Origin of the sequence: Pseudomonas sp. PDM04 (genome assembly GCF_014851765.1) — a bacterium.
Taxonomy (GTDB): domain Bacteria; phylum Pseudomonadota; class Gammaproteobacteria; order Pseudomonadales; family Pseudomonadaceae; genus Aquipseudomonas.
The window spans coordinates 1,372,682-1,430,352 of sequence record NZ_JACVAI010000001.1; the positions used below are offsets into that span (position 1 = coordinate 1,372,682).

The 57,671-nt window shown below is 57.7% G+C and carries 48 protein-coding genes and 2 pseudogenes (1 of these 50 cut by a window edge); 32 read left to right on the forward strand and 18 right to left on the reverse strand.

Going from position 1 to position 57,671, the window contains the following annotated elements; all coding sequences use genetic code 11:
* The 9 genes from IB249_RS06375 to IB249_RS06415 form a co-directional block, all read left to right on the forward strand.
* On the forward strand, positions 1-250 hold the 3' portion of the coding sequence (locus IB249_RS06375; protein WP_192302628.1) for a helix-turn-helix transcriptional regulator. Its footprint begins 32 nt before the window's first position; 250 of the gene's 282 nt are visible here — the last part of the coding sequence; its start codon lies beyond the left edge, outside the window; its stop codon occupies positions 248-250.
* Positions 247-552, forward strand: a complete 306-nt coding sequence (locus IB249_RS06380; protein ID WP_192302629.1) for a hypothetical protein — start codon at positions 247-249, stop codon at positions 550-552. Before IB249_RS06375 ends, IB249_RS06380 begins: the two co-directional genes overlap by 4 nt.
* A 534-nt stretch (positions 553-1,086) precedes the next feature.
* Complete coding sequence (locus IB249_RS06385) at positions 1,087-1,368, forward strand: hypothetical protein (protein WP_192302630.1); 282 nt, start codon at positions 1,087-1,089, stop codon at positions 1,366-1,368.
* On the forward strand, positions 1,365-1,637 hold the full coding sequence (locus IB249_RS06390; RefSeq protein WP_192302631.1) for a DUF3077 domain-containing protein: 273 nt from the start codon (positions 1,365-1,367) through the stop codon (positions 1,635-1,637). Before IB249_RS06385 ends, IB249_RS06390 begins: the two co-directional genes overlap by 4 nt.
* Positions 1,634-4,540 (forward strand): DUF927 domain-containing protein, encoded by a 2,907-nt coding sequence (locus tag IB249_RS06395; protein WP_192302632.1) that lies wholly within the window; start codon positions 1,634-1,636, stop codon positions 4,538-4,540. The genes IB249_RS06390 and IB249_RS06395 overlap by 4 nt, the downstream gene beginning before the upstream one ends.
* Before the next feature lie 231 nt (positions 4,541-4,771).
* Positions 4,772-5,614, forward strand: a complete 843-nt coding sequence (locus IB249_RS06400) for a chromosome segregation protein SMC (RefSeq protein WP_192302879.1) — start codon at positions 4,772-4,774, stop codon at positions 5,612-5,614.
* Positions 5,615-6,102: 488 nt separating this feature from the next.
* Positions 6,103-7,071, forward strand: coding sequence for a DUF4062 domain-containing protein (locus IB249_RS06405; RefSeq protein WP_192302633.1), 969 nt, complete (start codon positions 6,103-6,105; stop codon positions 7,069-7,071).
* A 182-nt stretch (positions 7,072-7,253) separates the two neighbouring features.
* Positions 7,254-8,120 carry a DUF6216 family protein gene (locus IB249_RS06410; RefSeq protein ID WP_192302634.1) on the forward strand — a complete coding sequence of 289 codons (867 nt, stop codon included), beginning with the start codon at positions 7,254-7,256 and terminating at the stop codon, positions 8,118-8,120.
* A 208-nt stretch (positions 8,121-8,328) separates the two neighbouring features.
* Complete coding sequence (locus tag IB249_RS06415) at positions 8,329-9,594, forward strand: hypothetical protein (RefSeq protein ID WP_192302635.1); 1,266 nt, start codon at positions 8,329-8,331, stop codon at positions 9,592-9,594.
* 190 nt (positions 9,595-9,784) lie between these two features.
* Here IB249_RS06415 and IB249_RS06420 read toward each other — a convergent pair whose 3' ends face one another.
* From IB249_RS06420 to IB249_RS06440, 5 genes are all read right to left on the reverse strand, one after another.
* On the reverse strand, positions 9,785-11,716 hold the full coding sequence (locus IB249_RS06420; protein ID WP_192302636.1) for a caspase family protein: 1,932 nt from the start codon (positions 11,714-11,716) through the stop codon (positions 9,785-9,787).
* Entirely contained in the window at positions 11,716-12,327 is a 612-nt protein-coding gene (locus IB249_RS06425) for a hypothetical protein (protein ID WP_192302637.1), read from the reverse strand. Before IB249_RS06425 ends, IB249_RS06420 begins: the two co-directional genes overlap by 1 nt.
* 353 nt (positions 12,328-12,680) lie before the next feature.
* Positions 12,681-13,244 (reverse strand): YfbU family protein, encoded by a 564-nt coding sequence (locus tag IB249_RS06430; protein ID WP_192302638.1) that lies wholly within the window; start codon positions 13,242-13,244, stop codon positions 12,681-12,683.
* A gap of 14 nt (positions 13,245-13,258) precedes the next feature.
* Entirely contained in the window at positions 13,259-13,762 is a 504-nt protein-coding gene (locus IB249_RS06435; RefSeq protein WP_192302639.1) for a hypothetical protein, read from the reverse strand.
* Between the two features lie 819 nt (positions 13,763-14,581).
* The gene (locus IB249_RS06440) at positions 14,582-15,211 is read right to left on the reverse strand and encodes a hypothetical protein (protein WP_192302640.1); all 630 of its coding nucleotides are present in this window, start codon (positions 15,209-15,211) and stop codon (positions 14,582-14,584) included.
* 447 nt (positions 15,212-15,658) lie between these two features.
* Between IB249_RS06440 and IB249_RS06445 the strand changes: the two are divergent.
* The 3 genes and pseudogenes from IB249_RS06445 to IB249_RS06455 all read left to right on the forward strand — a co-directional run.
* Positions 15,659-17,035, forward strand: a pseudogene (locus IB249_RS06445) (DUF927 domain-containing protein); the annotation flags it as partial.
* A gap of 91 nt (positions 17,036-17,126) precedes the next feature.
* Entirely contained in the window at positions 17,127-17,969 is an 843-nt protein-coding gene (locus IB249_RS06450; RefSeq protein WP_192302641.1) for a chromosome segregation protein SMC, read from the forward strand.
* Positions 17,970-18,034: 65 nt separating this feature from the next.
* The gene (locus tag IB249_RS06455) at positions 18,035-18,217 is read left to right on the forward strand and encodes a hypothetical protein (protein ID WP_192302642.1); all 183 of its coding nucleotides are present in this window, start codon (positions 18,035-18,037) and stop codon (positions 18,215-18,217) included.
* 133 nt (positions 18,218-18,350) lie between these two features.
* On the opposite strand, the gene IB249_RS06460 is transcribed toward IB249_RS06455, so the two are convergent.
* The gene (locus IB249_RS06460) at positions 18,351-21,668 is read right to left on the reverse strand and encodes a VPA1262 family protein (protein WP_192302643.1); all 3,318 of its coding nucleotides are present in this window, start codon (positions 21,666-21,668) and stop codon (positions 18,351-18,353) included.
* A gap of 527 nt (positions 21,669-22,195) precedes the next feature.
* On the opposite strand from IB249_RS06460, the gene IB249_RS06465 reads away from it, so the two are divergent.
* Positions 22,196-24,592 (forward strand): DUF4238 domain-containing protein, encoded by a 2,397-nt coding sequence (locus tag IB249_RS06465; protein ID WP_192302644.1) that lies wholly within the window; start codon positions 22,196-22,198, stop codon positions 24,590-24,592.
* A gap of 1,869 nt (positions 24,593-26,461) precedes the next feature.
* On the opposite strand, the gene IB249_RS06470 is transcribed toward IB249_RS06465, so the two are convergent.
* Positions 26,462-26,881 carry a hypothetical protein gene (locus tag IB249_RS06470; RefSeq protein ID WP_192302645.1) on the reverse strand — a complete coding sequence of 140 codons (420 nt, stop codon included), beginning with the start codon at positions 26,879-26,881 and terminating at the stop codon, positions 26,462-26,464.
* A 284-nt stretch (positions 26,882-27,165) separates the two neighbouring features.
* On the opposite strand from IB249_RS06470, the gene IB249_RS06475 reads away from it, so the two are divergent.
* Positions 27,166-27,495, forward strand: a complete 330-nt coding sequence (locus IB249_RS06475) for a hypothetical protein (protein ID WP_192302646.1) — start codon at positions 27,166-27,168, stop codon at positions 27,493-27,495.
* A gap of 27 nt (positions 27,496-27,522) precedes the next feature.
* On the opposite strand, the gene IB249_RS06480 is transcribed toward IB249_RS06475, so the two are convergent.
* Together IB249_RS06480 and IB249_RS06485 are read right to left on the reverse strand one after the other, a co-directional pair.
* Complete coding sequence (locus IB249_RS06480) at positions 27,523-28,020, reverse strand: DUF4411 family protein (protein ID WP_192302647.1); 498 nt, start codon at positions 28,018-28,020, stop codon at positions 27,523-27,525.
* Positions 28,017-29,153 carry an ImmA/IrrE family metallo-endopeptidase gene (locus IB249_RS06485; RefSeq protein WP_192302648.1) on the reverse strand — a complete coding sequence of 379 codons (1,137 nt, stop codon included), beginning with the start codon at positions 29,151-29,153 and terminating at the stop codon, positions 28,017-28,019. Before IB249_RS06485 ends, IB249_RS06480 begins: the two co-directional genes overlap by 4 nt.
* A 688-nt stretch (positions 29,154-29,841) precedes the next feature.
* On the opposite strand from IB249_RS06485, the gene IB249_RS06490 reads away from it, so the two are divergent.
* Complete coding sequence (locus IB249_RS06490) at positions 29,842-30,159, forward strand: DUF3077 domain-containing protein (protein WP_192302649.1); 318 nt, start codon at positions 29,842-29,844, stop codon at positions 30,157-30,159.
* Positions 30,160-30,306: 147 nt separating this feature from the next.
* Here the strand turns inward: IB249_RS06490 and IB249_RS06495 are convergent, their stop codons facing one another.
* Entirely contained in the window at positions 30,307-31,665 is a 1,359-nt protein-coding gene (locus IB249_RS06495) for an amidase (protein ID WP_192302650.1), read from the reverse strand.
* A 13-nt stretch (positions 31,666-31,678) separates the two neighbouring features.
* A complete protein-coding gene (locus IB249_RS06500; RefSeq protein WP_192302651.1) occupies positions 31,679-33,010 on the reverse strand; it encodes an MFS transporter in 1,332 nt (443 codons plus the stop codon).
* Between the two features lie 211 nt (positions 33,011-33,221).
* Here IB249_RS06500 and IB249_RS06505 point away from each other — a divergent pair, with 211 nt between their 5' ends.
* A complete protein-coding gene (locus tag IB249_RS06505) occupies positions 33,222-34,256 on the forward strand; it encodes a LacI family DNA-binding transcriptional regulator (RefSeq protein ID WP_192302652.1) in 1,035 nt (344 codons plus the stop codon).
* A gap of 35 nt (positions 34,257-34,291) precedes the next feature.
* Here the strand turns inward: IB249_RS06505 and IB249_RS06510 are convergent, their stop codons facing one another.
* On the reverse strand, positions 34,292-35,629 hold the full coding sequence (locus tag IB249_RS06510) for an MFS transporter (protein ID WP_192302653.1): 1,338 nt from the start codon (positions 35,627-35,629) through the stop codon (positions 34,292-34,294).
* 309 nt (positions 35,630-35,938) lie between these two features.
* Here IB249_RS06510 and IB249_RS06515 point away from each other — a divergent pair, with 309 nt between their 5' ends.
* From IB249_RS06515 to IB249_RS06540, 6 genes are all read left to right on the forward strand, one after another.
* Positions 35,939-37,060: a colicin E3/pyocin S6 family cytotoxin gene (locus IB249_RS06515; protein ID WP_192302654.1), complete on the forward strand. Its 1,122-nt coding sequence runs from the start codon at positions 35,939-35,941 to the stop codon at positions 37,058-37,060.
* The gene (locus tag IB249_RS06520; protein WP_192302656.1) at positions 37,057-37,287 is read left to right on the forward strand and encodes a hypothetical protein; all 231 of its coding nucleotides are present in this window, start codon (positions 37,057-37,059) and stop codon (positions 37,285-37,287) included. The genes IB249_RS06515 and IB249_RS06520 overlap by 4 nt, the downstream gene beginning before the upstream one ends.
* Before the next feature lie 543 nt (positions 37,288-37,830).
* A complete protein-coding gene (locus IB249_RS06525; protein ID WP_192302658.1) occupies positions 37,831-38,307 on the forward strand; it encodes a formate dehydrogenase subunit gamma in 477 nt (158 codons plus the stop codon).
* Entirely contained in the window at positions 38,307-39,866 is a 1,560-nt protein-coding gene (locus IB249_RS06530) for a formate dehydrogenase beta subunit (RefSeq protein WP_192302660.1), read from the forward strand. Before IB249_RS06525 ends, IB249_RS06530 begins: the two co-directional genes overlap by 1 nt.
* Positions 39,863-42,745 (forward strand): formate dehydrogenase subunit alpha, encoded by a 2,883-nt coding sequence (gene fdhF / locus IB249_RS06535; RefSeq protein ID WP_192302662.1) that lies wholly within the window; start codon positions 39,863-39,865, stop codon positions 42,743-42,745. Before IB249_RS06530 ends, fdhF begins: the two co-directional genes overlap by 4 nt.
* Entirely contained in the window at positions 42,742-42,963 is a 222-nt protein-coding gene (locus IB249_RS06540; protein ID WP_192302664.1) for a formate dehydrogenase subunit delta, read from the forward strand. Before fdhF ends, IB249_RS06540 begins: the two co-directional genes overlap by 4 nt.
* Positions 42,964-43,095: 132 nt before the next feature.
* On the opposite strand, the gene IB249_RS06545 is transcribed toward IB249_RS06540, so the two are convergent.
* From IB249_RS06545 to IB249_RS06555, 3 genes are read right to left on the reverse strand one after another with little or no spacing between them, the layout of a single operon-like run.
* Entirely contained in the window at positions 43,096-43,548 is a 453-nt protein-coding gene (locus IB249_RS06545; protein ID WP_192302666.1) for a hypothetical protein, read from the reverse strand.
* A 37-nt stretch (positions 43,549-43,585) separates the two neighbouring features.
* Positions 43,586-44,947 carry an ATP-binding protein gene (locus IB249_RS06550; protein WP_192302668.1) on the reverse strand — a complete coding sequence of 454 codons (1,362 nt, stop codon included), beginning with the start codon at positions 44,945-44,947 and terminating at the stop codon, positions 43,586-43,588.
* Positions 44,944-45,654 (reverse strand): response regulator, encoded by a 711-nt coding sequence (locus tag IB249_RS06555; protein ID WP_192302670.1) that lies wholly within the window; start codon positions 45,652-45,654, stop codon positions 44,944-44,946. Before IB249_RS06555 ends, IB249_RS06550 begins: the two co-directional genes overlap by 4 nt.
* 168 nt (positions 45,655-45,822) lie before the next feature.
* Here IB249_RS06555 and IB249_RS06560 point away from each other — a divergent pair, with 168 nt between their 5' ends.
* The 5 genes and pseudogenes from IB249_RS06560 to IB249_RS06580 all read left to right on the forward strand — a co-directional run bounded on the left by IB249_RS06560 (position 45,823) and on the right by IB249_RS06580 (position 49,675).
* On the forward strand, positions 45,823-46,614 hold the full coding sequence (locus IB249_RS06560) for a VacJ family lipoprotein (protein WP_192302672.1): 792 nt from the start codon (positions 45,823-45,825) through the stop codon (positions 46,612-46,614).
* Entirely contained in the window at positions 46,604-46,861 is a 258-nt protein-coding gene (locus IB249_RS06565) for a hypothetical protein (protein WP_192302674.1), read from the forward strand. Before IB249_RS06560 ends, IB249_RS06565 begins: the two co-directional genes overlap by 11 nt.
* Before the next feature lie 84 nt (positions 46,862-46,945).
* On the forward strand, positions 46,946-48,865 hold the full coding sequence (locus IB249_RS06570) for an alkaline phosphatase D family protein (protein ID WP_192302675.1): 1,920 nt from the start codon (positions 46,946-46,948) through the stop codon (positions 48,863-48,865).
* Between the two features lie 304 nt (positions 48,866-49,169).
* Positions 49,170-49,424, forward strand: a complete 255-nt coding sequence (locus IB249_RS06575) for a type II toxin-antitoxin system prevent-host-death family antitoxin (RefSeq protein WP_192302677.1) — start codon at positions 49,170-49,172, stop codon at positions 49,422-49,424.
* Positions 49,421-49,675, forward strand: a pseudogene (locus tag IB249_RS06580) (Txe/YoeB family addiction module toxin). Before IB249_RS06575 ends, IB249_RS06580 begins: the two are co-directional and overlap by 4 nt.
* 3 nt (positions 49,676-49,678) lie before the next feature.
* Here the strand turns inward: IB249_RS06580 and IB249_RS06585 are convergent.
* Positions 49,679-50,854: an aspartate aminotransferase family protein gene (locus tag IB249_RS06585; RefSeq protein ID WP_192302679.1), complete on the reverse strand. Its 1,176-nt coding sequence runs from the start codon at positions 50,852-50,854 to the stop codon at positions 49,679-49,681.
* A gap of 102 nt (positions 50,855-50,956) precedes the next feature.
* Between IB249_RS06585 and IB249_RS06590 the strand changes: the two genes are divergently transcribed.
* Together IB249_RS06590 and IB249_RS06595 are read left to right on the forward strand one after the other, a co-directional pair.
* Complete coding sequence (locus IB249_RS06590) at positions 50,957-51,862, forward strand: LysR family transcriptional regulator (RefSeq protein WP_192302681.1); 906 nt, start codon at positions 50,957-50,959, stop codon at positions 51,860-51,862.
* 65 nt (positions 51,863-51,927) lie between these two features.
* Positions 51,928-52,941, forward strand: coding sequence for a sensor domain-containing diguanylate cyclase (locus tag IB249_RS06595; protein ID WP_192302690.1), 1,014 nt, complete (start codon positions 51,928-51,930; stop codon positions 52,939-52,941).
* An 8-nt stretch (positions 52,942-52,949) separates the two neighbouring features.
* On the opposite strand, the gene msrA is transcribed toward IB249_RS06595, so the two are convergent.
* Entirely contained in the window at positions 52,950-53,657 is a 708-nt protein-coding gene (msrA, locus tag IB249_RS06600; RefSeq protein ID WP_192302692.1) for a peptide-methionine (S)-S-oxide reductase MsrA, read from the reverse strand.
* A 28-nt stretch (positions 53,658-53,685) separates the two neighbouring features.
* A complete protein-coding gene (gene msrB, locus IB249_RS06605; RefSeq protein ID WP_192302694.1) occupies positions 53,686-54,204 on the reverse strand; it encodes a peptide-methionine (R)-S-oxide reductase MsrB in 519 nt (172 codons plus the stop codon).
* 151 nt (positions 54,205-54,355) lie between these two features.
* On the opposite strand from msrB, the gene IB249_RS06610 reads away from it, so the two are divergent.
* The 3 genes from IB249_RS06610 to IB249_RS06620 all read left to right on the forward strand — a co-directional run bounded on the left by IB249_RS06610 (position 54,356) and on the right by IB249_RS06620 (position 57,536).
* Positions 54,356-55,072, forward strand: a complete 717-nt coding sequence (locus IB249_RS06610) for a response regulator transcription factor (protein WP_192302696.1) — start codon at positions 54,356-54,358, stop codon at positions 55,070-55,072.
* Complete coding sequence (locus tag IB249_RS06615; protein ID WP_192302698.1) at positions 55,069-56,586, forward strand: sensor histidine kinase; 1,518 nt, start codon at positions 55,069-55,071, stop codon at positions 56,584-56,586. Before IB249_RS06610 ends, IB249_RS06615 begins: the two co-directional genes overlap by 4 nt.
* 245 nt (positions 56,587-56,831) lie before the next feature.
* A complete protein-coding gene (locus IB249_RS06620) occupies positions 56,832-57,536 on the forward strand; it encodes a hypothetical protein (RefSeq protein WP_192302700.1) in 705 nt (234 codons plus the stop codon).
* The last annotated feature ends 135 nt before the right edge of the window (positions 57,537-57,671 follow it).

Here is a 57,671-nt window from a genome sequence, read left to right on the forward strand (position 1 = left end):
GACGCCCTCCAATCCCCCTTCACTCTTTGACGCTACCTCGACCCTCATTCGCATGCGTGAGGTCGAAGGCATCGTGGGCATGAAGCGCTCGACCATCTACAAACTGATGCAGCGCACCGACTGCGGTTTTCCCCTGCCCGTCAAACTGAGCAATAGCAATGCCCGTGGTGCGCCGGTGGCCTGGGTATTGTCGGAAGTACAAGCATGGGCACGAGGCCGCATTGAGGCGCGTGATCAGGTGGCGGCATGACGCGCAAGACCGCCGATAACGCCTTCATGCATCCCTTTTCCGTATTGCGCCGGATCGGCTTTTCATCTCGCGTGATGCAACGCCTTGAGCGCTATCGCAGCCGACAGGACAAAAAAGGGCGCGTGGTCAGCGTACTGAGCTGGGCCGACGGCACCTGGTGCGCCCTCTCTCTCCACAGCGAAAAAGTCGGTGCAGTAGTCGTCGACGAAGGCCAGCAAAGCCAAGCCTACCAAGACGCGCGCGCGATGCTCAGCGGCGGCTTTCTACCCCTGCTCTCCCTGCGCTGGGAAACCCATGCCTGAAATGAAAACGCCTCCGGGGGCGATCCGGAGGCGTTGAGGTAAATCTACATGCCCGAACAATCTATGCCGCACCTGAAAAATTCGCAAGCCACCTTTGCAGTTGCACTTTCAAAAAACGGACGTTACTCTCTGGCCATCGCTGCAAATTCAGCGATTGGGCTTGGCGGCCCAAACAGTACAAGGCGCAACAGCGCCCCCATTACGATTGCAGGCGCTTTTTTTGTGCCCGCATTCCCGTGTTATGGCGGGTTGCGTAGGAGCACCCTCGGGTGCGCCGGTCTCCTTGTACGCCGGTCCGCCAATCCTGCGCAATCCGTCACCCAAATCTGCTTGGCGGCAGACGGTGACGGTTCCTCAGTACAAGGAGCCTTCACAAATGCAACATGCCCTCAATCCGTCCAAAATTCGCGCCGCTGCACACCGTGCAATGGCTCTCGCCGCTCTACACGCCAACTCCAGCCTCGCTACACGCCTTACCCGTTACAACGCCCACATGGCCAAAGCCCGCGCTCTCGAATCCGCAGGCGGTGCCCAATGAGCAAACCACTGAGCTTCGCCCTGCCCGAAAACCTGCTCTGCGTTGATTCGACAGTGGACGCAGGTGTACCCATCGACGCGATCACCTGCGCTATTGCACGCGCCGACTCGGTGTTGACCTTGCTCGAGGATCATTTCGAAGGCGAGTCGCGCCTTGCCAATCATGTGATCGCCGCCGTCATTTGGGATGTGCGCGGCACTCTCGGCCTGATCAAAACCCTCGCCTTGTACGGTGACACCACCTCCATTCCTGCGGCGCGCCAAGGCGGTTCGCTATGACCACTTCGATTACCCCCGGTAACACCTCGTTTTCTCGCGTCAATGCGACCGACCTAAAGCTGTTCCGAGTGAATGCCGGCGTGCCAGTCGATGAAGCACTTGAGATGGCGTCCTTGCTGCAACACTACGCCAACGAACTCACGCTTGACGCCGCCATGAGCGACAAAGGCGAGCGCTTCAGCTGGCCGGCGCTGTACCTCGGTGAAATGGCTAAAGCCCTGATCGACGACGTCGGCGATGCCCTTTTCCTGTCGAGGGCTGACACATGAGTGAACGCCCGAACAGCACTGCAAAACGGCCCAGCTTCGCCGACGTCAAAGCCGCCTCGCAGAAAGAGATAAATCGCGTCCTGTCGCACTGGCTGCCCAACGGTAAGCGTGTGGACGGCGGCAAGGAATACACCGCTCCCAACCCGACCCGCAGCGACAAACGCGCCGGCTCGCTCAAGGTCAATCTGAACAAAGGCACCTGGGCAGACTTCGCCACCGGCGACAAAGGCGGAGATCTGATTGACCTGGTGCGCTACCTGGATGGCGGCACCGACGTGGAAGCCTGCAACAAGCTGGCTGATTTTCTTCGCGTTACGCCTGGTACCGCCCAGATGAAGACAGCCCCCAGCAAGGCCAAAGCGCCGACGTGGAACGCTATCCAGCCGATCCCGACCGAGGCCATGAACAAGTGCCCGACCAAGCACCGTGAACACGGTGCGCCGTGCAAGGTGTGGATCTACCGTGATGCCCAGGGCCAGCACCTCATGGCGCTCTACCGCTTCGACCTTGGCGCCGATGAAGACGGTAAGCCGAGGAAGGTCTTCGCTCCGTTGACGTGGTGCCAGCGCGCCGATAGCCAGACCCAGCAATGGCGCTGGCAGGGATTGCCTGAGCCTCGCCCGCTGCTGCGCCTGGATGAACTGGCCCACCGCAGTGACGCACCGGTGGTTCTCTGCGAAGGCGAGAAAGCCGCCGACGCTGCCGCCGAATTGCTGCCGAGCCACGTGGCCACCTGCTGGCCGAACGGCTCAAACTCCTGGCACAAAGCCGACCTGACACCGCTCAAGGATCGCCACGTGCTGCTGTGGCCGGACAACGACAACAGCGGCAAAGCCTGCATGGAAGCCGTCGCCGACAAGCTGCGCGAAATCGGCGCTGCCTCGGTGCGTGTCATCGCGCTGGAAGTGTTCAAGCGCAAGCCCACGCTGAAAAATGACCACGCCACTTTTGCCAAAGGTGGTCGGTGGGACGACGGCGACGACGCCGCTGACGCCCTGGCGAAAAACTGGACTGCCGCTCACTTCGCCGAGCTGCAAAGCAGCGGTGAACTGTTCGATGTGATCGAGGAAAAGACGGTTGCTTCCCAGGTTGAAACCGAGCCAGATCCGAAGCCCAAGACCACGGCCAAACGTCCGGCGAAATCGAAAAACGATCTGATGCCCGGTGGCTTTCGGCTCACCTCCGAAGGTGTGTTTTACGCCGGCGATGACGGCGAAGCGCGCCCGGTCTGCTCGCCTCTGGCGATCCTGGCACGCACCCGTGACGACAAGGGTCATAACTGGGGTTTGCTGGTCGAGTTCGACGATCCGGACGGCACCAAGAAACGCTGGAACATTCCAGCGCGCACGATGACCGGCGACTTCGGCAAAGACGTGCTGGGTCCTTTGGTGGACATGGGCCTGCGCCTCGCCGGCAGCCGCTCCGGACGTAACGCACGCAACGACCTGCAAAGTTATCTCGGCGGCTTTGACAGCGCGCAACGGGCACGCCTGGTCACCCGCTTGGGGTGGCACGACAGCGCTTTTCTGTTGCCCGAGCAGCAGGTCGGCACGCACAGCGAACACCTGCATTTTTATGAGGCCGGCGCACAGCTTCCGCCGATCAGCGAAGCGGGCACGCTGGAACAATGGCAACAGCAAATCGGCGCCCTGTGCGTCGGTAATCATCGCTTAGCGTTTGTCGTCGGTGTGGCCTTCGCCGGTCCTCTGTTGCACATGCTCGGCCATGAGTCGGGTGGTTTTCACCTGTACGGAGATAGCTCAGGCGGCAAGACCACTCACCTGCAAGTGGCGGCTTCGGTCTACGGCGGACCGCGCTTGGTGCGCTCCTGGCGTTCGACCGACAACGCATTGGAGTCCATCGCCGCTGCGCATTCCGATGGCCTCCTGGTACTCGATGAAATCGGCATGTGTGATGCCCGCATCATCGGTGAAACGGTGTACATGCTAGGCAACGGCACAGGCAAAGCCCGCGCCAACGATCGAGGGCAAGCGGGCCGGCAGGTACAAGAGTGGCGTTTGCTGTTCCTCTCCACTGGGGAGAAGACTTTGGCCCAGCACATGGCCGAAGCAAACAAGGAACTGAAAGCCGGTATGGAAGTGCGCATGCTCGCCATCCCGGCCGATGCCAGCAAAGGCCTCGGCATGTTCGATACGCTCAACGGTTTTGAAGATGCTGCCGCCCTGTCCGATGCGCTCAAGGCACGCGTGACGAATTACTACGGCACACCGCTCACCGCCTTCCTGAAAGCGCTGTGTGAGCCGGGCAAGCGTCACGGCTGGGCAGCGATCCTGCGCCGCACGCTGGAAGGCTTTATTGCCAAGTCACTCCCAGCATCCGCGAGTGGTCAGGCATACCGTGCCGCTGCTCGCTTCGGCCTCGCCGCCGCAGCCGGCGAGCTGGCTACCGCCATGGGCATTACGGGCTGGCCGGACGGCACCGCCACCACCGCCGCTCGCGTGTGCCTCAACGCCTGGCTCAACGAGCGTGGGGGCGCCGGCAACTTCGAGGGTGACGCGATCCTGGCACGACTGCGCCAGGTCATCGAGCGCTTCGGCGAAAGCCGGTTCACCCGCTGGGAATCGGCGGCGGCCAAGATCGACGAACACGGCCCGCGCACGATCGACCGCCTCGGCTTTCGCAAGACACTGGAGCATGGCTTGGGTGATGCCTTGCACACCACCAACACCTATTACGTGCTGCCCGAGGCGTGGCGCTCCGAAATCTTCCGGGGCATGAACCTCAACGCGGTGAACAAGGAGCTGCTGCAACGCGGTGTGTTGGAACCGGGCAACGACGGCAAGGCATCCAGCTCGGTCCGGTTACCTGGCCTGGGCACGCAGCGCTGCTACGTGGTGAAAGGTATTCCGGCAACGGATGAAAGCGAGGCTCGGGCTGCCTGAGGGCATCCCCGCTGATCGAGGTAGCGCCGGCTCAGTCCCGGCCTCGCCAGCCGGTCATCCATCCCATAACCCTATTGCACAGGATTCACGCTAATGAACGATCTGACCCAACCGCAACAACAAGATGCACTGGCCCATAACCTGGAAAACGCACAGAGCGAACTGCTCTCTGCACCGGTGCTGGACAGTGACGCGACGAACGATCAAGCGAACAACGCAGAGCAAAAACTGATTACAGAGATCGAGGCATTGAAGGAACGACGTGAGCAGCTACTGAGCGAAGCACAAGATCTGCAGGCCGAAATGCTCCCTTATGAAAAGGCGCTGGAAAGTGAGGAGGCGCTTGATCCTGATCAGAAACGCGAAGTCCGCGACAAATACAACGATCTGAAAAGGCAGTTTGACTCTCGTGATTTCGAGGCCAGCCAGTTGGATCATAAGATCAACCGGCGCGAAAACTTCTTCAACTGTGATTCGATCATGGCCGGCTACCTGGAGGCCATGAGCAACTGGAAAACCGACGAGCAAGAGTTGAATGATAAGCGGCAAAGCCTCAGCACGCGCTTGGAGCAAGTCAGTCAGCAAACCATCGACGATATGGCCAAAGCCCGCCAAGCCGAGACCGATGCCGCGACAGCCTATGCGCAGGCGGTTGCATGGGGCGACACCGAAGGCGAGAAGAACGCCAACGCTGACGCCTTGAAGGCGGCAAAAAACCTGGCCGCGGCCACCGAACAGAATCGCCGACAGCAACTGATCATCAATGCGCTCGAACTGGAGCTGGCCACCGTCGACAAGTACATCGCCGAAGCCCAACAGGAACACTTGGTTATCGAGAAAGAAGCCCTCCACCTGGCGCATAACGTGCTGGAGGAAAAATGGAATCAAGCGGCTCAGGCATTGCTTGATGTCGGCGGCAAGCTGTGGGCTTCTTATCGTCTGATCAATCGGGACCAGGTTTCACTTATGAAGCTGGCTCTGCCGGAACAGGGAGAGAACTACGGCGCCTGGAAGTCCGGGGATCTCGCTGATCGTTCGTACAAGCACACTGTCCACGACATTTTGGCGATGTAGCGGCTACGCCACAGCACAGCCCGCGCCGGCGGGTTGTTCTCATCCATCAGGGAAAACACCGATGAATACCCCCATACAAAACGGTCCAAACCGGAACGACGCATTGAGAGAGCGAAAATTGCACCTAGCGAAATTGCTGTATCTCGTGGATTCAGGCTCAGGCAAACCCACGAACGTCGAAACGATGACCATCAATTTGATCAAGGCAGAAATGGGCCTGATCGACAGTCAGATCAAGAAACGCCCATAGTCATTCCAGCCACAAAACAAGGGCGTAAATCGCCCTTGTGCTCACAACCCGATCTCAAGTCCTTGGGACGTCTGAACGCTTCCGGCCATTATGGCCATCGTGACAGGCCGCTATCGGCCAAAAGCGGTCGTTCGAAGGTGTCTGCGGAGCTAGACCTATCCAGCAATGAATTGAGATGGACTTTATAGCTCGGCTTAGATATTTTCGATAATTCAAAGGAATGTTTTTTGGTGGCCAGATGAAACGCAAGTTACAGGTTTTTATATCCAGCACTTATCTTGACTTAATGGATGAGCGCCAAGCCGCAGTAAGCGCAATTTTGAAGGCGGGGCATATTCCTGCAGGGATGGAGCTTTTTACAGCAGGCGATCGATCACAGTTAGACACTATTAACTCTTGGATTGATGAATCTGACGTCTACATGCTAATTCTTGGCGGCCGGTATGGCGCAGTAGAACCAACATCAAATATAAGCTATACAGAACTCGAATTTGACTATGCCGCTTCACAGAATAAGCCGATGTTTGCAGTTGTTATCAAGGATGAAGCGCTGGAGAGCAAAATTCGATCACATGGATCCGACTTCTCGGAAAAAGAAAACCCTAAAGAGCTAAGGCTATTCCGCACGAAGGTGCTTAGTAAAATCTCATCATTTTTTGAAGACACTAAGGATATTAAGCTTTGCGTACACGAAACGCTTGCAGATTATTCCAGTAACAGAGAGCTTTCTGGTTGGGTGTCGGGGAGCGAGATAGTAGATTCCAAGCCGCTAATGGAAGAAATAAATAAGTTATCCACGGAAAACTCTGAACTAAAAGAAAAAGTGGCGCAGCTCGAACATCGCTTGATCACTATACCTGCACCAACCAAAGACGACTCTGCAAAACTTGAAGAAATAAAAGACGCGCTACAACAAACAAACATCACCCTTCCAAAAACCGTTACGGAGGACGGGGAAGAGTTTGAAATCACTTTGCTTAGTGCTTTTGATATCGCCAAAGAGCCACTTATTACAGGGGTAACTAATAGAAGCGGAATGTCAGATTATCACCGATTTATTTTTTTTAATATCAGTCCAAAACTACAGATTTACGGACTTGTAGACAACGAAAAGGTTGCGGGGGTTCAGTATCGCCGCTGCTATGTAACCCCGCTAGGGCTTAGATTCTTGGCGTATCTCGAAAAAACAAAGCTAAAGGACCAATAATAACAGGGGCTACAAAGGTTGAAAGATTTATTTTCTATTTTCTGAAAAGCAATCTGCCACCCTTTTTGTTTGAAATGTCTACAGAAGGAAGGACGATTCAAATTTTACTACTCTAGCAAAAATATCGACCTCTTTTGACGCAATCTAGACTGCATGCTTTTGGAATATCAATAAGGAAAGTAATGGATCCACAATTCTTTGGTTATATTTCTGCCTCTGTGGATAAATGGCAGAAAGTCGCACCTCTATTTGTTGCAGGGATGGGTGCGTTATATATAATTTATATCTGCACAATTACGGAGTCCCTATCCATAATTAGAAATCGAATATCTGATCTTATCGGAATTAAGCATTCATTCAGCCACGAAAAACTAAAAAAACACCAACAGCAAGAGTTGGATTTAGAGTATTTTAATTTTAAGTTCAAATTAAATGTAAAAACACCTTATGCGATGGATAAATTAATCACTTGGGCAGACCGATCCGGCGTACGACTGAACGAGATTAAACGAGCGCGCCCCTATTTCAATCCAACTGAACAAACTTTCAAAATCCCTCAGCCGAAATTTACAAAAACATTCATTGTAATGGTTTTGCTTTTTGCCGCCCTGGTATTTTCCGCTATTTACACTCCCAATGCGGCATTATTTAAAGTCAATAAAACCGGTCAATGGTTTTGGGTTACCGATAGCCATGCTTTCTCTTTCACCTCTTACCTTCCTCAATCACTGCATGCTTCTAACTCTTGGGAAATGAGCACAGGCAATTGTTTATTGGATAATACGCCAGCTCCATTATCCAGCGAATGGGATAAACAAGTTATCTGTTCTCTTTTATTGGACAACCAGAAGGGGCGAGTAGCGAAAACCATCGGAGAGCAGAAAATATTGGCATGGACTTTTTCGCTCCCTTGGCTTCTCGTGCCTCTTGCTGTACTGCAAGGAAGTCACAGGCGACGATATGCGATAGAGTTTCAAAAACGCAGCCAGAAGAAGCTCCGCTTCGGGGACAGCCCCCTTCCAGAATATGCAAGGTACTATTATGAATAGGTCAAGTGCTTTCAGGTGGCTGGGTATAAGGGCTGATAAAGCAGGAATTCGCCAGGGTCCGTTCTCGGCCAATAGCCGACACCCGTACGGGACTGCTTCATGAGATAATGAAAATGCGTTCCAGTTCGACCCAACTCAGATTCAAACAATGAGATGCTTCATGAAATAGAGCTGGTGACTAGCCTCTAAACTTACTGAAGGTTTTTGCATGGATAACGTCGCGGTAAAAAAAGGATTACTGCTAGGGGCAGGTTTTTCGTACGATTTTGGAATGCCTATAGCAACAGAGCTTACCGAGGTTTTCTTAGGACTATTCACTAAGGAATCAGCCAATCATTTTGTTGGCCTGCTAGCGCACAACTCCCCCTATGGAGAAGACCACCCTATCAACATGGAAGCTTTGAAGCGAGGTATGGAGCTGCTACTGACCTATAAGTCAGCCGGGGGGCGGAATTATGAGGAATTACTGTCAAATATCCAGTCCGCAGCAAAAGACTATAACTCTCCCCAAACAGATAGAGACACCTATCATTATTTGTTTGGCGTTTTTTATAGCCTGATTTACACAATCCTATGCAACTATCAAGTCGAAGCTCACCAAACCCTTTATCAAAAGAATATTAAATGGCTTGAAAACTTTGGAGCCCTTCTCTCCAATGAAGAGACATGGATATTCAGCCTAAATCATGACCTCTTTGTCGAGTGCTTGGCTATTGATTTGGGAGTGCCGATTACTTTTGGTGACAAGTACAGCATAAGTTTCCCCTTGAGCAATTTAAATTTGGATGATCTGATTGACCTAACATACTCGCATCGCGACGACTTAACAAAAAACGAATCTGAATTTTTTCAGGGCACATACGGAATTAATCTATTGAAGCTTCATGGAGGATTGTCAGAGCTTCACTATCAAGACGGAAACAAAATCTGCAACCAAAATCTGCGACATAAAACTTCGGATGCTTTATTGTCTGATTTCTCAAGAGTTTTGAGCATGGGCTACTTCTACAATGGAGAAAAAGTCCCATCCGGTCGAGATAGAGTCATATCTAACCTGAATGGAGAGCTGGATATTATTTGCCAATCCATGTTGACTGGTGGCAGTAAGTACAGTTTAACAACAAATGAAAAGCCTGGCGAAGAAAAGCTTCAGGTATTTTCCAAAAAACTCAGTAGCCTTGATGAACTTACTATCATCGGTTACGGCTTCGGAGATAAACACGTTAATAACCGACTGCTCAACGCAATGGTTCTTAGTAAACATCTGAAATTGGTAATCGTTGATCCTATACACAGGCCTATCCCAGAGTTTCTTGAACAGTTTAACTACGAGAATCGAATAAAAACCGCACAATGCGGGGCTGCTCACTGGATGGAGTACGTTAGTACAAAAAAATGGAATATGGTTCAAGTTGACGAGCTCAAAGCCAATGCATCCATTAGAGAAACAATAAAGAGAACGGTTGTACTTTGAGCTAGTGAATTAAGGCGCTAAGTTATTAGCATAGGTCTAATTCCTCTTTTGATGGAGGTTAGTCATCTTGCGTGAGCGATTCGGATTGGTCCTCTATTAGTCACGATTCAAACTGTTCACACCAAAGACTGAGGCTATCAATGTATGAAGTTTTTTCGCCTGCCTGGTGGGTGAATGCGATAGAACACGCTTATTTTAGAGGCTCTTGAAATGGATCTAAAGCTGTGCCAATGAAAAGGTACCAAGGAACTCTATTCGGAAATATTAGTGCTGAACAAAGCGCACCGATCGTAACCTCAGTAATTTTTAAAGATTCGTCGCGAGCTAGTTGAGGAAAACATGATGCTCGCCACCTAGACACCAAATCTTTCACTTCCCAGACACCATGTCCTATTTGGAAAACGTGATTGAGACCGTTTTCGACGCAAGGAAATGAAAACTGCGCGTGATCATTTGGTATAAACATATAGAAGTGTGAGTGATCTAAAAGCTCTAGGTTGAAATTAATGAGGTCTTGAAGTGAAAGTACCTCACCCATCAATATAACGAAGGCTAATGACTCAGAAGGATGACTGCTAAGATTCCTTTGGGCTTCAAGATTATTTACTGCACGTGCATGCAAGTAGCTTAAAACGTCTCTAGGAGCTAAATCAGGTCTCGCTAACGCACCTTCATTTTCTATAAGAGCATTGTAAAGCGAGCTGATTATGAGCTCACAGATTTCAGTCTCGCCTAGTTCTTTCGCTGTAAGAAGAAAAACTGCCAAGAACGGAATTTCAGACTCAGACATGCCCGTTGCGGACGCTGCATAATAATCAGCTACAAAAATGTTGAACTTAATGGCAAGCCCCCTAAGCTTGGCAGTATCTAGGCCATATTGCTTTGCGATATAAAACGCTGTTCCAATCCACCCAAGTACTCTTGTGATCCTCTGAGGTAGATAAAATAGATCGGGAATGCCGTGGCGGCATAGGCTTTTTGGATTTTCTTCCAACATATCGACTATGCGTTGCAGCACATCGTGCATTTCTATGAAAAGATCTTCCGCTAGCCGACGGATACAATTCTTTGAGCTTGCGTCGACCGTCGCTGATGAAAGTAAGAACGACATGCAAGTTGCGGTAAGTTCAACACGAGCAAAACTGTTCGGCTGTCTTTTTATAGAGACCTCTAGCGAGCGCCAGACACTTTCAACAAAAGTCGCCGCAGCGCCAGGGATTTTCTCAAGGGGTTCAATACTTTGAATCAATTTGTCATATAGCTTTTCGGGCGTCAGCTCCGAGGCGGGAGCAAACATGAGGCCCAGTACCTCCGATGATCTGTTACCAATCACCATTCCCGCGATTGATGTTGGCGATATCCCTGTGACTTGTAATAGCGAGCTAGGTATTGAGGTAGCTGCATGAGGATTGCCGAAAATCGGCATCGGGCCATATAAGTTCATACCCCAAACCGATGGCAGCTGCTTTCCAGCACTGTTGATTGACACGTTTTGAGCCGCCGCCCTTCCTATGTCTAAGAGATCTAGGAATGGCGCCCGGCACCCTGTGTCCGCTTCACCTCGTAGGATCTGCAATATGGCAGTTGTTCCCCAGCCTCCAGAGTTATCTTCCGAAGCTACTTGATCAGAAGCTGACGAGACAAAAATGGATACACCACAACTTCTGGCTTTTCCAATTACTTCGGGTTTGAGAAGAGATCCCATATCTGAGATCATGCCGCCAGCCTCACATGCATCAATAATCAAGTTGCAATGCGCGGCTTTAATATCGTTGATGAATTCGAACAAATGACTCAGTGCTAATCCGGTAGTTGACATTCTATCGTTGCGGGTGTCGCACATGCAGAGATAATATGACCCATTGACAACGCCACCATGGCCGGCAAAGAAAATTGTCAGGCTTTCGATTTCATTAAAGCGATCCTGTAACTCTTCCAATGCTTCCCTAATATCATTTAGCGAGGGCGACAAAACTAGAAGTGAGTGCTCTGGCTTTATGCAGCTTAGTGCACTCGCCGTTAGTTCAGAGTGTATGTTGTTTGCATCAGTTTCTGCCCCTGCAAGTTTGTTCATGTTTTGATAGTCATTACATCCTATGCTGAGCAGAACTCTATATGGCATTATTTCGGCTCCTTGACGAATTTGGATTTTCTTAAGGCCTCTTTTTCAAGGGCTTCTGCCGATTTCGCGTCCTTTATTTTAGCAACTTTTTCTTCAAACTCTATTGAGTTCATGGTCTTGTCACGTTTAAACGCTTCTATTGCAGCTGTGCCTGCGTGAATTTGCGGAATAGATACATTTCCATCGCGATCAACGCCAAATTCAATTTTTTCAAGCATTTCCAGAAACGCTCTCGCAGGTTCGTTCCCCGCACTGACCACATTCCCATATCTGTCACAGGCCTCTGTTACTGTAGAATAGAGGCTTTTTATGAACGTCTCAGTCATTTCGTTTGCAAGTTTGTTTAGAGTATTTTCTATAAGCTCCAGATTACGAAGCATGATATCTTCAAACTTAACATCCATTTGATGCTGATATCGCTCCAATTCCGAAACTTGGTCGGGATCATAGCTTTGATGAGACTGCCACGATCTACCATGGAGAAAACGCTGGACATTCCTAGGATCCACATAAGCATGTTGTGAAGCACGTAATTTCTTCACTACTTCCTGGCCGAATTTTTGTGTAACAATTTTCGCCTCGGCGTCAAATGGGAAAGCATGTTGATCCATTATAATTACCGTCCTTTTTAGAGGCGTGACTTAAATGAAAGAAAAAACCTACAGATAAGATTAGCGGTAACCGGAAGTAATAACCAAAAAGGCATGAATATGATTAGGCGAGCAAGTTATGGGCCATTTAACCTCAGCTTGTGGTCGTAAGTAGTCTTTGCGCACGTCCACTTATTGCCGGAATCAATCGTTCCTGGACTCCACTCCTGGCCGTTTTCGGCCTGTTGCATCAGGCCGGAAACGGCCAGGAGCGGACTGTTTCCCAGTAAATAAATCTGTCCCCTTCTCCAGCCCCCTTTTCTCTGCTGCTTATCAACTTAGGAGAAATCATCGCCGAAAGCAACACGAAAGCGTCAAGTCGATGTCTTTCGTTGGCTAGGATGAGTACATGCGTTTAATACCTGTGCAATCTCGTCAACGTTAAGGTACCTATCATTGGACGATATTCGAACCAAAGCGAAATCGTGAAGCATGCGCTCATAAACCTCCATCATAGGGGAATGTGAGTTGAGATATCTGCCCTTGAATCGTTCGAACCGATCAAGATCGTTAACAAGCGTTGATGCAATCCCTATATATCTCGATTCATTATTACCATCAAACCCCCGAAATTTAGGATTTACCCCGAACGGCTTGGCTTTCTCAATAAGGGCATTTTTGTCGTCGGCAGAAAGTTGAGCGTAGGAGTCTTCAATCCAATCCCACATTTCAAGTACATCCAAAATTTCTCTAAGGCTTTCAGGTTCATCCTGTTCAGTAAAGGGGATGCCTGGGTATTTCCATGCGATACTCCACTCACTCTCTGAATGGATCGCCGACCTTATGAAATCTGGATCTATCTCGCTGTCTACTCCGAGCTTGTCGTAAAGTTCGCACAGCATCAAAGCGATTAATTTTTCACCATCTGTAAACTTCATATAATCGCCACTCCTTATTTCACATCTTCCATGCGTTCGTCAGATATCTGCTTGGCGACTGGCATGAAATTATTGATTTCAATATAAATCAAGGTACCGGCCTTTATAACACCTTCTAAATCAGACTTATTAGCCACGGCTGGCAAATTATTCAATATTGACCTTGAAAGCCTAACTGCATGGCTTTCGATATCAACACTAAAAAGATGTCCATGTTCTGAGAGGGTCTGACAATAATTCTCTAGCGCTCTAGATATGTGAGGAAGATCAATGCCCTTGATATGCTTGACTTGTCCAGAGGGACCTATAGGAGAGATAGCCTGCAATATCGTCCTAGTAGCATGCAGCACCTGATGCGCCTCAGCACTTTGCCTGGAGCTAATCATTCGCGAATACAGTGCATCGGCTTCTGATGCCGAGTCAGATGCATTTAATGCCTCACGCCATGCCCATACAGCGCTGCCGATAGATGCGATTGACGAGACAAGACCGAGCCACCACATAAAACCTGTTTCCACGCAGCCTCCCTGCCATATGACTTCGCTTTAGGCATTGAAGCTTATCCTCATCAAGCCGCAACCGCCATGCCCCTTTCCTACACTAGCAACACCCTCAGCGGCCTCAATGCCTGCCCAGCTAGCCGACCGACCACACAGAACAGATCCTGAATAATCCAGCCCCATCACAAAGCTAGGTGGGTGGAAAAGGAAGCAGATTTATTTACTGGGTGGCCGTCCGCTTCTGGCCGATTGCTGCCCCCCATCACTAGGAGACACTTGACCTGAAGCGGACATTAGTCGCCTCCAGGATGGAAGACAGGTTGAGAACTGCGTTACACCAAGCGGTACCGTTACACCGCTTAAACCAAATCATGAAGGCTAGTGTTACGTTAGATTTATTCTTTTATTTCAATAAGTTAAGCGATCATGTCACACTAGTAACACGCGTCACACCGGTTTTATAGCTGGTCCCCCCCACTCCCCGTAGCGTTGAATGCCATCCGCGAAAAGAATCCTGCAGCCGCGGGGGCCCCTGAGACAATTCGATAGGCACGGGGTCGGAAACCCGCGCGTTCGTGTTAGTGGCTGTATTTTTTTAGTTGGTTGACAGGTTGACGTAGTTGACACCCATCACCGTGGTTGACGCCATTCAGGTGTTCTCTATCAGCAACAGACACAACCACCTTTACGGAAGCTGAAACGATGGCCCTTTTTCTTCAAGATCCTTTCAATTTCAACGATTGAAATTTCAGTAACTTCCGGCACCTCCCACTAACTCGATCGCGCGGGTTTCCGACCCCGTGTGGATAGGTATTCGTCAGGGGCCCCGCCGATTTTTCAGCGAGAATCAGACAGAGGATTGCCTGCAGGAGGATATCCAACCCAGAAATAATGGGTCTCGGACAGTGGTTCACTAGGCCAACCACGCAGTTCATGAGCGGCACGTACTCTTGAGTCGTTCATTACAAAAACCAGTGCGGCCATCCGGTGACTACCATCAACCAGGTCAATATGAGTACCGTTATCGATGATCACTGGGGGTTCGGTGAATACTCCCATTGTCAGAAGGTCGCTCACTTGTCGAAAAAATCGCCTTTTACTGCTCTCTCCGAGAAATATGGTCAACAACGTTTGGCGACCATATGCATGCCCCAAGATCATGTCTTGGAACCCCCGAAGCTCCTTCTCAGCAAAGGTCAGTTGGTTTGGATTCAAGCATTCCAGGCTCCAAACAACGGCACTCCAGTATGAAAGTGGTTTTTTTAGGATTGATTGCCAACGAGCAATCTTCGCCATCGGATCCCCGTTAAACACTGGTGGCCAGCCAATATCCTCAGCGAAGGGAAGTAACCAGTGGTAGATCAGGCTGTGAGGAAAGTTTGGCAGCTCTGTACGGATGTCGTTGAACATCTGCTCTTGGGCTTCGGTGGCAAATACCAACGGCTCGGGATCAATATTATGAGACACGGGGCTAGCCTTCCTGCTTAGCGTTGTCTTCAATTTACACAGCTTTACGAGACTCAGCAGCCACACGGTGCATTCCCACTTGCATGCCTATCCAAACAACCGGAAGCGCGCACGCACAGCCCGGTCGATTCGAACTCAAGCCCAAATGGCGCCTGGTCACCGAAGGGTTTGCATGGTGCCGTGTAGACTCTTCATACTACGGCAGCAAACGTGACCATGTATCCCTACATGTATCCCGAGCTAGCAAACCTCTCTGGAGGCCTTGAGTTTACTGGAACACTACAGTCTCCCTCGGGCACCATATAGCAGCACACGAGAGTCGCTACCGACTTTCGGAACACGAGAAACCGGCCAGTTGAGCCGGTTTTTTTGTGCCTGTCTGTTTTTGTTGAGTGGGTAGCTATTCAGCGGACCCCGGCTGACAACAAAAGTTTGCCACGACAGCAATTTCTCTTGTCCGAGCAGGTCGGCACGCACAGCGAACACCTGCATTTTAATGGGGCCGGTGCGCAGCTCCCGCCTATCAGTGAGGCGGGCACGCTGGAGCAGTGGCAACAGCAGATCGGCGCGCTGTGCATCGGCAATCATCGCTTGGCGTTTGTGGTGGGTGTGGCCTTCGCCGGTCCACTGCTGCATATGCTTGGTCATGAATCCGGCGGCTTCCACTTGTACGGCGACAGCTCCGGCGGCAAGACCACCCACCTGCAAGTGGCCGCCTCGATCTACGACGGACCGCGCTTAGTCCGCTCATGGCGCTCCACCGACAACGCGCTGGAATCCATTGCCGCCGCGCATTCCGACGGCCTCCTGGTACTGGACGAAATCGGCATGTGTGATCCGCGCATCATCGGCGAGACGGTGTACATGCTCGGCAACGGCACCGGCAAGGCACGCGCCAATGACCGGGGCCAAGCTGGCCGACAGGTACAGGAGTGGCGCTTGCTGTTTCTCTCTACCGGCGAGAAGACCTTGGCCCAGCACATGGCCGACGCCAACAAGGAACTGAAAGCGGGCATGGAGGTGCGCATGCTTGCTATCCCAGCCGATGCCAGCAAAGGCCTCGGCATGTTCGACACACTCAATGGCTTTGAGGACGCTGCCGCGCTCTCTGATGCGCTCAAGGCACGCGTGACGAATTACTACGGCACGCCGCTCACCGCATTCCTGGCCGCGCTGTGCGAACCCGGCAAGAGCCACGGCTGGGCGGTCATCCTGCGCCGTACGCTGGAGGGCTTCATCGCTCAATCGCTCCCGGCATCCGCCAGCGGGCAGGCGCACCGTGCGGCCGCTCGCTTCGGCCTCGCGGCTGCCGCCGGGGAACTGGCCACCGCGATGGGCATCACCGGCTGGCCGGATGGCACGGCCACCACCGCCGCCCGCGTGTGCTTGAACGCATGGCTGAACGAGCGCGGGGGCGCCGGTAACTTCGAAGGGGATGCAATCTTGGCGCGGCTGCGCCAGGTCATAGAGCGCTTCGGCGAAAGCCGCTTCACCCGCTGGGAATCGGCGGCGGCAAAAATCGATGAACACGGCCCACGCACCATCGACCGCCTCGGCTTTCGCAAGATGCTTGAGCACGGAATGGGCGACACCATGCACACCACAAACACTTATTACGTGCTCCCTGAGATGTGGCGTTCGGAAATTTTCCGGGGCATGAACATTAATGCCGTGAACAAGGAACTGCTGCAACGCGGTGTGCTGGAGCCGGCGAGCGATGGCAAGGCATCGAGCTCGGTCCGGTTACCCGGCCTCGGCACGCAACGCTGCTACATCGTGAAGACGATTCCGGGAATGGATGAAAGCGAGGCACAGGCCGCCTGACGGCAGCCTACTGACTGAGGTAGCGCCGGCTCATTCCGGCCTCGCCAGCCGCACAACCATTCCACTATCGAATCAAATAGAGACCAATCAAATGAACGAAATTCAAGAAATGAAAGACCGCCGCGACCAACTGACCAGTGAGATGGAGAGCCTTCGAGCCGCCCTGATTCCTTATGAAATGGCGCTGGAAAACCCCGAAACGATTGAGCAGGGCCGGGAACGTGAAGTGCGCGACCAGTACAACGAGCGAAAAAGAAAGATTGACTCGCTGGATATGGAACTCTACCGGCTGAACCCGAAGATTAACCGCCGTGAGAACCTTGCCAACTGCGACGCGCTCATGACGGACTACACCACCGACATGGTGAACTGGGCTGCCGATGAAATCGAACTCAATGCAAAACGACAGAGCCTTAGCACTCGCCTGGAGGAAGTGCGTCAGCAAGCGCAGGAGGAAATAGCCAGTGCGCGCCAAGTAGAGACCCTCGCGACTACCGCTTACGCTCAGGCGGTGGCATGGGGCGATGTAGAGGGTGAGAAATCTGCCAGCAGTGATGCACAAAAAGCGGCAAAAAGCCTCACTACCGCGACTGAACAACATCGTCGTCAGCTCCTGATCATCGCCGCCCTTGAGCAAGAGCTGGTCATTGTTGACCGACACATCACCGAGGCTCAGGAAGAGCAACAAAAGATAGAGAAAAAGGCATTACACCTCGCTCATGACGTTTTGGAGGAACAGTGGAATGAAGCGGCCAAGGCGTTGCTCGAAGTAGGCGGCAAGCTTTATGCCGCTCCTCGCATGATCAATCGGGATCCTGTATCACTCTTTAAGCTCGACATTCCCCAACAAGGTGAGAGTTCTGGTAGTTGGAGGTGGGGCGACTTGGCAGACCGCGCAAGCCAGCATCGCCTAGATGACCTGCTCTCGATGTAACGGTCGATTTACACTGAAACAGCCTGCTTTCGCGGGCTGTTTAAATCACGCCAAGGAATGAAGCCATGAATGCAGCGACACAAAACAGCGCATCCCTATCCGGGACACTTAAAGCGAGAAAAGCCCACCTCACCGCCCTACTAAAAATCGTGGATATCCGAGTCGGAAAAAGCACAGCAATGCAGAAGCTCACCATCACCGCGATCAAGGCAGAAATAGGACTAATCGAGCATAAGTTGAAAAAGTGAGGAGGATAAACGGAAGCTAGCGAAAGCTTCCGTTGCATTCAAATTCAACAAGCAGCCTCTAGACAAAAACGGATACTCATCTGACCATTCAAGGTATCGACTCTCAGAGTATTGCCGAGCTAATCAGCGACTGCTACTTATCACTTGACTCCAAGAGTTCCTCCACCTGGTCAAGAAATGCGGCGAGTTCGCCTTGACTGCCAGCATCCTCTGACCGCCACTCTCCCATCGGCCTGATCATCGCTAGTTGCTGAACATTACGCGACAAGTCTTCGAGCTCGGTACAGGTGATAGCACTCTCCCGCAGATAGAATTGACTCCATCGAGTAAAGGTCAGGATCCACATTGAGATCACCAAGGCATCATTCCATTGTGTCCAGCTGGAAGTACTTGCAAGGGGCTTTTGCAGGATTCGCTGTTGTCGCTTAACGATCGCCTTCAACACCCTCAGACTGGCACTCCGCTGTTCGGGGCTGCTATGGGCGAAGAGGAAAGCGGTGATGTTTGTCATCTGCCCTTCACGCTCTCGGTCAAATAACCGATGAGCTGTCTCCGTCCCCAGAGAATCAGCCAACTCCTGAACCCAGATTTCGCATGCATCGTCAGTATTTACACGGTCAGTTTGCAACAACGGAAAGATCACATCTTGGGAAAGCCATGGCTCAGCCCAAGCCAGCCTTCGCATATGTCCGCGCATTGAGTCGACTAAATGCCGCACCTCGCCCGCAGGAACCGGTGTCGGCAGTGTCCCATGCAGGGCCGTTACTAAGCCGTTATAGACCTCAGCTGTCGTTGGATTCCCTGCTGCGCGGTGAATCATCCAACCAAGGGCCTGTATTTGCTGGATATAAGGAAAAGCGTCGACCGACTGCAGCACGGCGGTAATCCCATCCGGCTTTTCCAATTGACGCTCTGTCGCATTCAGTCCTATCCATTGCAGCAAGCCGTTACTACTGCGCAGGAGGCGCTCTCGTTGCGTCTCGCTGATGTTGAACTGCATTGATAGCGAAATCTCGCTGACGACCTGACTCAACAAGGATAACCGCACCGCTTCAGAGTTTTGAGGTTCCACTGGTACGGTGGGCATCTGGGCCTCGACTGTCGATACCAGTGCATCCGGGGCATACCACCATAGAAACTTAACGGCGAAATATTCCGCCCAAGTCAGAGCGGCGTATTTTGTTGCCTGGAACAAGTGATGCGGACGATAGGAGCTTTGTAGCAGGGCCTCGAGCGACATCCGAAAAAACTGAGCATCCATCATGGATAACTCCTTGCCCCGTTCGTGATGCGCGCGATTGAATGAAATTTCAAGGAATCGCAACAGCGATTCAAGAAAGCCACGTTCAGTTTCGAGCTCACGAGAGTAATGTTCCTTAGTACTTGAATGTGCAAGCACGTCGCCGAGTACCTCCCAATCCGCCATGAACTTCGTAAAGTCGCCAATCTGATGATCGAGGTAATTGCGAAAGCCTGCAGATTCTGGAAGGGTGAGCGAGCTACCCGTGAGCATGCCCAATGTAGTCATCTGCTCTTTTAATGGATCTCCGCTTAAGCCTTGAAGTGACGACTCTCCGGTCCAACTACTAAGCACATCGCCAGCTTGAGCCTTTTCAAGGAAACGAAGTGGTTCATAGCGTTGCGGCGCCACTGTCGCAGGCACCGCAGAGTCGAAGAGAAGCCGCATGGGTGGGTTACCAGCCTCGCCTTCGGGCTGTAAAACCATCGCCTCTTGCACCAGTCCAAACTTGTAGTGCTCAACTTTGAGCAGTACATCCGCAGGAATCGGCGTGATCAGCAAAGGGTAATTCTCAGCGGCTTTCTGAAACGAATTGGATAAGTGGAAGCCTGCAATCGGCAATCTGTCCGCCCCCATGATCAAGATATAGCGATCATGCAGTCGACCTTCTTTCAGACCGTAAATACGCAGTTTGATACGCTGAAGTAACTGGCGGTTGTGCTCACAGCTTGCCAACAGGTTGTTAATTCGGTCCGGAGTGGATTTATCAGACTCATCAGGACTATCTTCGCTTTTCTTAGATGGTTTGAGTAGTGATGTAAAGACGATGTATTCGACATTCGGTGCAGCGCAAAGCAGCATCAAACCTAGACCGGCATCCTCAAAATACGGATCGAAAATGACCAATTGGTGTTGTTGGTACTTTGCCAGCAGCACCCTGAACCACTCCACTAGCTGTAGTCGCCCGTCACCATCGCCCTGGCCCCAACGCTGGAAGAAACATCCTTCTGATTTCGACGGATGAAGTCGCGCGAATAGGGATGTCAGATCGCGGTTGATCGGAACCCAAGGGTCACTCTCACGCCCGCCTATGCGGCTAGTAAATCCTGGATTACCGCGACTGATCGTCAGAGCTGCCTTTACCCGTGGCAACACTAACGGCCGGGTAGTTTTTTCCAGCCAGTCGAATTTAACGGGATTAGCACCTCGGCCAACCAAATGACTCTGTAAACTAACCTCTCGGATATACCCAATCCGCCATCGGCAACAAAGCATGCCCCCGCTTGAATAGTCACTATGGAAGCCGAAAATCTCGAGCTCAGTGGTGTCAGTACTTGCTCTCAATTGATCGCTCAGCTCGAATCTGCATTCAAATTCGCCTTCTTCATTGCGTTCTGCCGTAGTGACATACGAGTAGATAACGTGGCCATCATTCTCAATTTTCAGGTGGAACTGAAAGCCGCAATAGTGCGGTACCTGCATAGGATTAAATCGAGCAACAAAAGCGAACGATGAATCGACCCAGTCAACGCTCAGCAACCGCCGTTCAAAGTCGTCCAGTGTGGGGAAGACCAACAGTTCAACATCTCCAAAACGCGAGGTGTCAGCTCCACCGAAGTCAAGCCCCGTATCCGCGTTGATACTGTTGACTACCGATGCAACTAAGTCGGCATCGTAGTCCTGACCTAGACGGAACAGCGCCCTCTTGTCGGTCTGAGTGATCGACGCACTGAAAGCTCCAGCGCCACCATGCGGACTGGAGCACAAACCACTGACGTGTGCATCGCGGTTAAGCAGGTAGGCAACGGGACGATAGATCAGCTCATCGGCGGTAAGCGCGGTCGCGCCGAACCGCTCGTTCAACTGTCTCGAAACACCAAACTGTAGTTCTTCGCTGACTTCCGAGATGGTACGGCCACTTATCAATTGACGTAGGAGTTCGGCGCAGCAGTCGCTTTTGACGTATAGATTGAGACGGATAACTTGTGCCTGTACTTCACCGAAGGCATGGAAACTGTCGTCGTCGGTGGAGGACCATCGCTCAGTGGCATGGCTGTAGGGGAGCAGCCGGCCGTAGACAATACGATTTTCAATCGATTGCGCCGACTTAATCTGGAGGATCCATAGCTGCAACGCACAATTGCGAGCGTCCTTTGAGAACAACCGCGTCAACCGGCCGTCGTTGAGCAAATCATCTAATGTAAGAGCCATAGATCCTTCAAAGGTAACTGTCCCATTTATGACTAGACGGTAATCTAAGCCAACCTCGTAGAGCTACCCAAAATTAGCCATCACCGACTCGTTTGGCTCCAAATTCGCTTATGCATAGTGGCGCACCCCAATTGGGAGGCATGCCAGGATAGCGGCGTGATGGTACGAGATTGGGTCAATGCCCGTAGTACTGCGCTTCGGGACCAAAGCGGCTTGCTGCCATGTCCTTTATCGCCTCAACGCAGCTGCTCGCCATCAAGATGGTCGAAACACCACGAGTATTCAGCTAGTCCTACCAAGCCCCAGTCCCTTTCAAGCACTCAGGTAAGCGTACCGACGTTGACATGTAGCGATAGAGCGTTTGAGCCTCGGCCAAATAGTGGACGGGGATGCGCTGGTTAGCTACCTTAAAAACGTCATCGCTCGAACATTGAAGGCCTAGATCGGTTCCGAAGCCGTGGTCATTACTGCCCTCATGAAGCTAGGCCTTGTATCTATCTCAGCCTTTCTCTATCGGAAGCATTTCCTTGACGGACCAGAAGACCCACGAAAACCATTACGTGCCAATCTGGTACCAGAAGCGTTTCCTTCAAACGCCTGGATCGCAGCTCTTCTATCTTGATTTCTCACCGACGATCTATCGGAATGGCCCAGAAAAATCGGTATCCAAACGCGTCCCGAAGAGCAGCTTTAAAACAACCGATCTTTACACTACCTGGCCTGGTGGACAGCCCAATGATGAAATCGAGCGTTTTCTGTTTGGAGAGATCGACAACTCTGGGGCCGTTGCGATTCGTCAACTAGCCAGTGGTCGACCTGAGGAAGTACACGACGCGTTTACGCCTTTTTTCGAATACCTCGGCGCACAGAAGTTACGCACGCCGAAAGGCCTAGATTGGATCAATGCACATTACTCGCAGCTTGATCAGTCTGGGCTAATGCGTGAGATGCAGCACCTATTGACGCTGAACTTGACCATCTGGAGTGAAGGGGTTCGTGAGATCGTCTCCGCGAAAGAGTCGGACATTAAATTCATCATTTCCGACAATCCTGTCACCCTCTACAATTCGGCCTGCCCTCCAGATGCGGCGGCATGTCGCTATCCAAATGAGCCGTCCGTGCAATGGAACGGGACCCAGACGATCTTCCCTCTTGATGCCGAGCACTGCCTTATTCTTAGCCACCTCGACTACGCGAATCAGGCAGATGGTCTCGACCTATTAGCCGAGCGACAGAATGCCCGCAACTTTGGACAAAGCCTGGTTCGAACGGATGTATGGATCCGATCCAGGTCGCTGTCCAGAGAGGAAGTGTTGGCGATCAATTACCTTCTAAAATCACGCGCGTGCAAACATGTGGCGGCGCCTGTGGAGGATTGGCTCTATCCGGAGAGGGAGTACGACGGCGATTGGAGCAAGATCGGGGAAGTGCTTCGCCCACCAGTTGACGAGCTTTGGCATTTTGGCGGAGAAATGTACGTTGGTTACGAGGATGGATCTACCCATTATCAGGACCCGTACGGGCGTACTTCGGGCAGCCATGAGTACCTGAAGAAATCGCCTCCCTCCGATGTAATCGAAGATGAAGCCGAATGCGGTTGCGGCAGCGGGTGTTCGTTTTCAGCGTGTTGCAAAGATATTCCTGAAGCGCATCGGTCCACCTGGTCTGTTGCAAGTATTCGGGAGCGGAACCTAATGTTCATCGGCAAGGAGGAAAACATCCTTGGACTGGACAGCGGGAAAAGTTGGAACGACGTGCGTGCAGAGCTTAACGACGAGCACGTCACGCAAATTTATCGGTGTCTTCAGGCATTGTGGCCATCTGATACAAACTTCAGGGAGCTCTGGCCGCGGCCGGACCCTCGTATTTTTCGGGCGGTTTACATGGGTTTTATCGACCCTCGCACTGTAGCCACGAGTGTGCTGACTTGGACCAGCTATTTTGATGAGGTTGTTCTCATCAACCCGTTCATGAATCCGACCTGTATTCGCCCCGAATTCAGCCCGATTGAAAATCCAGCTCAGTACAGGGCGCAGACCCTGAAAAATATATTGCTATTACTCGAACTTGAGCCATTCATTCAAGCAGGGATAGTTCACTTACTCCCTGACCCAGGCGAGTTAGAATTCGCTTTTGGTAAGGCGATACGGGACATGCAGATGTCGCGTCTTGGCGAAGCCGGAGACATTTACGACGACACCGGAATGTTTAAACGCCTTGCAAGTGACGACTCTGAGCGACTGCTTGCACGGCTACCACTTAAATCTATCAGCAACATCATCCGTAAATCGTCGCCCGATCTCGACGCTGCCGATGTCGATAAAATGGCACGGGAAATTAAAGAAAGCAGAGCCGATGACCCGTTGGCGCTACTTCAACCCTTCAAGCCGGGGAAAGAACACAGCCAGCTCTTGTCAATTCCTTGTGCACCGCTAGAGCTTTCGTTGTTCATGGCCCAAGTGACCGGTGCTGCAGTGTTTACGGATTTCCCGTTTTTTTGGCGACAGTTGAATGCCGCAACGCAAGCTCAACCTACTGCCGCATACTGGTTGCCATTCACGCATTTTACCGACCAGTTGTCCTTTCAGCTGGCTGATGACCTGTTTGAAATCCATCGGCTGCGGACATCAAAAGATTTGTCCGGTTTCCGCAACGTGTTCAGAAAAGTGTCGAGTTTGCTGATCGCTCCACCGGGAGATATAGCAGGCCAGATTGAGCAGCTTGTAATTGATACTGAAAGAGCTTCTCTAGCTGCTCAGGAGTGTTGGGTAAAGGATTGTCCCGCCGTTATTACGCGGCGACTCAGAATTGCTATCCCTGAGGAAGGTTTTGCTTACGCTGCGGTGCAGCGTCATGTACTGACCTACGGGCACGAGAGAGCTCTAAAGGCTGTTCCGCTCGCTCTATTTATTGATACGCCATGAGAGATCATTCACCGCCACCGAAAATTCCAGCTGAAGCTCGGTGCTATATCACTGAAGGTAAAGAAACAGCGCAAACCCAAGGAAAGAGATCGCGCCGCGCATGTCGCCCCATTCATCTGTTTGCTTTCAAGAATTGTCGAGCTTTGGTTTGACGTGTCGCCAAATTCGCTTTCAGGGCTGTCTGCCCGCCTGATTGCCCGAGACGCGGTGTCGCTGTAAAAGCTTGATATCCCAATGCAAGGTGAACTCTTCGCAAGCTGGGATCACGGCGACCTGGCAGATCGAGCGGGCCAGTACAGTGCACGAAACATCCTCTCGATGTAGCAAGTAACCTGAAACAGCCCGCGCTAGCGGGCTGTTTGCTATCCACAACTGTTACACCGATGGCCCTTGTTACACCCGGTGTACGCAACCGCTGCGCACGGTGTAACACTAAAATAACTCTTTATTTTTAATGAGTTAATACACACTGTTACACGAGCCACACCTGTTACACCGGTTTTGATCCGACTCCAGATACCACACCCCCGCTCCCCATCCTCCGTGATGCCATCAGCGACAGAAACCCATCCCCCGCGGTCAAGACGCACTGTCTTGGTGCGCCCCCCTAAACTTGCCGGGGACCCTGAGGATTTTCCCTCGGTACGGGGTCGGAAACCCGCCGGATCTTGCTAGCGGGAGAATTCCCAGCTTAGTGAACAGGTGAACCCGGTGAACTGCCTGTTCACCTGTGCATTTGCCCTACGGAACAACCGATCTTAGGTCACCATTGCCGATACGGTAACGATGCCCCTTTTTCTTAAGGATCCTTTCAATTTCAGAATTGAAATTTCAGTAAGCTGGAGCACCTCCCACTAACAAAACCCCGCGGGTTTCCGCCCCCGTACCTAAAGAAAAACCTCAGGGTCCCCGGCAGCATTTCAGATTGTGCACGTCTAAAGATTTCGCATGCCACGGCATGGTTGGCAGGTGGTCGTCAGCTCGACCATGATATTCATCCAATCAATTGAACCGCGTAGCTTTCTGTCAGGATGGATACACAGCGCATCATCCCTGACTGCCGAGACTGAGCATGCCATCCAACCTTCGAATGCCTATAGGCTCAATCACAACCGCCTTCCCCTCTGATCTCACGTCCAGGGCTGAGGGCCTGTACCAGATATTAGGCAACACAAGCCAAGCAACACACCCAGGCATTGGGGTCAGAGTAGGTGACGAGGATCTAGTCATCCCCTATCGGATTCATCACGAGGGCAATGAGCAAGGATGCCTACAGCTCAACGGCCTTCAAAGCGTGATGTACTCCTGCATCATGACAAGGCATCACGATGGCCATGTCCGACAACGTCAGCTACAGCAAATTCTTCCTGTGCTTGAGCCTTGGGTTGTCCCTTTCGTGATGCAGCTTACTGGCGAGTACGTAATAGAAGTACTCGATACCTGTGAGACCTATCTGCCAGCACTCAATCCTGAGCTATACGGGGCCTTCATTAGGGCCAACCCGAAATACTTCAAAGCGCTACAGGACAGGATGATCAGCTACTGGGATTGCTACTACCGTCATCTGTATAAGCACCGGCAAAACTACGTGGGATTTCGGTTATTCGAGCACTTTCGTAAACTCACAAACGGATAGAGGGCTAGTCAGCGCACGCCAGCGTTTATCCCTGTATCCCTAACTGTAAAATCCGCCTGCAGGGCACGACTTATATGGTACGCACGAGTCTCCCTCGGACACCACATAGCAGCAAACGAGAGTCGCTACCAACTCGGAACCCAAAAAACCGGCCAATCGAGCCGGTTTTTTTTATGCCCGGCGATCATGATACAAACCGCCCTCTTCCACACAAAAACACCCCTTTCCAGGGCTTACACCTCGACACCAAGCCCCATACGAGCCAGCAACCATTCCTGATAAACCGCATCACCATCTGCCGGCAGGCCGCTATGGGTGGTGTCGATGTGTCCCCCTTGCAGTTGTCCAACTTCCATCCGTTGCTGAAAGCTGTTCAGTGCGTCCGAAGCGTCGTTGTGACTGAGGGTCTGCACCTTGGGCAGTTCGGCAGCGTTGCTTTTCTCTTCTGACGGTGCCCAGTGCGGATCGGCGCTGTATCGGGTTTTCAGCTTTTCCACATCGCGCTCGGTCTCGCGAAAGATCTGATCGAGTTTTGCCTGGACTTCCGGTGTCGCGTTGGGGACTTCGAACCTGGCGGCTGTGGCCGTGCCATTCGCGAGGGACTTTTTCAGATCATTGACGTAGTGCAGTGGCGGCAGGTTGCTTCCGATCATGTTGACACTCCTGTGTAGGTCAGCGAGTGAGAGCAAGAGTCAGGCCAATCGTTTTGTCACCCCGTTCTGTTGGGCATGGGCCGATCGTGTGGGGGCGTGGCTGGAAGTGATTTGCCGGCAGGGGCAATCCGTTGCCGTGGGCGGGCCGAAACGTGGGGTTATCCAGCCAGTGGGCCTTGTAGCCCTCGCTGTATCCCAACGGTAGAATCCCGCGCCAGGCACGCACGCACGCGTTTCCTTCGGGCTCGCTTGTTCCGCTGGACCCATTCACAAGGATTCACCTCATGGAATCGCAACTGGAAACCGTTGCCCTCTTCTCCCTGAAACTGGCGTATGAGTCTGAAGACCAGAGTCCGATCCTGCGCGACGATCTGGTGATGGGCGATTACCAGCGGGATGTGTTCGAGTTATTGGTACGGCGCGGGGATGTCGAGGGGATTCAGGTGAAGGTGGGTGAGTGCGTGGGGTTGGCGCTGGAGGCGGTTGGGGGTGTGGATAAGCCGTTGGGGCGGGAGTTGCAGAAGTTGGCGGCGGAGTTTGCCGATGGGCAGACGATGGAGCACTTGGGTGAGCCGCTGATCGCGCTGAAGGCTTATCTGAGAGACATCGTATAAGGATGGCCGACGCGTGAGCGGGTCCGTTCACGCCTGTAGCACAAACCTTGCTTCCAGCCTGCGCAACAACTCAAACGTATTCAAAAAGGGAACGTTAAGCTGTTCGCATAAGTTAGGAATAATAAATTTTCGTTTCGCTTCGCGATTCAGCACTTCATGCGTAACGACTGTCGCCCCAGTCATCATCGCTTTCGCAATCAACCACGGGTCAGCACCCGCTAAAAACTCTTCCATCGCGCCAACTTTCATCATCGGCGCTTGTTCAGCCACAAGTCCAGCAACCTGCGCAAATGCCTGTTGCGTCTCCTGATCATTGATGGCGTGAAAAAAACCAGCGTTATCCTTCACCCACCCGGCCAGCTCGTCATTCCCTTTGGCCAGTTCATCCATGACTGGCGCAATGCTGGCGAGATCCAGCGTCTGATTTTTCAGCTGCAGCCAATGCCAAAAGCCAGGGCAGATCGTCATCCCGTAGTAACGGTTTTTGGCTTCGATCAGTGTGTTGGCGTCGAGTAGATGGTTCATTCCGTGATCCGGCTGGCGAGTGTCCTTAACTTGGCCGGTTGCACGCCGAGCAAATGGCCCGCGTCGCGCAGCAGCATTCGGCCGCTCATGGCTTCGGTCAGCACGGCCTTGCTCAGGCGCGGGCTGTTTTTCGCGGTGGCGTTGCGGTAGTAGTCGCCCGCGCCGCCCTTTTCATCCTGAAAAGCCTTGAGGATCGCTCGGTAGTAGGCGCTGTATTGGGCTTGGCTGATGTAGCCGAGGTCCAGCGCACGGCGGCCGATGGCTAATTTGCTGATGTGAAAGCGCGTGGCGAGCGGCGTCAGGTTGCTTTCCCAGTTCACATCGGCGTTCCACAGGGCGCGGAATTCGGTTTCGGGCGCCAGGAACTCGCCCGCCACGGCGTTGCAGAATCGTTCTTCGTCTCGGCCGTTTGCGGTGTGCCCGTCGGAGACTCCGCTGCTGCCGATCCAGAGGTGGGCCAGTTCGTGCAGCAGGGTGAAAAGCCTGGCCGTCGGCGCGTCGGCACTGTTGATAAACACGACGGGGGCGAAGGCGTTGCTGATGGCAAAACCGCGGAACTCACTGACTTCGAGCTTGCGGTGGGTGTTGCCCAGGGCAATGCCACTGCGCATCACGAGAATGCCGGCCTGTTCCGCAGCGTCGATCAAGGCGCGGTTGTATTTGTCGTAATCCAGTCGGGCACTGTCAGGATTCACGCCCAGGGTTCGGCGGATATCGTTCACCACTTCGCTGACCTGGGTTCGACTGTTGAAGCGTCCTACAAACGGCAGCGGTTGGTGTTCCTGTTGCTGCAGGTATTCCAGGTACCAGTCCTGTTTGCGGATGGCGTCCCTGACGGTGTCCAGCAGTTCCAGGCTCGGCCGCTGCGCAGCAATCCCGCCAACGGTTCGCAAATCGGGCAAGGGCAGTTGTTCAACGGGGGGTTGTTGAAGAAACAGGAAGCCGAAAGGGATGTGAGCGAGGCTCGCCCACTTTTGCGCCTGAAGGAATGTGGGTTTGGTTTCGCCAGCTTCCCACTCCTGCACCCGGTCGGGTTTCACGGGCAGCTTTTTCGCCACCTGTTCAGTGGAGAGGCCTGCCCGCTCACGGGACCATGTCAGCAGGCTTGGGTTGACGAAGGCGGCTTGGCTCATGGGGTCGCGGGCAAGTCAGAGGCGGACAGGCGTTCGAAAACATTCTTGGCCGATGTCCCTCGGTGATCTGGCATTGCCTTTCTCCTTGGCAGTAAAAGGTCGGGTGGCAGCGATTACAGACTAGTCGAGAAGCGGGCGATTATGAGGTAAATACGCGGCGACCCGAAGTGCGAATATGTAACCCGCTGACCGATGGCAGCGGTTTGTTGCAACGCGTTTCGAGAAGGGCATAGTCCCGTCTGCGGGATCGCGGTTGTGCCTTGATTTCCTAGTGTTTTCTGCGGTGGATGGCCGAAGGGTCAGCGGGTTGTTTTGACGGTTGCAGGAACGGGATGTGCAGGATAACCTCCCACTGTCGCTGCAAATTCAGCGACCGGGTGTGAGAGCCCGCAACAATCAAGGCGCAAAGCGCCCCAAAACCTGTCGTGGCGTTTTTTTTCGTCTGCGATAAGGCTTTATGGCGGCTGTGCGTGGGAGACCTTCGGGTCTACCGGTTGCCTTGATTGCCGGTTTCTCACCCCGCGCACGGCTGTCACCCAAGCCCGTGAGAAGGCTCGTGACAGCTCCTCCAATCAAGGATGTTGATCATGACCAAAACAAATCCGTCTGTAATTTGGCTGTTCCTTCCACGCCACGCCCAACCTCGCAACACCCTCCCCCACCACCCCCGCACCTGCGGAGGTGTCCAATGACCGACCAACCCGAACTCACCACCATTGGCCTGACGCCGGCCATTTATTGCTCCGGTTCTGATAACCCGGTGTTCCATGTCACGCGCGGTGTTCCGCTGGTGGATGCGTTGAGCATGGCGTCTGATTTTCTGTTTCTCGCCAAGGCGCTGAGCAAGGATGCGGCTTATGCGCGGGATCTGGATTATCACGCCTGGGCTGCGCATTACCTGACGTCGATGAGCAAGGCGTTGGTGGATGATGCGGTGAAGGTGTTGGAGTGGGATCGGGGGGCGGCGGCAAAGCGGGCCGCGGCTGAAACGGAGGCTGAGGGGTAACGGCTGGCGCTGTGGGGGTGTCTGGTTTTTAGCGTTATCGTTCACGTCCATCGTCGGAACGCCGCCCGGAGCAGGCTCGCTCCCACAGAAAAGCACAGTCACTGCCGGGTGGGGCGAATCCCTGTTTGGGGGATTCGCCAACGGGGGTTATCGGGGTGATTGGGATCGCTGGGCTATCAGCTGGAGCAACCGATCATCCTCGCCCGCCGCACCTATGACTTGCAGCCCGACCGGCATGCCGTTGACCAGCCCTGCGGGTAGGCTGATCGCCGGTAGACCGGTGAGGTTCCAGGCGCTGGTGTAGCTGAGGACGGCGGCGCGTACGTCGATGTCCTGGTCTGTGACACGGACTTGGCGTGCATCGACGGGTGTCGCGGTGATCGGCACACTGGGCGAGACCAGGAAGTCGTAGTGCTCGAACAGTCGGGCCATGCTCGCCTTGAGCGCGGCCTGTTTGGCTTGGGCGCGCAGGTATTGCCAGCCTCTGACTTCAGCCGACAACTCGAGGCGCTCGCGCACTTCCGGGTCGAATAGGTGCGGCGCCTGCTGCATGCGCTCGGCGTGGACGTCGTAGGCCTCGGCGCGTTGCAGCGCGAGCAAGGCTTCCTTCATGTCGGCGGCCAGGAGTTCGAGTTCGGCGGTTGGCTGCAGCGACTCGCCAAACAGTCGCCGCGCCGCCTCCTTCACCTGCCGATCCAGCGCCGGGTCAACCGGGCCGAAGCTGCCCGTGGTGATCCAGCCTACCCGCAGCGGTCGATCAGAGGTCGACTGCCTGCACGCTCGGCCCGCCAGCACTTCGAACAGCAGGCGCGCATCCTCGACGTGGTTGGCGATTGGCCCGACATGATCGAGGCTCGCCGACAGCGGGAACACCCCTTGCAGCGGTACGCTGGCAAACGACGGCTTGAAGCCGACCGCGCCGCACAACGCCGCCGGAATGCGGATCGACCCGCCCGTGTCGGTGCCCAGTGCCAATGGCACCATGCCGCTGGCCACCGCCGCCGCGCTGCCGGCGCTGGAGCCACCGGTGATGCAACGGGCGTCCCACGGGTTGCGTGCCGCGCCTTGCAGCGAGCGATCACCGGTCGGGCCGTAGGCGAATTCGTGGGTCAGGGTTTTCCCCAGCACCACGGCGCCCGCTTCGCGCAGGCGTTGCACGCACAGTGCATCGCGACTTGGCCTGAAGCCGGCAAAATGCGCCGAGCCATAGGTGGTGATGTGGTCGAACGTGTCGATGTTGTCCTTGATCGCCACCGGGATGCCATGCAGCGGGCCCAGGTCGATGCCCTGCGCCAACAGCTCGTCGGCCTTGTGCGCCTGGGCCAGCGACACGGCGGCATCGACGTGAACGAAGGCGTTCAGGATCGGGTTCAGGCGCTCTATGCTGTCCAGGGCGGTTTGGGTCATTCGCACGCTCGTCAGGGTGCCCGCACGTAACGCCTCGGCCAGTGCGACGACTGACTGGCCATGAAAGGGTCCAACATGAACAGGCTGGGCCAGGCTCATAGAAACGTCTCCATCAAACAGCGGCAGGTTGAGGGGAAGCGGCCACCCGCCGGGCGCCCGGGCGCACCATCAGCATCGCGCTCATGCCCAGTGCCGTGGCAACCGCTGCGGCGACGAACATCGACGAGTAGCCGTAGTGCAAGGTCAGGTAGCCGGTGAGCATGGGCGCGATGAACGAGGCCGTGTTGGCGATGAAGTGCGTCATGCCGCTGTAGGCGCCGACCCGGTTGGACGGTGCGGTGTCGATCACCACGGCCCAGTAAACCGAGTTGGGCAGCGCGTTGAGGGCGTTGGCCACGGTCATCAGGGCGATCACGCCCCACACGGTCTGGGCCTGGGACACGAGGATGAAGCACAGGGTGGTCAACAACAGGCAGGTCGCGGCCAGCCAGCTGCGTGCCACCTTGAGGTTACCGGTGCGGCGCAACAACAGGTCGGAAATCTTGCCGCCCAGCAGCACGGTGAAACAGGCGCCGGTCCAGGGGATCATGCCCATGTACCAGAGGGACGACAGGTTGTAGTGGAACTGGTCCTGCAGGTATTTGGGGGTCCAGGTCAGCAGCAGGAAGGTCACGTACACGAACGAGAAGTAACCGACCGCGTTGAGCAGCAGGTCCTTGTTCCTGAAGAAATGCCATACCGGCGTCACGTCGTCGGCCGGTGCCGAGGCGTTGCCCGCCGCAGCGCGCTCCTGACGCAGATAGTCACGTTCGGCCTGGGACACTCGCGGGTTCTCGTCGGGCGTATTGGTGAAGCGCGTCATGAAGAAGATCAACAGCGCGAGGCTGACCACGCCCAGCACCACGAACATGCTGCGCCAGTCACCGGTCAGGGTTTGCAGGCCGACCGCTATCGGCGCAGTCAGCAGCGCACCCAGCGGCGTGCTGAGCAGGCCTACCGACACCACGAAACCGCGCTCCCTGGGGGTTGCCCAGTTGGCCACGCTCTTGTTGATCACCGAGTAGGCCGGGCCTTCGGCGAAGCCGAACAGCACACGGATGGTGGCGAACCCCGCCATGGCCGAGCCGCCCATGAAGGCCAGCCCGAGATCGCCGGCAAACGCGGTGCAAATCTCGAAAATCGACCAGGTGGCGCCGGCAATCAGCCAGATGCGCTTGGCGCCAAAACGGTCGGCCAGGATGCCGCCGATCAACGCGCCCAGGATGTAGCCGTAGCCGAAGTACCCCAGGACATTGCCCCAGTCGGCCTTATCGAAACCGTACTCCGGAAGAATGCTCGCCGAAGCGTAGGAAATGGCCCCGCGATCGATGTAATTGAGCAACGCCATCAGCATGATCAGGAAGAAAATCTGGTAGCGGAAAGACGGAATAGCTGCGCTTTTCATAGGTGTCTGACTCTTCAAAATGAGGGCAGAAGTCAAAAAGTCGGCCGCGTCCGGCGTATTTTTTATTGTGTTACCCAAACGTTTGGGTTGGCCGAATGTAGATTCCGCAAAACGTTTAGTCAATCGTTTGGGTAAAGGATTTTTCCGGGAGGATGCAGCCCTTGGGTTAGAATCCCGGGCTGGACAACAGACGGTTGGAAGCCCCGCACACATGCCGAATCAATCTCGCCCAGCCACGCTGAAATCCATGGCGGCCGAACTCGGGTTGCACGTTTCTACGGTATCGCGCGTGCTCAATGGCGACCCGACCGGCGTCGAGCGTGCGGCGTCGCCCGAGGTGGTGGCGCGGATTCGCGCACTGGCCGAGGCACTGGATTACCGGCCGAACACCCAGGCTTCCAACTTGAAGTTGCGCAAGAGCCAGGAAATCTGCGTGCTCATGCCACGCCTGACTGACCTGGTGATGGCGACCATTTATGACAGCATCGACAGCGCGGCCGAGCAGGCCGGCTACCTCACCTTCGTCTCCAATACCGACGACCAGCAACCCCGCCAACAAGCGCGTGCCGAGCACGCCTTGCGCCGTTCGGTGGCCGGGCTGATCGTGGCGGACTCGCACCTTGGAGAAAGCCAGCCGCTGCTGGACTTGCTGATGCGCAAGCACATTCCATACGTGCTGGTCAGCCGGCAGATTGCCGGACACCTGGCGGCGGCGAGCGACGACGAACGGGGCGGTTGGTTAGCGGCGCAACACCTGCACCAGCTGGGCTATCGCGATGTGGCGATCCTGGCGGGCGAGCGCCACGCGTCCACGGGCGCCGATCGTACCCGTGGGTTCATTCGGTACTACCGTGAGCAGGGCCTGACACTGAACCCGCAGTGGACGGTCAATGGTGCTTTTGACAGCCTGACCGGGCACCAACAAGGCGAATATCTGCTGGGGCTCGAGCCGCGTCCGCAAGCGTTTTTTGCCGTCAACGACTTCCTGGCCATCGGCCTGATGGGGGCTGCCCGCGACAAGGGCCTGATGCCGGGCAAGGACATTGCCGTCGTGGGTTTCAACGACATTGCGCTGGCCAACGAGCTGACCGTACCGCTCACCAGCGTGCGCCTGCAGTTGGCGGAGATGGGCCGGCACGCCGTGGAATTATTGCTCAAGCGCATCAAGGGCGAGCCCGCCGAGTCGATCATCCTCGCCCCGCAGTTGCAGGTGCGGGCGAGCTCCTCGCTGCGTTGCGCTGACTGAAGGCGCATCCGGGCGCCCGCCCGTCTTGAGTGGCGTTACGCCGTCGCGCTTACGCCTGCACGTTTTTCATCACTCGGCACGTCATGCAGGGAAATCCGCGACGTCTCCGGCAACGCCAATCCACCCGCCAGCGCCAGCAACGCAATCGCGATCAGATAGAAGGCCGGCGACAGGTTGCTGCCGGTGGTGGTGATCAGCCAGGTGGCCACCAATGGCGCGGTACCGCCGAAGAGGGTGTAGGCCATGTTGTAGGTGATCGCCGACGCGGTGTAGCGAGTGCGTGTCGGAAAGGTTTCCGAGAGCAAGGCGGCCGTCACCACACCGCACAACACGGCGCCGATCGCCAGCAGCATCACGCCGACGATGGAGGCGGCGAACGAGCCGGAGCTGGCCATCAGGAACGACGGATAAACGACCACGATCAGCAGGATGCAGGCCGTGGCCACGGTTTTGCGCCGGCCGACCCAGTCCGAATACAGCCCGGCCAGTGGGCAGATCATCGCCGCGAACAGCAAGGCGATCAGCGACACCAGCAGCGCGGTGGCGCGGCTCAGGCCGCCGGCGACTTGCAGGTACGTGGCGAAGTAGGTGGTGAACATGTAGAACGACAGCGCCGTGAGTGACACGAACGCGCCCAGGCAGCAGATGGCTGCACCATGGTTGCGCAGGGTTTCCTTGAGCGGGGAATGCGCGACGGCGTGTTCCTCGGTCACGGCCTGGAAGGCCGGCGTCTCGTCCAGCTTCCAGCGCAGGTAAAGGCCCACCAGCCCCAGCGGCGCGGCGATCAGGAACGGCAGGCGCCAGCCCCAACTGCCCATCGCTTCGGCCGACAGCGAGGCCTCCAGTGCATAAGCCACCACCGCCGCTGCGGCGAAGGCGGAAAACGTCGACACCGGAATGAAGCTGCCGTACCAGGCGCGCTTGTCGCTCGGCGCGTGCTCCATCAGGTAGGCACAGGCGCCCGCGTACTCGCCCCCGGCGGAAAAGCCCTGGGCGCAACGGATCAGCGACAGCAGGATCGGCGCCATGACCCCAATCGCGGCGTAGGTCGGCAGCAGGCCGATCAAGGTGGTCGCGCCGGCCATCAACAGAATCGTCATCGCCAGGGTGCGCTTGCGGCCGATCTTGTCACCCAACATGCCGAAGAACAGCCCGCCCAGGGGACGAAAGGCAAACGCCACGGCGAAGACCGCGAACGTCTTGAGCAAGGCGGCACTGGCGTCGCCACTGGGGAAAAACTGCTGCGCGATGGTCGTGGCCAGAAAGCCGTAAACCGCGAAGTCGAACCACTCGACGAAATTGCCGATCCCGGCGGCAACGATCACCCTTCTCAGCGTCTGCGGGCTGACCTGCTCTGTCGTTACGTTCGTCATGCTGAACCTCGCCAATTCGTCCATTCACGTCCGATTATCGGGGTAGCCACCGACGCGGTTGGGCTCAGATGTGTCGTCCGCGTAGTCAGTAGCGACCTGTTGCGGGTTAGACAGGCAGGATTTGGGCCATTGGAGGCTGTGGATAACCCAGTGCCCGGTTTTATCCACAGCGGTGCATCGCGGGGCCAACCTCGCTGGACTATTTCACCTTTCCAGGTATTGGAAACCTCAGGTTACCGAATCGCATTGACCAGACTACAAACGGACCGACATTCTTCCGTCTCGAAATGTAATGACAAAGGGATTGTCATGTACGAAGACGAGCTGGAGAAAGATCCTTTCGACGATCTCTGGGGTCGAAAACTTCCGAACGGGGGTGGCTCGTGGGCCGCCTGGAATCCGCGACCCAAGCCAGTGCGGGAATACATACCCAAAGATGAATGGCCCACGCCCAAGGAGCGTTCAGATCTAGTCTTTGCCAAGTGCTGCACACCTGAAAACTGGGGAAGGACTCACGTCGGTGACGACGTCATGCCCGCTTCAGAATTTGGCAAGGTCATGCTGGCTGGGTCAATGCTGGTCCCGTCGGCAGCGGAGGCGGCGAGACTCGCTCTGGGCTTCGATGCGGTACTGGGGCGCATCGCGGGTGGCGGGATCATGCAAAGGGGCTTCACCTGGGCATTGCGTTCCAATCCTGCCGGCGTGTTCGTGATGGGCATGCTCCCGGCCCAAATGGGTGACGGCACGCTCTATACCGATGATCAGCTACGCCGCATGTCCCACGCTCCGACCCGCGTGCGCTTTCAGTTTCGTCTCGATGGTGAGGGCGTCTTACAGGTTTACGGCATCCATACCGGCCCGTCGGGAGATGACACCGTACGCACGGTGCAGGTCAGTTGGAACGACACAAAGACCGCACTTGAGGCCGAGCTGAACGGCGCCACCATTCTATGGACACCCCGAGAACGATCCGGTATTCCGTCAATGGTCCACCCGCAAGCCAGCGACAGCCGAGGCACCATTCTCGTTCACCCAATTCCGGAAGGCGCGGACTCCCAGATCGAGGGTTATCCAGCGGGAGACGATATAGAAACGGACGACTGCATTCTGGTCTTTCCGGCAGATTCCGGTCTGAATTCGTTGTATCTGGTGTTTTCGCGGCCGCTTGGTGGCGACCAGCGATATCATCCACCCCCCCTATCTCTACCAGCGTTCCCTGACGCTAAACTCGCCCCGTCTAAAACCTATGTGCAAGGTGGTGGAAAGAAACGACGGCGCTGGAAAGACAGCGCCGGAAAAATCTACGAGTGGGACTCCCAACACGCAACGGTGGAGCTTTATACCAAGCAAGGAAAGCACCTTGGAGAATATGATCCAGACACTGGCAGACAGACCAAACCCGAGAACCCTGCAAGGAGAGTGGAAAAATGAAGCACGTTGTCGAGGTGTTTGATCGCCAAAGCGAAGAGCTACAGGAAAGCATCGAAATACCTTCCGCTCGGGAGGCTGAGCTGGCGGACTTGATGGGCTGGAAAAGCCTTGAAGACGCGATCTATGTGTACGACTTGAATGCCGGACAATTGCGGGAAATCGAAAGATGGACAGGGGCGCATATTGCCGAGACGGGGCACATCGTTCAGCTAGCGTGTATTGCCTGAGCCTGGCCGGAAGTCACCGCGCCTTTTATCGGTAAAGTTCAGAGCATTGCGAGACGTCTGGTATTCGGCGTTATCGTTTACGGCCATCGCGAGCAGGCTCGCTCCCACAGGGGGGGGTGTCGGTGGTTTTTTTGTTTCAAGGTTTTTGTTCGGGCAGGTCTGCACCGTGGATTTGCCTACCCTTCTGATGCTGTTTCTCACCGGTTACGCCTGTTATACATCCCTTATCGACAGGCCCGCTGGGCGTTGGGTCGGTGGGGGCACGCCTTGGGCGTCTCTCATCTAGACTCAAAGGAGAGTCGTAGACAGAACTGAACACGTCGCTTTGGTGCGTTTAAACCCAGGGCGCCGTGGCACTCTGCCTTTTATGCCCTTTGGAGGCGCGGCGAAGACCGTGTCGGGCACAACAAGATGCCCATTCAGGGTGCCCTGGCCAACGGCCTGAAAATGCCACGATACCGTGACGTGGTGTGAGTGCCGCAGCCGACACTTTCGGACAACCGACAACCATCTGGTTCGTCCGTGACCGTGAGGATTGCTGGAATGCCTGATGAGAGTTTGCACCTGTCTGTGGTCAACAGCTTGCTGGAGCGCCATGCGGGCTCTGCGGGTGCGCTGTTGCCGCTGCTGCATGATATTCAGGAGCGCATCGGCTACATCCCCGATGTCGCCGTCCCCGAGATTGCCCACGCGCTGAACCAGAGCCAGGCCGAGATTCGCGGGGTGATCAGTTTCTACCATGACTTCCGTACCGCGCCGCCGGCCCGCCATATCCTGCGCTTGTGCCGCGCCGAGTCGTGCCAGAGCCGCGGTGCCGAGCAGTTGGCCGCGCAGTTGCGCGAGCGCCTGCAACTGGATGACCACGGCAGCAGCGCCGACGGCCACATCAGTCTGCGGCCGGTGTATTGCCTGGGTGCCTGCGCCTGTTCGCCGGCCCTGGAGCTCGATGGCCGGGTGCATGCGCGGCTCAGTGCCGAGCGTCTGGATGCCCTGCTCGATGCTTGCCGGGAGGACGCGTGATGCCAATTCTTTATCTGCCTGCCGACTCCCTGGCCCGCGCCGTGGGGGCCGATGAGGTGTCCACGGCGCTGATCACCCAGGCCACGGAACGCCACCTGCCGCTGGAGCTGCAACGCACCAGCTCCCGTGGCCTGTACTGGCTGGAGCCGTTGCTGGAAGTGGACAGCCCGCAAGGCCGTATCGGCTTTGGGCCGCTGACCGCTGCCGACGTGCCGTCGGTGCTCGATGCGCTGCAAGACCCGACGTTTGAACATCCATTGGCCCTGGGGCTGGTGGAAGAATTGCCTTATCTGAAGACGCAACAGCGCCTGCTGTTCGCCCGCGCCGGGATCACCCGGCCATTGTCGCTGGACGATTACCGCGCCCATGGCGGTTTCGAGGGCCTGGCCCGGGCCGTGGCGCTGGGCGGTGAGCAGACCGCGACGGCGGTGTTCGATTCCGGCCTGCGTGGCCGGGGTGGCGCGGCGTTTCCGGCGGGGATCAAGTGGCGCACGGTGCGCAACACCGAGGGGGCACAGAAGTACATTGTGTGCAACGCCGACGAAGGCGACTCCGGCACCTTCGCCGACCGCATGTTGATGGAAGGCGATCCCTTCCTGCTGATCGAAGGCATGGCGATTGCCGGCCTCTGCGTGGGGGCGACCTACGGCTACATCTATGTGCGCTCGGAATACCCGGATGCCGTGGCCGTGTTGCGCCAGGCGCTGAACATCGCACGCACCGCCGGTTACCTGGGGGCCAATGTCGGCGGCAGCGGCCAGGCCTTCGACCTGGAAGTGCGGGTCGGGGCCGGTGCGTACATCTGCGGGGAAGAAACCGCGCTGCTGGATTCGCTGGAAGGCAAGCGCGGCTATGTGCGCGCCAAGCCGCCGATTCCGGCGCTCAAAGGCCTGTTCGGCCTGCCGACGCTGGTGCACAACGTGCTGACGCTGGCCTCGGTGCCGCTGATTCTGGCCAAGGGCGCGCAGTTCTATCGCGATTACGGCATGGGCCGTTCCCTGGGCACCATGCCGTTTCAACTGGCGGGCAATATTCGTCGCGGCGGCCTGGTGGAGCGGGCATTCGGCCTGACCCTGCGCGAACTGGTGGAAGACTACGGCGGCGGCACGGCCAGCGGCCGACCGCTGAAAGCGGCACAGGTCGGTGGACCGCTGGGGGCCTGGGTGCCGCCCTCGCAGTTCGACACGCCGCTGGATTACGAAGCGTTTGCCGCCATCGGCGCGATGCTCGGTCACGGCGGTGTGGTGGTGGCGGACGACAGCCTGGACATGGCGCACATGGCGCGCTTCGCCCTGCAGTTCTGCGCCGAGGAATCCTGTGGCAAGTGCACGCCATGCCGCATCGGCTCGACCCGGGGCGTGGAGGTGATCGATCGCCTGTTGGCGGCCCCGGACCAGAGCGGTCGCGATGAGCAGGCGATCATCCTCAAAGACCTGTGCGACACGATGCAATACGGTTCGCTGTGCGCCCTGGGCGGCATGGCCCCCTTCCCGGTGGTCAGCGCCCTCAAGTATTTCCCTGCCGACTTCGGTCTGCACGCCTCGGAGGCCGAGCAATGATCACTCTCTTCGACCCGAACACCGATATCGACCTGGGCACGCCGGCCCGCGACAGCCAGGTGCAAGTGACCCTGAACATCGATGGCCGCAGCATCAGCGTGCCCGAAGGCACTTCGGTGATGCGCGCCGCCGCGCTGATGGGCACCACCATTCCGAAACTCTGTGCCACCGACAGCCTGGAAGCCTTCGGCTCCTGCCGCATGTGCCTGGTGGAAATCGACGGCATGCGCGGTTATCCGGCGTCCTGCACCACACCGGTCAGCGAAGGCATGACGGTGCACACCCAGACGCCAAAACTGGCGACCCTGCGCCGCAACGTCATGGAGCTGTACATCTCTGACCACCCGCTCGATTGCCTGACCTGCTCGGCCAACGGCAACTGCGAGCTGCAGACCGTGGCCGGCCAGGTCGGCCTGCGCGAGGTGCGTTACGGCTATGAAGGCGAGAACCACCTGGCCGACGTCAAGGACACCTCCAACCCGTATTTCGACTACGACCCGAGCAAGTGCATCGTCTGCAACCGCTGCGTGCGCGCCTGCGAGGAAACCCAGGGCACCTTTGCCCTGACCGTGACCGGGCGCGGCTTCGAATCGCGGATTTCGGCGGCCGGTGGCGAGAACTTCCTCGACTCCGAATGCGTGTCCTGCGGTGCCTGCGTACAGGCCTGCCCGACCGCGACGCTGATGGAAAAAAGCGTGGTCGAGATGGGCCAGCCGGAACGCAGCGTGATCACCACCTGCGCCTATTGCGGGGTGGGCTGTTCGTTCCGCGCCGAGATGAAGGGCGACCAACTGGTGCGCATGGTGCCGGACAAGAACGGCCAGGCCAACCACGGCCACTCCTGCGTCAAGGGACGCTTTGCCTGGGGCTACGCCACTCACCCGGATCGCATCACCAAGCCGATGATCCGCAAACACATCAACGATCCGTGGCAGGAAGTCAGCTGGGACGAAGCGGTGACCTACGCCGCCAGCGAGTTCCGGCGCCTGCAGCAAAAATACGGCCGCGACTCCATCGGCGGCATCACCTCCAGCCGCTGCACCAACGAAGAAACCTACCTGGTGCAGAAACTGGTGCGCGCAGCGTTCGGCAACAACAACGTCGACACCTGTGCGCGGGTCTGCCACTCGCCGACCGGATATGGCTTGAAACAAACCCTGGGCGAATCCGCCGGGACCCAGAGCTTCGACTCGGTGATGAAGGCCGATGTGATTCTGGTGATGGGTGCCAACCCGAGCGACGCGCACCCGGTGTTTGGCTCGCAGCTCAAGCGTCGCCTGCGTGAAGGCGCGCGCCTGATCGTCATCGACCCACGGCGCATCGACCTGGTGGATTCGGTGCACGCCCGTGCCGAACTGCACTTGGCGCTGCGTCCGGGCACCAACGTCGCCATGCTCAACGCCCTGGCCCACACCATCATCACCGAAGGCCTGCAGGACCAGGCGTTCATCGACGCCCGTTGCGAGGGTAGCGATTTCGCCCGCTGGAGCGAGTTCGTCAGCCGCGCGGAAAACTCGCCGGAAGTGCTGGGGCCGATCTGCGGTGTGCCAGCGGCCGACATCCGCGCCGCCGCCCGGTTGTACGCCACCGGCGGCAATGCGGCGATCTACTATGGCCTGGGCGTGACCGAGCACAGCCAGGGCAGTACCTCGGTAATGGGCATCGCCAACCTGGCCATGGCCACCGGCAACATCGGTCGCGAAGGCGTGGGCGTCAACCCGCTGCGTGGGCAGAACAATGTGCAGGGCTCTTGCGACATGGGCTCCTTCCCCCACGAGTTGCCCGGCTACCGGCACATTTCCAATGTGGAGGTGCGCACCCAATTCGAACAGGCGTGGAACGTCACGCTGCAACCCGATCCGGGCCTGCGTATTCCCAACATGTTCGAGTCGGCGCTGGCCGGCCATTTCAAAGGCCTGTACTGCCAGGGTGAAGACATCGCCCAGAGCGACCCGAACACCCAGCACGTGACCGCGGCCCTGTCGGCCATGGAGTGCGTGGTGGTGCAGGACATTTTCCTCAACGAAACCGCCAAGTTCGCCCATGTATTCCTGCCGGGCAGTTCGTTCCTGGAAAAGGACGGCACCTTCACCAACGCCGAGCGACGTATCTCGCGGGTGCGCAAGGTGATGGAACCGCTGGGCGGCAAGGCCGACTGGGAAGGCACCGTGGCCCTGGCGCACGCCCTGGGTTACCCGATGAACTACCGGCACCCGTCAGAAATCATGGATGAAATCGCCCGCCTGACGCCGACCTTCACCAACGTCAGCTACGAAGAACTCGACCGCCACGGCAGCCTGCAATGGCCGTGCAACGCGGCGGCACCGGACGGCACGCCGACCATGCACATCGAGCAGTTCGTGCGCGGCAAGGGACGGTTCATGCTCACCGGGTATGTGGCGACCGAAGAGAAGGTCAACAACCGCTATCCCTTGCTGCTGACCACCGGGCGCATCCTCAGCCAGTACAACGTGGGCGCGCAGACCCGGCGCACCGAGAACGTCGCCTGGCACGACGAAGACCGCCTGGAAATCCACCCGACCGACGCCGAGAGCCGGGGCATCAACGAAGGCGACTGGGTGGGCATCGGCAGCCGCGCCGGGCAGACCGTGTTGCGCGCACGGGTGACCGAACGCGTGGCCCCGGGCGTGGTGTACACCACCTTCCACTTCCCGGAATCGGGCGCGAACGTCATCACCACCGACAACTCGGACTGGGCGACCAACTGTCCGGAATACAAGGTCACGGCTGTGGAAGTCAGCCGTGTTTATCACCCGTCCGAGTGGCAAAAACGCTACCAGGCCTTCAGCGATGAGCAGGACCGTTTGCTCAAGGAACGCCGTCAGGCTCGGGGCGATAAAGCGGAGGTGCGCCGATGAGCACGGCCAACCTGATCAAGATGGCGAACCAGATCGCCCAGTACTTCGCCAACGAGCCGGACCAGCAGCAAGCCGTGCTCAGCGTGCGCAACCACCTGCAGATGTTCTGGACGCCGGGCATGCGCATGGAGCTGCTGGCCTGGCAGACGGAGCATCAGGGGGCGGATTTGCATCCGTTGGTGCAGACAGCGGTGAGCGAGGCGGGCTGGAAAGCCTGAACACCTGTGGGAGCGAGCTCGCTCGCGATGGGCGTCAACGATAACGCGGGCGCCCCGAATGCCCGCGTTGCCCGGACACTCATCGCGAGCAGGTGCGCTCCCACATGAGACACCCGCTCCCACGGGCGGGGGTTATTCGATTTCGATCGGCCCCTTGGTGCCGGCATCGCTGTCGGTCCAGTAATCCTCCCCCACCAGGCGTCGGTCGCCTTGAAGAGTGAAAGTGAGCTTGCCTTGCTTGAATTGCAGTGCGCCATCGGTGCGTTTGGCATTGACCCGCTGGCCGTTGACCCAGACCTGCTCCTTGGCATCGATACGAATGGTGGCCACGGTTGCGCCGGCCGTGCTCTTGGCGACCCATTGCCCGGCGTAGGGCGTCTGGGTGTTGGCGCTGTCCGTTGCGGGGTTGCTGAACCCGGCCTTGGCGTTCTCGGCTTTGGACTTGTGGATATCGCAGCCCTCGAGCTCACTCACCTGGGTGCAACCCGACTGCTCCAGTTGTTCGCGGTACTTGTCGTTGATGGCGTAGGCCGGTGATTGCGCCAGCAGCAAGATGGCCAGGGCCGACAGGATGGTTTTGTTCACACACGCTCTCCTCTGATCAACACGTTGCCCGGATGCTTCACTGTAGTTCGAAACCTGCGCTCGGGTGTACCGGCAACACCACCCGCGCTGACAACCCGCCCGCTGACCGATTGCGCAATGTCAGTTCCCCTCCATGCTCCAGCACAATCGCCCGTGCCGCCGACAACCCCAAACCGACGCCGCCGGTGCTTTTGTTACGCGAGCCTTCCACGCGAAAGAACGGGACGAACACCTGCTCCAGACTGCCCTGCGCAATGCCCGGCCCGCGATCCAGCACGTCGATCCGCACCTGCTCACTTGCGGCCAGCCACTCGATCTTCGGTTCACTGCCGTACTTGATGGCGTTATCCAGCAGGTTGGTCATCACCCGCTTAAGCCCCAGCGGCCGGCCGAAGTACACCAGCCGTTGCGGGCCATTGAAGTCAATCTCTACCCCCTGATCGCGATAGTCATCCAACAAGGTGTGCAGCAGCTCCGCCAGGTCGAACTGGGTCGCCGGTTCCAGTCGCGCATCATCGCGGAAAAACTCCAGCGCCGAATTGATCATGGCCTGCATTTCATCCACATCACGAAACAGCCGTCGCTGCTGCTCGGCGTCTTCGATGAATTCGCCGCGCAAGCGCATGCGTGTCAGGGGGGCGCGCAGGTCGTGGGAGATGGCGGCGAGCATTTGCGTGCGGTCGCGGATGAAGTGTTGCAACTGGGCCTGCATCGCGTTGAACGCGAGAATCGCCTGGCGGATTTCCTGGGGACCGAGGGGTTCGATGGGCGGGGCGCGAAAGTCCGCGCCGAAACGACGGGCGCCTTCGGTGAAGTGTTGCAACGGGGTGGCGAGACGCCGGGTGGCAATCAGGGCGACAAGCGCCGTGGAAATCAGTACCAGCAGGACCACGATCAGGTAGCGCGGCGTCTCGTCGAGGCCCCAACTGCGAGTGGGCGGCGAGAACATCAGCCACGAGGCGTCGGACAACTCGATCAACAGCATGTAGCGGGCGTCCGGCGAGGGCTCGGGCCAGTCGCTGGGCTCATAGGCCTCGACGTGCCGCCCCGCCGACCTGAGCAGAGGTTGCAGGATGTTCGAGCCTTCCTCGGATATCGGGTCATCCACGGGCGGCACCTTGATCGTCTGTCGGTCGGGGTGCCAGGTGACGATGAAACCGTCTTCGCTGGCGGCGCTGGCCAACTTGCCCCGTTGCACGGCCGGGGCGGCATCGATCACGCGGGTGACGGCGGCGGCTTTTTCCAGCAGGCCGGTCTCGGTCAATGGGGGGCGCGCCCAGACCCCGGCCAACTGGATAAACAGGCCGTTGAGCGCCAGTGAAATCAACATGGCCAGGATGATGGTCAAGGCGATCCAGCGCGCCACGGTGTCCCGGCGAATCCGCTTCAGCCCGTTCATCGCCGTGTCACGCTGGGGGTGAACAGGTAGCCGCCGTTGCGCACGGTACGAATCATCGCCGGGCGTTTGGTGTCGGACTCCAGCTTGCGCCGCAGGCGGCTGACTTGCACGTCGATGCTGCGATCGATGGCGTCGTGGCGCTGCCCGCGCGCCAGGTCCAGCAATTGCTCCCGGGTGAGGATGCGCTGCGGGTGTTCGACGAACACCAGCAGCAAGTCGAACTCGCCGGCCGAGAGCGGGATCATCACGTTGTCCGGCGAGCGCAGTTCACGGCGCGTGACGTCCAGGTGCCAGTCGGCGAAATCGATCAGCGGCCGTGGCCGTTCCTGGGCCAGCGGGCGGCGCTCGTCCACCCGGCGCAGCACCGCACGCACCCGGGCCAACAGTTCGCGTGCATCGAAGGGCTTGGTCAGGTAATCGTCGGCGCCCAGTTCCAGCCCGACCACGCGGTCGCTGAGTTCCCCCATGGCGGTGAGCATGATCACCGGGAGGGCGTACCGGATGCGCAACTGCTGGCACAGGATCAGCCCGCTGTCGCCGGGCAACATCACATCAAGAATGATCAGGTCCGGCGTCTGGCGTTCGATGGCCGCCCACAGCGACGCGCCGTCACTGGCGACTTCAACGCCGTAGCCGTGCTGGACGAAGAATTTTTTCAGCAGATCGAGGACTTCGACATCGTCGTCGACGATTAACAGGCTGTTCACCAAGGCTCACTTCAAGGGCGCGAAAGGAGCCGTCATCTAAAACCATTCACGGCGGCGCGTCATATATTTCAATCGTGCAACAAAACGTCAGCGGCGCAATAAACCGGACATCTTTGCGCAAGGCATGGGGCTCAGGATCACGGCGAATTCCTTCCGAGACCTGCGTTCATGTTGCCTTCAAAATGTGCTCCGTGGCTGACCCGCACCACTTCGATTGCCCTGCTGACCGCCGGGCTGGCAGGTTGCAGCAGCCAGTCGCCGTCCACCGCCGACGTCAGTTGCGCCGACATCGCCTATTCCGTGTACGACCCGGCAGAGCCGGTCAACCGTGGCGTCTTCGCGTTCAACCGGGTGGTGGATGACTACGCCCTGGCGCCGGTCGCCCGTGGCTATCGGTACACGCCGGATTTTTTCCAGACCGGTGTGCATAACTTCGTCGCCAACTTCGGCGAGCCCAAGGTGTTCATCAATGACCTGTTGCAAGGCAACCCGCGGCGCTCGGTCAACACCCTGGGGCGTTTCGTGCTCAACACCACCGTGGGCGTGCTGGGCTTGATCGACGTCTCCGGCAAGCTGGGCATCGCCCGCCACGACGCCGACTTCGGCCAGACCTTCGGCGTATGGGGCATCGGCAATGGCCCGATTGTCGAATTGCCGCTGTTCGGCACCTCCAACAGCCGGGATGCCGCCGGCCGGGTGCTGAACTTTGTGGTGAGTCCGTTGGGCAACAACAGCGACACCGTGGACACCCTGTCCACCGTCGACACGGTCGGCGGCATCGTCGATGGTCGCGCCGAGGCCCTGCCACTGACCGACAGCCTGAAAAAACTGCCGGACTACTACAGCGCCTTGCGCAACGTGGTCGCCGAGCACCGAGCGGCGTACGTGCAGGAAGGCAGGCAAGGCTCGCCCGACCAGATCCCACCTCACTGCACAGGAGCACCGAACGATGGGTTCTGAAACCGGCAACAGCCTGATTCTGCAGCAGCGGGTGACCTGGCGTGATCCAGCCACGTTGCAATGCCGCGAAATCACCCTGCGCTTGTCGCCGGATTGCCGGCAACTGGTGCTCAGCCGCTATACCGAGCATTACGGCCCGGCGCTGGTGCGCTGGATCGAGCGCAGCCATACGGTGTCGGTAAGCGATCTGTTCCGCTGGCTGGTGGCCCATGGCGAGGTCGAGGTGGCGAAAACACCCGGTTCGTGACAGCGACCGCTGTCTTCGAGCCCGTTACGTTTCATTGACATCGGCTGCGTTATCATCCTGCGTTTCTGTGTACGAAGAACCCGGATGTCGATGCCTTTGCCAACCCTCGCCGCTGATCAACCCCTGCCTCCCGTCCTGGCCGGCCCGCTGTTGCGGCGGCTGGAGCCTTCACGGCTGGTGATGTGGCTGGTGGCAAGCCGGGCGTTGGCGCTGACGCTGCGTCTGCAACACCGTGACGATGTTCGCCTGGATGCCGGACAGTGCACCGTCATCCCGGTCGGCGCTCACGCGTTCGTCCACTTGATCGACGTGCCGCTGGACACGCCACTGCCGTGCGACACGCTGATCGAGTACGACCTGCTGATCGACGAGGTGGGCGGCATCGCCGAATGGGCGCCGCACCTGCTGTACGCTGGAGCGGGCTGCCCGAATTTCGTCCTGCGCTCGCGGATCGACCAGTTGCTGCACGGCTCCTGCCGCAAACCGCACTACCCGGCGGTGGACGGCTTGCTCTGCGTCGATCAGTTGCTGGCGTCCGAGCACGCCGCGACGGAGCGCCCGGCGCTGTTGATGATGAGCGGTGACCAGGTGTATGCCGACGATGTCGCGGGGCCGATGCTGCGGGCGATCCATGCGTTGATCGAGCGCTTGGGGCTGTTCGGCGAACACCTCGAAGGCGCGGTGGTCAGCGACAGCGCCAAGCTCTATGAGCACCCGGCCAGTTACTACCACCGTGCGGATTTGTTACCGGCCCTGCAAAGCAACGAAACCCTGCGCGAGCGATTTTTCGGTGGCGCGCGCAAACCGATTTTCACCAGCAGCAGTGCCGACAACCACCTGGTGACGTTTGCCGAAGTCATGGCCATGTACCTGCTGGTGTGGTCGCCGACGCCCTGGACGCTGATCGCGCCCAAACCGCCGAAGCTGATTCCCGAACGCCGTGAACGCTATGCCCTGGAGCAGACGCGCATCGATGCCTTCAAGGCCGGCCTGGGTGGCGTCGCGCGGGCTTTTGCGCATCTGCCGTGCCTGATGATTTTCGACGATCACGACATTACCGATGACTGGAACCTTTCCGCGCAATGGGAGGAAACGGCCTACGGCCACCCGTTCTCCAAGCGCATCATCGGCAACGCGTTGATCGCCTACCTGCTGTGTCAGGGCTGGGGTAACAACCCGGATGCCTTCGGCGCCCTGCTGCAAAGGGCCGGCGGTGTCATCGCCACCGGGCAGGACGGCTACCTCGACAGCCCGGTGCAAGATGCGTTGATCGACGAGCTGCTGAAGTTCCAGCACTGGCATTACGTGCTGCCCACCACCCCGGCGATGGTGGTGCTCGACACCCGCACCCGGCGCTGGCGCAGCGAAATCAACCTCAAGCAACCCTCCGGCCTGCTGGACTGGGAAGCCCTCTGCGAGCTGCAACAGGAACTGCTCGATCACCCGTCGGCGATCATCGTTTCGCCGGCCCCGGTGTTCGGCGTGAAGCTGATCGAGACCGTGCAGCGGGTGTTCAGCTGGTTCGGTTACCCGCTGCTGGTGGACGCCGAAAACTGGATGGCCCATCGCGGCGCAGCGCAGGTGATCCTGAACATTTTCCGACACTCGCGTACACCGGGTAATTACGTGGTGCTGTCAGGCGACGTGCATTATTCCTTCGTCTACGAGGTCTTGATCCGCCACCGCAAGGCCGGTCCGAGGATCTGGCAGATCACCAGCAGCGGCATCAAGAACGAATTTCCACCGAGCCTGCTGGAATGGTTCGACCGCCTCAACCGCTGGCTTTACTCGCCGCGCTCGCCCCTGAACTGGCTGACCAAACGCCGGCTGATGCGCATCGTGCCGCATGTACCGGAGCACGCGGAAATGGGCGAGCGGTTGTGGAATTCGGCGGGCATCGGCCAGGTGTTCTTCAACGAACAGGGCCAACCTCAGGATATCTTCCAGCTCAACGCCGACGGCGCACCGAAAACCCGAATGGTCGCGCCCCAGCCGCAGGACTGACCCCCCGCCCCCAATCCTCTGCCTACAACCCTGTGGGAGCGAGCCTGCTCGCGAAAAACACCCAGGCGCGCAGGTATTGAGGCAGCCCGTGTAGTCCTTATCGACCATCGCGAGCAAGCCCGTTCCTGCGGGCGACCTCACTCTGAGACCAGGACTACATCAGTCACAGAAACGTCTCGAAGCGGCTTCAGCGATACTTCAGTACAAACGCAGATACGTCGTCTGCGTAGCAACCACTGGTAGGTATCGTCTTTCAACCTGTACACGTTTCTGTACGGTCATCGCATGGAGCAAGGACAACAACATGCAAACCATCAACTACACCACCGCACGCGCGCACCTTGCCGAAACCATGGACAGGGTCAACGAGGATCGTGCTCCCTTGTTGGTCACACGCCAGAAAGGCGAGCCGGTGGTGATGATGTCTCTGGCGGAGTACAACGCTCTCGAAGAGACTGCTTACCTGCTGCGATCTCCAGCCAATGCTGAACGCCTGATCAAATCGATTGGTAGCCTGCGCGCAGGGAAAACCAAAACCCGGCCACTTATCGAAGAATGAAGATCGAATTCACTCCCGAAGGTTGGGAAGACTATTAGTGGTTCCAACAAAACGACAGGGCCGGGCTCAAGCGAATCAACCTGCTGATCAAATCCATTCAGCGCGAACCCTTCGATGGCCTGGGAAAACCAGAGCCGCTCAAACACAATTTCAGCGGCTTCTGGTCGCGCCGGATGACGGCCGAGCACAGTTTGGTCTACGCCATTGAGGAAGGTGAAATCTGCATTGTCATGTGCAGATATCATTATTGAACCTCAAGCCTCCCTCACCACCCGCCCCACCCCTCTGACAATCATCTCCACTTCACGCTCGTCGAGGGTCAATGGCGGCAGCAGGCGGATGATCTTGCCGCGGGTCACGTTGATCAGCAAGCCGTGATCGCGGGCGGCAATCAGGGCCAGGTCGCGGATCGCTTGCTTGAGTTCGATGCCGATCATCAGGCCCTGGCCGCGAATGGCCAGCACGTTCGGGTCGCCGGCCAGTTCGATGCGCAATTTCTCCAGCAGGCGTTCGCCCTGCACACTCGCGTTCTCCCGCAGCCCTTGTTCCTCGATGATGTCCAGCACGGTGCAACCGACGCGGCAGGCCAGTGGATTGCCGCCGAACGTGCTGCCGTGGCTGCCGGGGGTGAACAGCTCGGCAGCCCGGCCCCGGGCCAGGCAGGCGCCGATGGGGATGCCATTGCCGAGGCCTTTGGCCAGGGTCATCACGTCCGGCACGATGCCTTCGTGCTGAAAGGCGAACCACTGCCCGGTGCGACCGATACCGGTCTGGATTTCGTCGAGCATCAGCAGCCAGCCATGCCGGTTGCACAGCTCGCGCAAGGCCTTGAGGTAACCCGGCGGTGCCGGTTGCACGCCGCTTTCGCCCTGGATCGGTTCCATCAGGATCGCCGCGATGCGCGGGCCGTGGGCCTGTTGCACGCGGTCCAGCGCCTTGAGGTCGCCGAAAGGCACTTTGACGAAATCCCCCGGCAGCTTGTTGTAGCCCAGGCGCACCGCCGGGCCATCGCTGGCGGACAAGGTGCCGAGGGTGCGGCCATGGAAGGCATTTTCCATGACCACCACCAGCGGCTGTTCAATGCCCTTGTGCCAGCCATGCAGGCGCGCCAGCTTCAACGCGGTTTCGTTGGCTTCGGCACCGGAGTTGTTGAAGAAGACCCGCTCCATGTCCGCCAACCGGGTCAGTTTCTGCGCCAGTTGCTGTTGCCAGTCGATGCTGTAGAGGTTGGAGGTGTGCAGCAGCAGGCCGGCCTGTTCGCTGATGGCGGAGACGATCCGGGGGTGGGAATGGCCGACGTTGGTCACCGCCACGCCCGCCACCGCGTCCAGGTATTCTCGTCCCGCCTGATCCCACAGACGCGTGCCCAGCCCTCTGCTGAAGCTCAAGGCCAGTGGTTGGTAAGTGCTCATCAGGCAGGCGGCGGTCATGACGTCAGACTCCAGCGGGGTGGGTGTTTTTCGCAGTATGGTTAGCCACCAGAACTGGATAAACTGCGCAAAACTTCAATCATTTTAAAGTCAGGCTTGATAATGGATCTGTTCCAGGCAATGACCGTTTACGTCAGGGTGGTGGAAACCGGCAGCTTGACCGCCGCCGCGCTGCACTGCGAGATCTCCACCACCATGGTCGGCAATCACTTGCGCGCGCTGGAGCAACGCCTGGGCGTACGCTTGCTCAACCGTACGACGCGGCGCCAGCGCCTGACGGAATTCGGTACCGCGTACTACCAGCGTTGCCTGGAAGTGCTGGGCATGGTGGCCGAGTCCGAACGTCTGGCCGAGCAGGCGCTCGATGAGCCCAGCGGCACCCTGCGGATCACCGCACCGCTGACGTTCGGCACGGAAAAACTGGCGCCGGCCCTGAGCGAGTTCGCCCTGCTGTGCCCACGGGTCAAACTCGACGTGGTGCTGACCAACCGCCGCCCGGATCTGCTGGAAAACGGCTTCGACGTGGCGTTCCGCCTGGGCCACATGGAACAGACCAACCTGATCGCCCGCCCGCTCGTGGACTACCCGCTGACCATGTGCGCCTCACCGGGCTATCTGACGCGGCGCGGCACTCCGCAAACCCCGGATGACCTGCAACACCACGATTGCCTGTCATTCGCCTACCCGGCCGGCGACGACTGGCACTCGGTGGAAAAGCAATGGCGCCTGAGCGGGCCCGACGGCGAGATTGCCGTGGCGGTCAACGGGCCGATGTTGATCAACAGTTCCGCCGGGTTGCACCAGGCGGCGCGGACCGGGATGGGCATCGTGGTGCTGCCCGACGCGCTGGTGGAACAGGACCTCGAGGACGGCAGACTGGTGGCCCTGCTCCCGGATTTCCTGCCGCCGAGCCGGCCGATGAGCCTGATGTACGCGCAAGATCGCTACCGTTTGCCGAAACTGCGCAGCTTCGTCGACTTCGCCATCGGGATGTGGGGCAAGCACTAGGCGCCGTCACACACCATCGACTAATCTGCTCGGCACGCGGATCACTTTCGTCAGGGAGATCGTTGATGGATGGTGCATCGGAAATTGAAACGCTGAAGATCAATCTGTCTGATTTGAACGAAGACATGCTGCACACCATCATGCAGTTGGTGAGCGATGGCATCTGGGACTGGAACGCCAATACCGGATTCGTTTACCGCAACCCCGGCTGGTACGAAATGCTGGGCTACACACCCCATTCCCTGGAAAACACGGTGTTGACCTGGGAAAGCGTGATGCATCCCGACGATTATTCGCGAGTCATGGCGCTGTTCGATGCCTACCTGGAACAACGCTCGGCCGGTTATCAGGCCGAGTATCGCTGCCGCACGAAAGATGGCCGTTACATCTGGATCGAAGACCGGGGCTACGTGATTGCCCGCAATGCCGATGGCTCGGTGGCGCGCATGGTCGGTGCGCACCGCAGCATCGAGGACAAGAAACGCCTGGTCGAAGCCCTTGAACGAAGGAACGAATCCCTTGAGGCCCTCGTCGAAGCGCGCACCCAGGAGCTGTCGCGGGTGAACCGGCAGTTGCAGGCGCAGCTCGAGGAAAACCGCAAGCTGGCGCAAACCGACGAACTGACCGCCACCGCCAACCGCCATCGCTTGAGCACGGCACTGCCCCAGGAATGTGATCGCGCCCAACGCTTTCGTCAGCCGCTGTCACTGATTGCCATGGACATCGACGACTTCAAGAACATCAACGACCACTACGGCCACGCGCTCGGCGATGCGGCACTGGTGCGGGTGGTGGAAAGGGTCAGGCAGTGCGTACGCGAAGGCGACCTGCTGGTGCGCTGGGGCGGTGACGAGTTCATCATGATCCTGCCCAACACGCCCCTGGCCGAGGCCAGGGCCCTCGCCGAAACCATTCGCCACAATCTCGCCGACCTGCCCCCCGTGGGCGATTTTCAACTGACCCTCAGCTTTGGCGTGGTCCAGCGCTTCGACGAAGAACAGCAGACCGGCTTGCTGGCCAGGGCCGACCAGGCGTTGTACCGCTCGAAAGTGGCGGGCAAGGATGTGATTTCCGGCTGAGCCCTGACCTAGCGTCCCGCCTTCACCAGCACCGGTTTTTCCTGATAGCGCTGCGGATACAGCTGCTTCAACTGCGCCACTTTCGGCAGATCGTTGATCACGATGTATGGATAGGTCGGGTGCTCGGTCAGGAAGTCCTGATGCTCCTCTTCCGCCGGGTAGAAACCGTTGTAGCTTTCCAGCCGGGTCACGATCGGCTGGTCGAAGGCCTTGGCCGCGCCCAGTTGCGCGATGTAGGCCTGGGCGACCCGCTGCTGCTCGCTGTTTTGCACAAAGATCGCCGAGCGATACTGGGTGCCGTGATCCGGCCCCTGGCGGTTGAGTTCGGTCGGGTTGTGCGCCACGGAAAAGTAGATCTGCAGCAAGGTTCCATAGCTGACTTGAGCGGGGTCGAAGGTGACCTCGACCGATTCCGCATGACCGGTATCGCCCTCGCTGACCCGCTCGTACTGCGCGGTGTCGGCCGCACCGCCCGCATAGCCGGACACGGCGTTCTTCACGCCTTTGACATGCTGGAACACCCCTTGCACACCCCAGAAGCAGCCACCGGCGAAGACCGCCGTTTCGCTGTGGGCCTGGGTGTTTTCATCGAGGGTGGGCGGCGGCAGGAGCACCGCGTCTTCGGCGCCGCCCAGGGAAAACGCCGAGCATTGGCCGACGAGGCCGGCGGCAGCCAGTCCCAACAAGGTACGACGCCAGGTGAACAGGGATTTCATGAGGCTGACTCCGAGTGAAAAGTGCGGGTTAAACCGCGTGTGGCGTGAAGGTCATGGCCAGGCCGTTCATGCAGTAACGCAGGCCGGTGGGTTTAGGGCCGTCATCGAAGACATGCCCCAGGTGGCCGCCGCAGCGCCGGCAATGAACGGCCTCGCGCAGCATGCCGAAGGTGCGGTCCTGACGGGTGGCGACCGCCTTGTCCAGCGGCGCCCAGAAACTCGGCCAACCGGTGTGGCTGTCGAACTTGGTCTGTGATGAAAACAGCGGCAGGTCGCAACCGGCGCAGGCAAAGGTGCCATCACGGTGCTCGTTGTTCAGCGGGCTGCTGTAGGCCCGTTCGGTGCCTTCCTCGCGCAGGATTTCGTACTGCTCGGCACTGAGCAGGGAACGCCACTCGCTGTCGCTGTGGGTCACCTCGAACACCTCCTCGGCATTGGCCGTACCGAGCAGTGCCGAGCTGGCGGCAAATTTTGGCAATACACCGACCACCAGGGCTGCAGCCCCCAGCCCACCGCCCGCGAGAAGAAATTGTCGCCGTGAAAACATGGCCGTCTCCCACCATCCAAAGTGCCTTTCGTGGAACACAGCCTAGGCTTGGGTTGATCGCCAAATCCTCACGGCAAGTTAAACAATTCGTGATAACTCTGGCGTTGGAAAACCCGCACAATGCGCTCATTGCGTCGAAGGATTGAACTGGATGGAACAGACCAAACGCGTCCTCGTGGTCGAGGACGACCTGCATATCGCCGACCTCATCTGCCTGCATCTGCGCGATGAGCAGTTCGAGGTGGTGCACTGCGCCGATGGCGACGAAGGCATGCGACGGTTGCAGCAAGGCAGCTGGGATGCGTTGATTCTCGACCTGATGCTGCCGGGCGTCGACGGTCTGGAAATCTGCCGGCGCGCCCGCGCCATGGCCCGCTATACGCCGATCATCATTACCAGCGCGCGCTCCAGCGAAATGCACCGGATTCTCGGGCTCGAGCTCGGCGCCGACGATTACCTGGCCAAGCCCTTTTCCATGCTCGAGCTGGTGGCCCGGGTCAAGGCCCTGCTGCGACGGGTCGACGCCATGGCGCGCAACCTGAAGATGGACGCCGGCAGCCTGCTTCTGGACGGGCTGGCCATCGACCCGATCACCCGCGAGGTGTCCCTCGACGGCCGGCGCCTGGACCTCACGCCACGGGAATTCGACCTGCTGTTTTTCTTCGCCCGCCAGCCCGGCAAGGTGTTTTCGCGCATGGACCTGCTCAATGCCGTATGGGGTTACAGCCATGAGGGCTACGAACACACGGTCAATACCCACATCAATCGCCTGCGGGCCAAGATCGAGGCCGATCCCGCAGAGCCGGTGCGTATCCTCACGGTCTGGGGCCGCGGCTACAAGTTCGCGGCACGGGAGGAGCAGCCATGAGGCTGACCCTGACGCAACGGCTGTCGCTGGTGTTCGCCGTGCTGTTGCTGGTGTGCTGCGGCACGTCGGCCTGGATGCAGGTGCGCTCCAACCAGATGCACGAGCAGGAGGTGGTGCAAGGGTTGTCGCGAGACCTGGCCCAGCACATTGCCCGTGACACCGTGCTGATGGACACCCAGGGCCTCATGCCCAATGCCGTGCGCGATCTGTTCAGCAAGCTGATGCTGGTCAATCCCAGTGTCGAGGTGTATCTGCTCGACACCGGCGGCAGGATCGTCGGCAGTGCGGCGCCCGAAGGGCGGATTCACCGGGATCGGGTCGACCTGGCGCCGATCCAGCGCCTGCTCAGGGGCGACGCCCTGCCGATCCTCGGCGACGACCCGCGCAGCGCCGAGGCCCGCAAGGTGTTCAGTGCGGCGCCGCTCAAGGTCGACGGCCAACCCGCCGGTTACCTGTACGTGGTGCTGCTGGGCGAGGACCACGATCGCCTCGCCGAACGGGGCGCCACCAGTGCGGCGCTCAATACCGCCTTGCTGTCCATCGGTCTGGTCGCCCTGCTCTGCCTGATCGCCGGTCTCACCGCGTTTGCGCTGATCACCCGGCCCTTGCGGCGCCTGACCGACACCGTCAGCCAGTTTGACATCGATGGCGTACCGGTTCCTGCACCGGCGGCCGCCCCCGCGGAAAAGACCGCCAGCCATGACGAAATCGCCATCCTCGATGCGACCTTCCGGCAGATGCAGGCGCGGCTCAGCGAGCAATGGCGTTCGCTGACCCGCCAGGATCAGGAGCGCCGCGAACTGGTGGCGAACATTTCCCACGACCTGCGCACGCCCCTGGCCTCGCTGCATGGCTACCTGGAAACCCTGTCGCTCAAGGACGCCACCTTGTCCCCCGCCGACCGGCGCCGTTACCTGGGCATCGCCCTGGATCAGAGCCGCAAGGTGGGTGGCCTGGCGCAGTCGTTGCTGGAACTGGTGCGGCTGGAACATGGTTTTGTGCAACCGGTGCTCGAACGCTTCTCCCTGACCGACCTGGTGCAGGACATTTTCCAGAAGTTCGAACTCACCGCCGAGGCGCGCCAGGTCGAACTCAAGGCCAGCTTCGCCCCCAACGTGGCGGCGGCCTGCGCCGACCTGGGGTTGATCGAGCGGGTGCTGACCAACCTGTTCGACAACGCCTTGCGCCACACGCCGCAAGGAGGGGAGATCGAACTCAGCCTGCGGCCCCAGGGGTCCTTCATTGAAGTGACCGTCAGCGATACCGGGCCGGGGATCGCTGCGGAACTGCGCGAAGGCCTGTTCCTGCGCCCGTTCAACATTGGCGGCGCACGCCGTGATGGCGGGTTGGGGTTGCGCATCGTCCATCGAATCCTGCAATTGCACGGGCGCGATATCCAACTGGTCGACGTGCCTGGGCGCGGCGCAACCTTTCGCTTCACATTGCCGGTGGATCAACAGACCGCCGAACACTGGGCCGTGCGCTCGATGAACCTGAACTCGCCACAAATCTGAAACCGCCCGATTCTGTGGTTATCGTTGACCCCCTTTCGCGAGCAGGCTCGCGCCCACCAGGTCCGGTGCTCTTTCTGTGGGAGCGGGCTCCGGTCTCACCCTGTTGGTAACCCCACAGGTCCGATATGGCTATCTCGGCCGGTCTTTTCGTGACAACCCCGCTTCGGTCCAATAGATTAGTCGGCCGGAAAAAGCCCTGGCGCTTTCTCGCTTCTATTCAAGCTGAACAACGTAGTGAAATTTCAATGTCCGATTCCAATACCGCTGAATCCGTAGTCACCCTGTCGTCCAAAGCGGAATACGAAAACTCCATCAATCTTTCACAGCATGTGCCCCAGGCCAAAACCATCAGCGAGATGGTCCTGGACGCTTTCCAGTCCACCCGGGAAAGTGACCAGATCCGCGAGCTGCGTGCCGCGATTCGCCAGGCGCATGACCGCTTCGATGACGATACCGCCTACGAGCTGATGGGCCAGCTCAAGCAGCTCAAGGACGCCGAAGCCGCCGACATCGCGGCCCTCGAGGACCTGAGCAGCAAATTCCCGATCAGCCGCATTCTGTCCAGCTTCAAGGACGATCCGGCGTTCCAGGAGATCGTCTATGGGCTGGCTCTGAAAGTGCTGAACCAGACGCATCAGGCCATCAGCAACCCCAGCGGTGGCAAGAGCAAGGCGTCCCGCGTGAAGAAAGAGGCCGAAGTGTTCACCATCAGTAAGGACGGCGTCAGCGTCACCCTGCCATTGCGCACCCCGCGTTCGCGCCTGAGCGTTGACCGTGAAGCGCTGGAGTTCCTCGGTTTCGCCTTCGTCGGCGAGGGCGATGAAGCAGAGCTGGAGAACGAGACGTTCCTCGACAATGCCGGCACCGAACAAGCGGCCAACCGCAAGAACATCATCACCGCGCTTCAACAGCAAACCGCCTTCGACGGCTACAGCATCGCCGCGCAGTAACCCTCCGCGCGACACTCGCCGCTGACCTGAAAGCCCCGCCCCAGAGCGGGGCTTTTTATTGCCCGCGATTCCTGCAAAACCCCGATTACTCTCACAGTATCGACACATGAATAAACACTTCCCTCCACCCTTGAG

Bases quoted from the DNA above. Each gene is read 5' to 3' on its own strand.
- IB249_RS06380 (WP_192302629.1), top strand. From the start codon at position 247: ATGACGCGCAAGACCGCCGATAACGCCTTCATGCATCCCTTTTCCGTA.
- IB249_RS06385 (WP_192302630.1), top strand. From the start codon at position 1,087: ATGAGCAAACCACTGAGCTTCGCCCTGCCCGAAAACCTGCTCTGCGTT.
- IB249_RS06390 (WP_192302631.1), top strand. From the start codon at position 1,365: ATGACCACTTCGATTACCCCCGGTAACACCTCGTTTTCTCGCGTCAAT.
- IB249_RS06395 (WP_192302632.1), top strand. From the start codon at position 1,634: ATGAGTGAACGCCCGAACAGCACTGCAAAACGGCCCAGCTTCGCCGAC.
- IB249_RS06405 (WP_192302633.1), top strand. From the start codon at position 6,103: ATGAAACGCAAGTTACAGGTTTTTATATCCAGCACTTATCTTGACTTA.
- IB249_RS06410 (WP_192302634.1), top strand. From the start codon at position 7,254: ATGGATCCACAATTCTTTGGTTATATTTCTGCCTCTGTGGATAAATGG.
- IB249_RS06415 (WP_192302635.1), top strand. From the start codon at position 8,329: ATGGATAACGTCGCGGTAAAAAAAGGATTACTGCTAGGGGCAGGTTTT.
- IB249_RS06420 (WP_192302636.1), bottom strand. From the start codon at position 11,716: ATGCCATATAGAGTTCTGCTCAGCATAGGATGTAATGACTATCAAAAC.
- IB249_RS06425 (WP_192302637.1), bottom strand. From the start codon at position 12,327: ATGGATCAACATGCTTTCCCATTTGACGCCGAGGCGAAAATTGTTACA.
- IB249_RS06430 (WP_192302638.1), bottom strand. From the start codon at position 13,244: ATGAAGTTTACAGATGGTGAAAAATTAATCGCTTTGATGCTGTGCGAA.
- IB249_RS06450 (WP_192302641.1), top strand. From the start codon at position 17,127: ATGAACGAAATTCAAGAAATGAAAGACCGCCGCGACCAACTGACCAGT.
- IB249_RS06455 (WP_192302642.1), top strand. From the start codon at position 18,035: ATGAATGCAGCGACACAAAACAGCGCATCCCTATCCGGGACACTTAAA.
- IB249_RS06460 (WP_192302643.1), bottom strand. From the start codon at position 21,668: ATGGCTCTTACATTAGATGATTTGCTCAACGACGGCCGGTTGACGCGG.
- IB249_RS06470 (WP_192302645.1), bottom strand. From the start codon at position 26,881: ATGATCGGAAGCAACCTGCCGCCACTGCACTACGTCAATGATCTGAAA.
- IB249_RS06475 (WP_192302646.1), top strand. From the start codon at position 27,166: ATGGAATCGCAACTGGAAACCGTTGCCCTCTTCTCCCTGAAACTGGCG.
- IB249_RS06480 (WP_192302647.1), bottom strand. From the start codon at position 28,020: ATGAACCATCTACTCGACGCCAACACACTGATCGAAGCCAAAAACCGT.
- IB249_RS06485 (WP_192302648.1), bottom strand. From the start codon at position 29,153: ATGAGCCAAGCCGCCTTCGTCAACCCAAGCCTGCTGACATGGTCCCGT.
- IB249_RS06490 (WP_192302649.1), top strand. From the start codon at position 29,842: ATGACCGACCAACCCGAACTCACCACCATTGGCCTGACGCCGGCCATT.
- IB249_RS06495 (WP_192302650.1), bottom strand. From the start codon at position 31,665: ATGAGCCTGGCCCAGCCTGTTCATGTTGGACCCTTTCATGGCCAGTCA.
- IB249_RS06500 (WP_192302651.1), bottom strand. From the start codon at position 33,010: ATGAAAAGCGCAGCTATTCCGTCTTTCCGCTACCAGATTTTCTTCCTG.
- IB249_RS06505 (WP_192302652.1), top strand. From the start codon at position 33,222: ATGCCGAATCAATCTCGCCCAGCCACGCTGAAATCCATGGCGGCCGAA.
- IB249_RS06510 (WP_192302653.1), bottom strand. From the start codon at position 35,629: ATGACGAACGTAACGACAGAGCAGGTCAGCCCGCAGACGCTGAGAAGG.
- IB249_RS06515 (WP_192302654.1), top strand. From the start codon at position 35,939: ATGTACGAAGACGAGCTGGAGAAAGATCCTTTCGACGATCTCTGGGGT.
- IB249_RS06520 (WP_192302656.1), top strand. From the start codon at position 37,057: ATGAAGCACGTTGTCGAGGTGTTTGATCGCCAAAGCGAAGAGCTACAG.
- IB249_RS06525 (WP_192302658.1), top strand. From the start codon at position 37,831: ATGCCTGATGAGAGTTTGCACCTGTCTGTGGTCAACAGCTTGCTGGAG.
- IB249_RS06530 (WP_192302660.1), top strand. From the start codon at position 38,307: ATGCCAATTCTTTATCTGCCTGCCGACTCCCTGGCCCGCGCCGTGGGG.
- fdhF (WP_192302662.1), top strand. From the start codon at position 39,863: ATGATCACTCTCTTCGACCCGAACACCGATATCGACCTGGGCACGCCG.
- IB249_RS06540 (WP_192302664.1), top strand. From the start codon at position 42,742: ATGAGCACGGCCAACCTGATCAAGATGGCGAACCAGATCGCCCAGTAC.
- IB249_RS06550 (WP_192302668.1), bottom strand. From the start codon at position 44,947: ATGAACGGGCTGAAGCGGATTCGCCGGGACACCGTGGCGCGCTGGATC.
- IB249_RS06560 (WP_192302672.1), top strand. From the start codon at position 45,823: ATGTTGCCTTCAAAATGTGCTCCGTGGCTGACCCGCACCACTTCGATT.
- IB249_RS06565 (WP_192302674.1), top strand. From the start codon at position 46,604: ATGGGTTCTGAAACCGGCAACAGCCTGATTCTGCAGCAGCGGGTGACC.
- IB249_RS06570 (WP_192302675.1), top strand. From the start codon at position 46,946: ATGTCGATGCCTTTGCCAACCCTCGCCGCTGATCAACCCCTGCCTCCC.
- IB249_RS06575 (WP_192302677.1), top strand. From the start codon at position 49,170: ATGCAAACCATCAACTACACCACCGCACGCGCGCACCTTGCCGAAACC.
- IB249_RS06585 (WP_192302679.1), bottom strand. From the start codon at position 50,854: ATGACCGCCGCCTGCCTGATGAGCACTTACCAACCACTGGCCTTGAGC.
- IB249_RS06590 (WP_192302681.1), top strand. From the start codon at position 50,957: ATGGATCTGTTCCAGGCAATGACCGTTTACGTCAGGGTGGTGGAAACC.
- IB249_RS06595 (WP_192302690.1), top strand. From the start codon at position 51,928: ATGGATGGTGCATCGGAAATTGAAACGCTGAAGATCAATCTGTCTGAT.
- msrA (WP_192302692.1), bottom strand. From the start codon at position 53,657: ATGAAATCCCTGTTCACCTGGCGTCGTACCTTGTTGGGACTGGCTGCC.
- msrB (WP_192302694.1), bottom strand. From the start codon at position 54,204: ATGTTTTCACGGCGACAATTTCTTCTCGCGGGCGGTGGGCTGGGGGCT.
- IB249_RS06610 (WP_192302696.1), top strand. From the start codon at position 54,356: ATGGAACAGACCAAACGCGTCCTCGTGGTCGAGGACGACCTGCATATC.
- IB249_RS06615 (WP_192302698.1), top strand. From the start codon at position 55,069: ATGAGGCTGACCCTGACGCAACGGCTGTCGCTGGTGTTCGCCGTGCTG.
- IB249_RS06620 (WP_192302700.1), top strand. From the start codon at position 56,832: ATGTCCGATTCCAATACCGCTGAATCCGTAGTCACCCTGTCGTCCAAA.